The following is a 43,855-nucleotide window of genomic DNA, read 5'->3' on the forward strand; positions in this document are numbered from 1 at the left end:
AATGGCTTCAGGTTGCTCATAAATTTCTTTGAGCATGAAGTGCTTATATTCACCTTTAGACGCATTGCTCACCGTTGCATCCAATTCTTTCACTGGGCGTTCAACCGCTTCACCATTGACAAAAACCTCAATGCTGGTACGAGTTAAACGTGCAATATCGCCTTCTTCCAAGTACACAAAGCGATTGGTCACTGGCAATAAAGCCAATTGGTCTGAACTGATAAAGTTTTCACCAATCCCCACGCCAATGACGAGTGGTGAACCTTCACGCACAGTAATCAGCTCATCAGGATGGGCGGTATGAATAATACCAAGCGCATAAGCCCCTCTAAGACGAGGGGTGATGTTTTGAACCGCTTCCAGTAGGCTATCGGTTTGCTGCAATGCATGATGAACAAGATGCGCAACCACTTCGGTATCGGTTTGCGATGTAAATACATAGCCCAATGCTTGTAATTCATCTTTCAGTTCTTGGTAATTTTCAATAATCCCGTTATGAACCACGGCCACATTACCCGAAACATGCGGGTGCGCATTGTTTTCGGTTGGTTTACCATGTGTTGCCCAACGGGTATGTGCAATACCGACATTTCCCGTTAAATTTTGTTCTGATACCGCTTCAGCCAAGTTGGCGACTTTGCCAACACGACGTTCACGTAAGATATTTTGATTATTCAGTAAGGCCAAACCAGCAGAGTCATAGCCACGATATTCGAGGCGTTTTAAACCTTCAATCAGAATATCGGTTACACAACGTTCAGCAACGCCACCAACAATACCACACATAATTTTATCCTCTTATTTTTTCAGTTTTTGGGGACGTTGATAATTTGCTTTTTCAAACTGTTTTGATCGTTCGACAGCTAAACTATGGTCAGCCACATCTCGGGTTAAGGTTGATCCCGCACCTGTGGTCGCACCTTGACCAATCTTGATGGGTGCAACCAGTGAGTTATTGGTTCCGATAAACACGTTGTCTTCAATAATCGTACGGTGTTTATTGGCACCATCGTAGTTACAGGTAATGGTACCTGCACCAATATTACAGCCTGCACCAATCTCGGCATCACCTAAATAAGTGAAGTGATTGGCTTTAGAACCAAGACCAATCGTTGAGTTTTTTACTTCAACAAAGTTGCCAATGTGAACATCATTGGCAAGGTTGGCACCTGGGCGTAGGCGAGCGAAAGGGCCGATCTGGGTGTTTTCACCCACTATTGCATTTTCAAAAATGCTATAAGCCTGAACTTTGGTACCCGCAGCAATACGGGTATTCTTTAAAATACAGCCTGCACCAAGATGTACGTTATCGCCAAGCTCACAGTCACCTTCAATAATGACATTGACATCGATTTGGACATCTTGACCACATTGAAGGCTGCCACGTAAATCAAAACGATTTGGGTCAATCAGGTGAACACCTTGTTGCATTAATTCTTTGGCTTGCTGCTGCTGGAATTGACGTTCTAAGGTTGCAAGTTGTAAACGATCATTGACGCCTTCAACTTCGAATTCAAGCTCTGGTTGAATAGAGGCAATTTCTAAGCCATCTGCAACCGCCATTGCCACAATATCAGTCAGGTAATATTCACCTTGAACGTTATTGTTCGAGAGCTTTGGCAGCCATTGATGCAACTTGGCATTGCTAACACAATAGATTCCCGTATTAATTTCTTGAATCTGACGTTGTTCTTCATTGGCATCTTTATGTTCAACAATGGCTTGGATTTTGCCTGCTTGACGAACGATACGACCATAACCTGTTGGATTTTCGACATTCAGGGTAATCATACCAATCCCCGATTGGCTTGATGCCTCGAGGAGCTGTTCCAGTGTACTTTGACGAACCAAGGGTACATCACCGTATAAAATCAATGAGATACCATCCTGCGGCAACACAGGCAAGGTCATTTGTACAGCATGGCCTGTGCCGAGCTGTTCAGCCTGTTCAACCCATTCAATTTGTTCCGCTGCAAAACTTTGCTTGACCAAATTGCCGCCATGTCCATAAATGGTAATGATGTTTTGGGCATGTAGTTTTTTTGCTGTTTGAATGACATGTCCAAGCAAAGGACGGCCTGCGAGGGGTTGTAATACTTTTGGTAGTTGTGAACGCATTCGCGTTCCTTTCCCTGCTGCAAGAATAATAACAGTTGTTGACATAACTAACTCTAAATGGCTTAAGTCAAAGGTAAGAGTGGAGAATAAAAATACACAGCGCCGCCCAGAGGCCAGCGATGATGTCATCAAGCATGATCCCTAAGCCGCCAGACACTTTTTGGTCTGCCCAACTGATTGGAAATGGCTTCCAGACATCAAATATACGGAATAAAACGAAGCCCGCAATGACCCATGGCCAGTTCATCTGCCCTAAGTAAAGCAAAGGAAGGAGGGTAATTGATTGTCCCGCAAATTCATCCCACACAATACGTCCGTCATCATGCACATTGATGACTTTTGCGGTGTGGCCACAAATATAAATGCCAATTACTGACATTAAAATGACCACCACCAGACTGGCGGACAAGCCAAGATATAACCAGAGGGGAATAAACAGCAGTGCAAAGGCTGAACCAAAGGTTCCCGGTGCTTTTGGGGCTAAGCCAGAACCAAAACCGACACCGCAGAAAACGATGAAACGGTCTAGCCAGCTCATTTGGCTAAAGTGAATGGGAGGCTTATGCAAAGTGTTGGTATCCATGAACATGTAATGGGGTAATTTTGCCCATATACTCAAATAACAATCCAGTTTGTTGGGTAATTTCGCCGATTATTGTAAGCGGAACATCTAATTGTTGTCGCGACAGTTGGTTAAAATTTTGCGGTGATATTGTAAAGCATAATTCGTAATCATCGCCCCCTGCGAGTGCATAATGCCAAGCCTGTTGCAGATCCAGTTGTTTGAGCGATGGATCTAGGGGAAGTTGATCAAGCTGTAGTTTTGCACCGACATGAGAGGCTTTTAAAATATGTCCGAGATCTTGGGCAAGTCCATCTGATACATCAATCATACTTGATGCCAATCCCTTTAGCTGTTGGCCGAGTTGGCAACGTGGTGTTGGGTAATCTAAGCGTCGTTGTAAGGCATGACTCAAATGCTGTAATCCAAAGGCGGCATCACCAATTTGTCCACTGACACAGATATAGTCACCCACCTGAGCGCCTGAACGGGTAATAGCCTGACCTTGTTCAATCCACCCTAAAGCGGTCACACTAATAGTGAGTTGAGTGCTTTGCGTGGTATCTCCACCAATCAGACTCACAGCAAATTGATCGCAGCAATCAAATAAACCCTGACTAAAGCTAGTCAACCAGTCATGATCAATCTTGGGCAGACTAAGCGCCAGTAAAATACTGTGGGGTTTTGCTCCCATTGCCGCCAAATCTGATAAATTGACAGCCACACTTTTCCAGCCAATCGCATGGGCAGCAGTATCTAGGGGGAAATGTCGTCCAGCAACCAGTGTATCTGCGCAGATCACCAATTGTTGTAAAGGAGGGGGGGTAACGATGGCTGAGTCATCGCCGATACCCAAACTCACATCGGAATTGGATGCTCGCTGAAAGTAACGCTCAATAATTGAAAACTCAGCCATGTAACACAAGCCTATTATTTTGCTTGTTGTTTTTCAGCTTCACGAAGCTTCGATGAAAGACGGTCTAATACACCATTGATGTATTTATGACTATCTGCACCACCAAAGTGTTTAGCTAGCTCAATCGCTTCATCAAGTACAACACGGTACGGAACTTCGAGGTGATCTCGGAGTTCATAGGCACCTAATCGTAAAGTGGCAAGTTCTACGCCATCCAGGGCATTTAACTCACGGTCAAGTACAGGGATGAGTAACTCATCTAAAGCTTCATGTTGAGCAACCACTTGAGTGAGTAATTCATGGTAATAGTTAAGGTCAACTTTGTGCATGGCATTTTCAACACGGGTACGTGCTTCAATTTCATGGACTGGGTTATGACTCATTTGCCATTCATAAATCCCTTGTACAGCAAAACGACGTGCTTTGCGTTTCGCTGCATAAGCGGCCTGAAGTGTTTGCGACATGCTTTAAATTGCCTTTAATAAGTTAACCATTTCGATCGCAGTCAATGCAGCTTCGCTACCTTTGTTACCTGCTTTCGTACCAGAACGTTCAATTGCTTGTTCAATGCTGTCTGTGGTTAAGACACCATTGATCACCGGCATTGTGCTTTCAAGTGCAACCACACCTAAACCTTTTGCACATTCGCCTGCAACAAAATCAAAATGTGGTGTGCTACCACGAATCACTGCGCCTAATGCAATGATGGCATCAAATTTATTTGATGCAGCAAGTTTTTTTGCAACGATTGGCAGTTCCCATGCACCAGGTGCATGAATCACGGTAATCGCATCTTCTGCAACACCATGACGTTTTAAGGTGTCGATCGCGCCTTCAAGTAAATGTTCAACCACGAAGCTGTTGAAACGACCGACTAAGATCGCATAACGACCTTCGCTTGCGAGATGTAATAAACCTTCAATTCGGCGAATTGCCATAGCAACCTCGATTATTTTGCTGTGATTTGATCGGCAGTGATGTATTCCACTACCTCTAAATTAAATCCGGATAAGGCATTGAAGCGAAGCGGCGAGCTGAGCAGCTTCATCTTCTCAACACCTAAATCACGTAGAATCTGTGCACCGACACCAATCGTTTGGTATTGATGGGACAATGCTGCATTGGATTTCAGCGGTTTTGGCTGATTTAAGCTATTCAGTGCAGGACCTAAATCTTCCAGATGATCCTGACCAATCCACACCAATACACCACGATCACTTGCTGCAATGGTTTTCATTGCATGATCTAAATTCCAAGCAGACGAACCATCGGCTTTGTTGAGTTTTAATAAGTCACGAATTGGACTGAAACCATGAACACGCACCGTGGTCACCCCTTGCTTTGGATCACCTTTCACTAATGCCACATGAATGTCTGGATTACCGATTTCACGGTATTTATAGAGTTCAAATGCGCCGTATTCGGTTTCAATGCTTTCTTGAGACAAACGTTCAACGGTTTGTTCATTGGTCATGCGGTAATGAATCAGATCCGCAATGGTGCCAATTTTTAAGCCATGTTTCTCTGCAAATACTTCTAAATCAGGACGACGCGCCATGGTGCCGTCATCGTTAATAATTTCACAGATCACAGAGGCAGGTTCTAAACCAGCTAGGCGGGTTAAGTCACATCCTGCTTCGGTATGACCTGCACGGTGCAATACACCGCCGGGTTGTGCCATCAAAGGAAAGATATGGCCGGGTTGTACGATATCACTTGGTTTGGCATGTGCAGCAACCGCAGTGCGAATGGTATGCGCACGTTCAGCGGCTGAGATCCCTGTGCTGATTCCTTCCGCAGCTTCAATGGAGAGCGTAAAGTTGGTCGCGTGTTGTGCGCCATTTTGATCAACCATCAATGGCAAGTTGAGCTGTTTGCAACGATCGCGACTCAGTGTTAGGCAGACCAGTCCGCGTGCATGGGTAATCATGAAGTTAATATCTTCTGGGCGAACATGCGTTGCAGCGATGACTAAGTCACCTTCATTTTCACGATCTTCATCATCCATGAGGATGACCATTTTGCCTGCACGAATATCTGCGACAAGCTCTTCAACACGACTCAGCGGCATTCGCTTTCACCTTTGATGTTGCCTTTTCAGGCACTAGTATTCGATAAATCTGGCATAGTTTACCGCATTTTAAAAAATTTCGCCTGTGCTTCTTTAGCAATAAAAAGACAGGGGCGACAAATTTCAAAGCAACACTTTAGCCTGCAAAGGCATTTTGTGTTGCGCAAATGAGGATTACCCCAGTAGAGCATTAATATTTGGGTGCCGAGAAAAAATACAAGGCTTTGTATTTAGACAAAGCCTTGTATTTTTAATCACTCAACTGTGGAGCTAAAAGAAGTCAAGCCGAGGCTTATTCAAACTCTGTGGAAGCTCTGGTTTTTTTACCCATTAAAATTTCAGTGCGTAAAGTTTGCGCCAGCGTCGCACATTCTTCATTCATGCCGTTAATCATGAAAGCATGGCGGGTCATAATATTGCTCGGGTTAGGCATTGCCACCAATTCATAGTTGTTCTGAATCGTTTTTAGTTGCTCATGGTTTAAATGCAAAGCGGCCTCTTTCGCATGTAAATGCTGTGCCAAACGTTTTGCGGCTTCAAGTGCATCTAATTGCATGGCATCGACAGCACTGGCAACAGCCCCACGGGTTTGCAAGGCAAAACGTTTATCTTCACGATAACGTTTATACAGCACATCGGACAAGAGTTGGAAAACGGCACCGACCATCATCAGACATTCGAGAGCATGGTTTTTTTCCGAGGTGGTGGCCAAGCTTGCACCGTCGGCACTAAATTCTTGTACCACCTGAATTTGGGCAGCATCAATTTGATAATGTTTGGCACATAGATCAATACTTTTATCCAAGAACAGTTGGCACAGTTTGAAATAAGGCACTGAAACAGATTGGTTGACACTGTTGAGCAACTGCTTAGGGTCATAAAACTGGATATTAAGTGCCAAAGCATGATCGTCCAGCGTGACAGACTCAACTGGATTTTTTTCAATGCGGGGTTTGGCTTGGGCTTTTGCCTGTTGTTGCGCTTGGGCAACCAAAGTCACTGCATTCTGTTTTTCAAGTGCGAGTGCTTGGGTTAGGCGTTGAATTTCATGTTTGAGATGATTTTCCTGATTGATTTTTGCAAGGTATTCACTGCGGGTTTGGCGCGCAATAGCACGATAAGCCAACCAAATCAGGCCATGAATAAATAAAGAAACTAAAATAGCCAGCCATTGAGTCCGTAAGATCTCACCAATGCTCGGTTGGATTAAGGTAATTTCAACCGTACCCACTTTCTTTTCATTTTGCAGCGCATCGCGAACAAACACTTCACCCTGACGGGTTTTGGCCATACCGCTGGTCGCAAGGACTTGTTTATTGGCGTCCAAGATGCGAATGGATGCAACACTTGGGTTGGTTGCATAACGATTGGCCACCAATGCCAATGAAACGGTATTGGCCGGTTCCAATTCGGAAAGCGTATCTGCCACTAACTGACTGGTCATCAGCTGGCCTTGGCTGGCGCGATTTTCATTGAGTTGATGTGTCGTTGCAATCACCAATAAAAAGGTATGCAATGCAAAACTTACGATCAGTAGGCTAGCAAATAGCCCTTGGCGAGGCGCATTCAAGTTAAACTTCCAAGGCAAATAGATTCATGGGTTATGTTATGATTCTTACAATAGTTGTCGCTCAACCACGAGTCAATTCATGCGAGAAATCATTCTTATATCCTTTCTAGGACCAGATCAACCGAATCAGTTTACTCGATTAATGCAAGTACTATCCGTACATTCTTTGCAAATACTCGATGTAGGTCAGGCCGTTATCCATAATCAACTTACCCTTGGGATTGTTGTTGCTTCGGATAATGAGACTGCAACTGCATTAGCAATGAAAGAGATTCTGATTTTAGCACATGATATTGGCTTAACTGTGCGATTTAAACCAATCTCCAACGCAGAATATGATCAATGGGTGAGTGAAGGTGGACGAACACGCTATATCGTTACCGCACTGGCGCCTGAACTGACGGCTGCACATTTGCAAGCCGTCACTAAAATTGTTTCAAGTCAAGGTTTTAATATTGAAACGGTCACGCGGTTATCGGGTCGTTTAGAGCTTGATGTTGAAAATCCATTCCCGCGTCGTGCCTGCGTACAATTTGGTCTGAGTGGGCAGATGCTCGATGCACAGGCCATGCGAGCTGCTTGCCTCAGTTTATCGGGTGAACTCAATATTGATGTGGCGGTACAGGAAGATAATGCTTATCGCCGTAATCGTCGTTTAGTTTGCTTTGATATGGACTCTACGCTGATTGAGCAAGAGGTGATTGATGAGCTGGCATTAGAAGCAGGTGTGGGGGCTCAGGTCGCTGAAATCACTGAACGTGCGATGTTGGGTGAGCTTGATTTTCAGCAAAGTTTCCGTGCCCGTGTTGCGTTGCTCAAGGGGCTGGATGCATCGGTTTTGCCTAAAATTGCAGAACGTCTAACGGTGACTGAAGGGGCGGAGCGTCTGATTTCAACGCTGAAAGCATTGGGTTATAAAACCGCAATCCTGTCCGGTGGTTTCCAGTATTTTGCGGAATACTTACAAGCCAAATTGGGAATTGATGAAGTCCATGCCAACATTCTGGATGTCGAAAATGGTGTGGTGACAGGTGAGGTTAAAGGTGCAATTGTAGATGGTGCACGTAAGGCTGAACTCCTGCGTCAATTGGCCGAGAAGATGGGCATTTCACTTGAGCAGGCCATGGCCGTCGGTGATGGTGCCAATGATTTGCCAATGCTCTCAATTGCTGGTTTAGGCGTTGCGTTCCGTGCCAAGCCGCTCGTTCGTCAAAATGCTAATCAAGCCATATCAAGTGTGGGTTTAGATGGTGTTTTGTACTTGTTGGGTATGCATGATAAAGATTTAAATCGCGCTTAAAACCATGATTTACGTTTGAAATCAGGCCGCTTTTTAAAGCGGCCTGATTAATTTTCAGGACGTCACTATTCCGTCATATTTATGTCTAAATGTATAGAAAAACAACGATAAAAAAAATCTGAAAAAAGTTTTTTTAGGGCATAAAACAACGATATTTTTTTGTAATGACACGCCGCAATTGATGCTATATGGAGATTGAGGACTTTTATAATTTTAAAAAATGTAATGACAAAAGCATATTGCGACAGCTTATGTCGTAAGGTTAATTTCAGGCTCTTCTTTTCTAAAAAAAACCCTCCATAATGCATAAAGACGTGAATGCAACACCAAGTACTGTTTGAGATTACAGAACAAAATAGAGGTCTGAACACAATTGCAGACCACCCTTTTTTAGACGGAGGTTTCTATGGAAGCAGCGAATTTCACCATGTTGGTTGGATTTGGCTTAATCGCTGTCGCAATTATTGCTGTTTTCTTTTCTCCTTATCGTCGTTGGTTAGGTTTTATGTTGGCGGGTATGCTGTGCTGGGGACTGTTAGAAGTGGTACGCTTTGGTGCGCAAACCATATTCGATATGTCCGTCGCCTATAGTTATCTGACTGCCTTGAGCCTCGCGATGATGACGGTTACATTTATTCTTTTACGTGAAGATAAACAAGCACAAAAGCAATTGGCAAATCGCCAGTATATTGAACATACACCTGTATATAAGGATGATCAGCAACAATGTTCTAGCCGATAAATCATAATAATTTGAACAGCAAAAAAGGCATGCTCAGCATGCCTTTTTTGTATTAATTTTCTGCAACAAAGCTTTTACAGACAACTCTACAATTGTGCTAGGATACTGTTGTCTTAATTTTCATCATTATACTGTAGGCATAATTGTCATGAAGCTTTCTTCTTTACCTGTGGTTAAGTTACCTATCGTTGATGTCAGCACTGATCCACTTGATTTGTTGGTGGCAGGTTTGGCACTACGGATGAAGCAATTGGCACGTACGAGTCCGAAGTTTATTGAATTGGTTCATGATCGTGAATTTCGTATTCAAATTGGTACAGATTTAGGCTTTGCACGTCAGATTATTGTGAATCACGGCAAAATTGATACCGTTGCAGGCAGTCCACAACAAGCAGATTTCATTTTGCAATTTGCTTCAAGTGAGCAAGGTGTCAAGACTCTAATTAAGGGTGACCCAACTGCATTTATGACGGGGATGCAAGATGGCAGTATCAAAATGGAAGGCGACTTTAGCTTATTGGTTTGGTTTAACCAAGCGGCAAAATTGATTCCACCAAAAGTGCCAAAACCGGTAAAAGAGAAAATTCGTCAAGCACGTGCATTTATTAAAGAAAAAACTGGCAAATAATAAAAGAGCTGTAATAAAAAAACTCCTTCTCGGGAGTTTTTTTATGTTTTGTGATTATTTAACTTCCAGATTAAACGTCACCGGGCCATCATTGATTAAATGAACTTTCATATCGGCCGCAAAAATACCCGTTTGTACCTGATTGAACTGTTGACGGGCATAGTCAACCAGTTGCTCATATAAGGCTTGCGCCTCGGCAGGTAGCATTGCGGGGCCAAAGTCTGGTCGCAAGCCTTTCTGAGTCTGAGCCATCAGCGTAAATTGTGAGACCAGTAGCAGGCCACCATTGGCTTGGCTGAGGTTCCAGCCCATTTTGCCTTGCTCATCATCAAAAATCCGATATTTCAGAATCTTATCAATCAGTTTTTGGCCTTTTTCAAGGTTGTCTTCTTTACCTAAGCCTAAAAACACCAATAGGCCGTGTTGGATCTCACCTGTAGTTTGGCCCTCAACGACAACTTTGGCTTCGAGAACACGTTGAATTAATGCACGCATAGAAAAGTGAAAATCTGTCTTGTAGAGATGCCGCAGTCTAGCAGATTCAGCGGCTTTACATCGAGCTTGAAAAATGAGGGGATTTGCCATGATCTTATTTTTCGATCTATTTTATTAAAATTATCTTTTTTATCTATTGTTAAAATCTTTGTATAGTTGCCGTGCAGGAAAGGTATTTAGATTTTTGGATTTAACAGTATGTTTAAGCGAACATTTTTATTCACAATAATGGCGGCAATGCTCGGCACAGCGTATGCAGCTCCTTTAACAAAAGACAATGGTGCACCTGTTGGTGACAATCAAAACTCAATGACAGCGGGTGCCAATGGTGCAACCTTGTTGCAAGATGTTCAGCTGATTCAGAAGTTGCAACGTTTCGGCCGTGAACGTATCCCTGAGCGTGTGGTGCATGCCCGTGGTACAGGGGTTTATGGTGATTTTGTGGCAACCAAAGATCTTTCTGATCTGACTGTCGCTTCTATGTTTAAAGCGGGAACAACGACCCCCGTATTTGTTCGATTCTCGACCGTGATTCATCCTAAAGGTTCGCCAGAAACCGCGCGTGACCCGCATGGTTTTGCCGTGAAATTCTATACTCAACAGGGGAATTGGGATTTGGTCGGTAATAACCTACCCGTGTTCTTTATCCGTGATGCGATCAAGTTCCCAGACTTTGTCCATGCGATGAAGCCTGATCCGGTCACCAATGTTCAAGATCCAAACCGCATTTTTGATTTCTTAAAGAGTCAGCCGTGGTCGATTAATATGTTGACCTATGTCTATTCCAATTTGGGGACACCAGAAAGTTACCGTACCCTAGATGGTTTTGGCGTACATGCATTTAAGCTTTATAACGATAAAGGTGAATATAAATACGTCAAATTTAACTGGCGTTCGAAGCAAGGCGTGAAAGGTCTGAACTTAGATCAGGTCAAAGAAGTACAAGGTCGTGACTGGAGTCATTTGACCAATGATATGTACAAAACCATTTACGCGGGTAACTATCCAAAATGGGATCTATATATTCAGGTACTTGATCCCAAAGACCTCGATAAATTTGATTTCAACCCATTAGATGCAACCAAAATCTGGCCGAATGATCTAGTGCCTGAAGTTAGAGTCGGAACCTTGACCCTGAATCGTATGCCAAAGAACTTCTTCCAGGAAACTGAGCAATCCGCGTTTGCTCCAGGCAATTTGATCCCGGGTATTGAGCCATCGGAAGATCGTTTACTGCAAGGTCGTATCTTCTCTTACTCAGATACACAGTTATATCGTCTAGGCGCGAATCATCAGCAAATTCCTGTAAATCGCCCTCGTGTAGCGGTGAATAACAATAATCAGGAAGGGGCGATGAACATGGGACAGACTGAGTCGCATGTCAACTATGAGCCAAGTACGATTGAACCAAAGCCTTCAACTGAGATTGCACGTGCGGTTGCTACACCTTTACAAGGAACAGTGATGCAGCATGCGATTCAAAAACAGCAGCCATTTAAACAGGCGGGCGAGTTATATCGGAGTTATTCGGTAACGGAAAAGAATGACTTGATTCGTAACCTGACTGCGGATTTAGGGCAAGTCAAAGATATGGAAACCAAGACCATCATGCTGTCTTACTTCTATAAGGCAGACGCGGACTATGGAACGCGTTTAGCCAAGTCACTCAATGTTAACCTTAAAAATGTGCAGGCCAAAGCAGCACAATTGCAAGACCAATAATACGTTGAGTATGTGGTAACAGGTGCCGTTATTGTTACCCCCAGCAAGTCCTGTAACCTCAATCGCCTTTCCTGCACCTAGGGTGAGTGTTACAGGCACTCCTTTTTAAATTCAGAGGATGTTGTGATGATTGGTTTAAGAGCGACAGTCTGTGCAATTTGTATCGTGTGCAGTAGTTTATCCATCTCGAGTTATGCGAACCCAGCATCGACTGCAGTAAACGGTTCAGATGAGGTGGTTGAGCTGTTCTTTTCAGCAGCAAAAGTTGGCAATACTGAAGTTTTACAAGAATTTTTAAAGCATGGCTTTCCAGTTGATATCCAAGATCACTCAGGTTACACCGCATTGATGATGGCGAGTTATTACGGACAGAAAGAGGCGGTTCAGCTGTTACTGGATCAAAATGCCAATCGCTGTATTCGAGATAAGCGGGGGCATACTGCGTTGATGGGAGCCATTGTCAAAGCTGAATGGAGCATTGCCAAGCAATTGCGTCGGGTGGATTGTGATCCCCATGCTGCGAAAACAGGTCAACTGACCGCTGAGCAGTTTGCGATTGAGTTTGGGCAACTGCCACGGTTGCGGGAGATTCAGCCTGCTGGTTCGGAGTGAGCTAGGATCTTATTTAACTATTTGAATTTAAAAAGACTCTAGGCAAGATTATGACAAGAAGAATAACCATCGTCGTAGACAGCCTCATTTCTGGCTAAAAGTATGCTTTAATGCTTGAAATAGAATAGATCCTAAGTCAGTCATGTCTACACCCATTATTCAATCTTTGCTGGATACCGACTTATATAAATTCACCATGTTACAGGTGGTGTTGCATCAGTTTCCGCAAACACATAGTGTTTATTTATTTCGTTGCCGCAATTTAGAAGATACGGTTTATCCCTTAGTTGATATTTTAGATGACTTGAATCAGCAGCTGGATTTGCTCTGTGAACTGCGTTTTGCAGAAGATGAATTACAATACCTACGCTCATTGCGTTTTATTAAAAGTGATTTTGTTGATTATCTGGAATTATTCCAACTAAAACGTCGTTTTATCAAAGCCAGTATTGATGAGGCTGGGCGCTTGGATATCCGAATTGAAGGGCCTATGGTTCAGGCGATGATGTTTGAGATTTTTGTCTTGGCTATCGTCAATGAATTGTATTTCCGTCGCATCCGTAGTGATGAGGTATTGGTTGAGGGTGAACGCCGCCTGCAACAGAAGTTGCTGCAATTACATCATTATGCACAAGAACAACAAGATAAAGAGCCTCCCTTTTTAGTATCTGACTTTGGCACACGCCGCCGTTATAGCTTTGAATGGCAAAAGCATGTGGTACAGGCCTTTCAGGCTGTTGCACCGAAAGTCTTTCGCGGAACCAGTAATGTATTGTTGGCCAAGCAATTGGGGATTAGTCCGATTGGTACCATGGCGCATGAATTCTTGCAGGCTTTTCAGGCACTTGATGTGCGTTTGCGTAATTTCCAAAAAGCTGCTTTGGAAGCATGGGTACAAGAGTATCGTGGGGATTTAGGCATTGCCCTAACCGATGTGGTCGGTATGGATGCCTTCTTGCGTGATTTTGATTTGTATTTTGCCAAGTTATTTGATGGCTTACGTCATGACAGTGGCGACCCGTATGAGTGGGGTGATAAGGCGTATGCACATTATCGCAAACTCAAGATTGATACCAAGACCAAGATGTTGACCTTTAGTGATGGTCTGAATTTGGAAAAAGCATGGTTATTGCATCAATATTTTAAAGATCGTTTCCAAGTGAGTTTTGGGATTGGCACCAATTTAACCAACGATATGGGGCAGAAGCCTTTGAATATTGTGTTGAAATTGGTGGAGTGTAATCGTCAGTCAGTGGCGAAGATTTCGGATAGTCCGGGTAAGACCATGACCGATAATGATACTTTCTTGGCGTATTTGCGTCAGGTGTTTGAGATTGAAGAGAACGAAGTCAGTGTCTAGGCAAACAAGTTTAGAGGATGGTGATGGCGGTATCTTACTGGGCATTTTTTAAATATTAGGTTCAACCTTCGGTTTTGCCTACTTTTCTTTCGGGAAAAGTAGGCAAAACCATTGTCATCCACAAAACCTGTTCATTTCCTTCTTCTATTTTATATTTCGCAGAAGCAATACCTTGTAGATATTTCGCAGGTTGTGGATGACGTTTTCGAGTATCCAATTTCATGTGATAGATTATATTAAATCTGAAAAGCATTATGGATATTCATCAGACGGTATATCTACTTTTCTGCTAAATGAATGCAAAAAATCAGACAAAGATAAAAAATCCGCTATGCTAAAATCACCCCCAATGCGGATGATAAAACAGCATAACAATGACTGACGTAGATTTTAAACTGGGTTTACTGATTGAGCCTGAACAATTGGTGCCTTATTTAGGCAGCGAGTTGATTCGAATTGTCGATTTAAGCCGAGCATCGGTGTATGAACAACTGCATATCCCTCATGCAATTCATTTACAACCTAAATTTCTGGTTGCACAACAAGAACAAGCCAGTGGGGTATTGCCTGATTTAGCAGGTTTACAGGCTTTAATCGAGAAACTGAATATTTCGCCGCAACATCATGTCGTGGTCTATGACGATGAAGGTGGCGCATGGGCAGGGCGTTTAATCTGGAACTTACATTGCCTTGGTTTTAATCGAACCAGTTTGATTAATGGTGGGATTCATGGCTGGTTGGGGGCAGGTTTGCCGACCACGGCTGAAGTCGATCCCGTCAGACCCGTTGCCGATCTGTTCCAGATCGATTTAGACACGGTACAGCAGCATCGCATTGAATATCACGAATTGTTACAACAGGTCGAACAGGACAATATTCAGCTCTGGGATTGCCGTACCAACGAGGAATATACAGGCTTGCGCTTGGCTGCACGACGCGGCGGTCACATCCCAAATGCACTGCATTTTGAATGGAGTACTGCCCTAAACCGTGAAAATCATCTAAAATTACACCCGCTTGAACGCACACAACAACGTTTAGAACAATTAGGCTTTAATTTACAACAACCTGTGGTGGTGTACTGTCAGTCTCATCATCGTTCAGGTTTGGCGTATATTTTGGCAAGATTGCTCAACTGGCAAGTTAGAGCCTATGACGGTGCGTGGAGTGAATGGGGCAATCGCCTCGATAGTCCTATTATTTCAGGGGAGTCACCGTCTTGAGTTTTGCAGCAGATCTAAAAAAACAACTCTTTATCAAAGCACAGAATCTTGTGCCGCAACACCAACTGAGCCGTGTGGTCGGTAAAGTTGCCGCAAGTGAAAATGTCTTGGTAAAAACTGCTGTGATTCAGGCATTCAAAGCAAAATATGGCATTGATATGAGCATTGCAGCGCAAAGCAATGCACTGCAATATAAGTCATTTAATGAATTTTTTACCCGTGCGTTAAAAGAGGGTGTCCGTGGTATTGATGAACAAGCCGATAGCATTGTTTGCCCGGCCGATGGTGCGATTTCGCAGCTCGGTAAAATCGAAGCGGGTGATATTTTCCAAGCCAAAGGCCAAAGCTTTTCTGCTGAAAAATTGATTGGTGATCCGCAGTTGGCGAAACCATTTATTGATGGTCAATTTGCAACCGTGTATTTATCGCCAAAAGATTACCATCGTGTGCATATGCCATTGGCAGGTACATTGACTGAGACCTTATATATTCCAGGTGAGTTGTTCTCAGTCAACCAAACCACGGCTGAAAATGTACCAGGTTTGTTTGCACGTAATGAACGTATGGTGTGTTTGTTTGATACCGAACTGGGTCGTATGGCGGTGGTTTTGGTTGGCGCAATGATTGTGGCTGGGATTGAAACGGTTGCAACGGGCAAGGTAAAACCCTCTGGCAAAGTTGAATTGCAGCATCACCAAATGAAATTGGAGAAAGGTGCCGAGTTAGGGCGTTTCTACCTAGGTTCAACCGCTGTGATTTTATTTGAAAAAGATAAAATGGTTTGGGAAGAACAGTTTAAAGCCAATTCGACAGTGGTGATGGGTGAGCGTTTAGGTCATTCGATTTAAGCTTACAAAATCATTTTAAAAGCCCTTTAAAACTTTTAAAGGGCTTTTATCTTTTGTATAAACTGTATTAAATGAATTAGAAAATTTTCATATGATATTTATGAATTAGTATTATTTTATTAAATTTGCTTCTTTAACCATAGATAGTAAGTCTTCCTCTAAATGATCATTCCTCCATCGCCACTCACATTCTTTTAAATGTAAATCAAAATATTTGGAAACCCCATTAAATTTAGATAGTCGGCATTCACAAAAAATCCAAAATAATTTAAGTTCCCGATTGTTAGATGAAAATGAAATGAACTTTGAATATTCTAAAGAAATTAAAAAAGTGTAATTCATATTTTGGTTGGTATTTTTATCGGTGTTTTTTCTAAAAAAAAAATTAACCTATGGTATTCATCGACAGGGGTGAAATCTATAAAAACATTCTTCTCTTTTTCATAAATAGATAGTACTAATTTATGGAGATTTAAATGTTTATTGTCTTTTGTATATCCCAAATTAGATCTCATTTTTGTTCTGTTTAAATAAATCAGATTTCTAAATTTTTTATACCAATAATTTACAGTATTTCTATTTATTTTTGTTAGTTCTGCTGTTTCAGATGCTGTGCTATCTTGGCAAAACATACTTATCAATATTTTTAATTTTTGCGGACTTAGTCTCATTTTAAAAAACTCTTTTTATAAAGGAAAGTGCTAACTTAATAACCTATTTTTCAATTAGATACATGCCGATATTACGGTGAACTAGTCTAGGTCTATTTTTTTTTAATTCTATTTGTTAGAGAACTATTATAAGTTTTGATTTCCAGAAAAATATATTTAAGAACTGGGGATATTTTTATATGGTGTGGGGAATTTTTATGAGTTGCTATTTGATATTTATAATGGTTGAATATTATTGTTTTATTAAAAAGCTACTTGTGAAGAAAATCTAGAAACACTAAAAATAAATATTAAATAAGCTTAAATATAATAATTTTATTAGAAAAGATCATTAGGATCTTTATATGAGGTAATACCATGAACTCTGATACTCAAACAAATGTACAAAAACTTAATGCTGCATGGAAAGAGGTCGTAACGAAAGCCCTCGGTCTGGATAGTTCGTTTAAACTAGCTCAGGGCAGTTTAGGTCTTCAAACCAGCGACAGCAGTGGCCTATTTAGTATGGCTGATGCTATTCCACCCAACACAGATCTTTACGATGCAGGCAGCGTGGCAACGTTTTCTGGTGGTTACAAGATGCTCTTGCAAGCACTTTTAGCTGAGCAAGGTACAGATCTCGCAACTTATCTCGGCGATAATTATATCAATTGGATCAATTACAGGAATGCCTACTTTAACGCGAACCCGATGAGCGAAGATTCTCAAGAGGCGGTCTTCAAGAAGTTTGCTAACCAACGCTTGGATCCTCAGAGTGTCCCAGGAGCTCTTTCTGCATTCCAGAAGCAGGCTCAGGCACCATTGAATTTAGCCTTGGATGCGGTCCGAAAAACCTCAAACTACCAGCAATTCACTAGCACATCAGGTCAAATTACAACGTTACCAATCTACGCTCCAACCCTAGACAATGCCAAGAGTCAGCTCAATGCGGGGGCTGGTCCGTTCACAATCGACTTCGACTCGACTGAAACAGAGAAAACGCTGACTCAAACCCAAATTGAGGGCGCCGCAAGTGGATTCTGGAATATATTTGATGGTGGTGCGACAGCAAACTTTGATAAGCTCAATGCAAAAGCTGCTAGTTCTGGTTTTACCATCCAAGGTCAAATTAACAAGATAGCAACACTTAGCGTTACGCGTGGTAATTGGTACTTAGATAATGAGTACAAACGCGCCATTAATGCCAAAAATGATATGAGCGTCTGGGATCCACAAAGCAATGCCGGGAATTGGGGTTTATTTTTTAATCAGCCTGATGGGAGTCTTGCCCGTCGGGTCAGTCAAATCGTCCTAGTCAGCGATTACGAATTCACTGTTACCAGCAATGCGACATATAGTGATCAGGAATATCAACAGATTAAGTCCTCAGCGACATTTGGTATTTGGCCATTTTTCTCTGCGAGTGCTTCAGCAACACACACCACTGACGTACAACTTTCTAGCTCTGGTAAATTAGTAACCACATTCAAACTGGATAAAGGATTATTCCAAATTTGGGGCGTAACGGTTCAGGATGCTTCCTAAGCGCTTCAGCTTTGTACATTGGTTAGTTATGCCATTGCCGTTGTTGGGATGATAAGTCACCCAGATTGAGTCCAGTCATTCATAAAAGGGATCTCTTATTTACCCAAACAATCCAAATGGTCAAAAATGAAAGGTTGGAATGCTTTAACCAGTAAAGTTTATGAAAAGACAGCAGTGTTAGGCTTCCATTCAACAAACTAGTCTAGTGTCATTTTAAGGCACTAGACTACCAAAATAGATATATCGGTCTAGGGGCACGCAGATTTATCTCTGTTGCGCTTTGTCTTAGGAGCTAAGCTTTTAAAGGCTGCCGATTTATCTGTATTAATTTTATAAGGAATGAATTATGAAAATGAATATAAGATCTTATCCCATATTAATAATTTCAGTATTTTTTACATCCTCTGTTTTTGCTGCAATTCCAGATTGTGGCAAGCTACCAGACTACGTTAGAGAGTTTGATCGTAGTATGAGAGTCTGTGTCAAAAATGCAAATATGTGTGGTACAGGTAAGGACAAAATCGTAACACAGGTATTCTCAAATAATGAAGGTAAACTTCCAAAATTAAAAAGTCCTTTTAGTTACGTAGAAGGAAAATATTTTGAACAAGGTCAATTTGATAAATATAATAAATTTAGGCTCGTTGTGAAGGTAGACGGGGGAAATAATTTTTCAGAAAGATACTATACATCTGATCATTATATAACTTTCTGTAAGTTGCCATAAAAAGCTTATATCAATAGGCTCATGCGAATCTTAATTTTTTAAGCTATTGAAAAAAAAGGACATAACCCAATTTGATTTTCGGTCAAGAAAAGAAAAGTAAGTTATGTCCCTCTTTAAATTTAGGCTCTGTCCTATTAACGGTTTAAAGATAACAAGCGTGCGGGATGGCGCATAAAACGTCTAAGTCTTCATTCATTTTACAATCTAAAAAATCTCTTATCCGGAATACAAGAAAATAAGGATTTTCCATTCAACAACTTTCGACTTAACATAATAAATTTTTTTAATTTATTTCTTAAATAATCTTCATATTGGTCAAAAAGGTCGATTTGAAATAAATCATATTTTGTATAAGTTATTTGGGCATGTTTTGCGCAACATTATCCAAACCATGTACGTTTTTGCTTACAGCAATTCAGGGCAATGTCCCATTTTCAACCTAAGCTGAATTGCCTAAGATCAACTCATCAGGAACAGGAAGTTCCAAAACATAAAACAAGAATGATAAGTTTGCGCATCAGGATGTGAGATATGACAGGAGTTGTATCTAGTGAAAGGAATACGAAAAAGCCCGACAGGATGTCGGGCTTTTTTCATTTGAGCTGAAATCAAGATCGTTGTTTAGTTCATTTGCTTGGAACTGTAATAGGCATGAATCGCGTCTGCACAGCTATTAATGATCGGGTCTTCATCTTTTTTCCAGATGAGTTTTACTTCGCTAAGTGTGTTTTTATCTTGAAGGGGAATCAGTCTGACATCGCTCGGCAAAATTACTTTAAATTCTTCAGGCACAATACACACGCCAAAACCATTGGCGACCAGTTCCAGTTGGGACCTTTTTCTTGAATAAATTCGGGTTCTTTTCGGACTAAAACCGTTAACTAAACATAAATTGGCGGCCAAATAACTTAAACCACCTCGGGCTTTATGTGGGACAGAGACAAAATTTAAGGACGCCAACTCACGGATCGATATACTTTCTTTTTCACTTAAAAATGGGTCTGAAATATGGGCGGCGACATATAAAGGTGCGGTATATAAACTGATGGTATTTACATCATTTAAATTGTGATAAATCGGTGGTCGAATAAAGCCCAGATCAATACTGCCATTCAATAAATATTCGAGCTGTAATTCAGAGGATAGGGTATTCATTTCGATATCAATGTTATGGCAATCACAAAGCTGCTCAAAGATTTCCAGCTTGCTTTGATCCAAGACAATACTGCTGGAATGGGCAATTTTAATGATTCGACCTTCACCCCGACTGATACTTTGGGCGCTGACAATGGAACTTTTTAAATGATCAATATTGCTTTTTAAACTTTTATACAGTGCTTCACCTGCAGGTGTGAGTCTAATTTTCTTTTCAGATCGATCAAAAATTTCAAAACCGATTTCTTCTTCTAAATTTTTAATTTGTCTGCTCAGGGCAGATTGAGCAATAAACAACTTCTCCGAGGCAGCAATAAAGCCCCCAGTTTCTACAATCGTGATTAGATAATTAAATTGTTTGAAGGTCCACATATCTCAAAATTAGATCAGTGCTTGTTTTTTCTATATTAGATTAGATGAGAGAAATCTTATACCTTTTTTATAGATCCTTGATTCAGGTCGCTGACGATGACAATGAGAAATAAGATTTTGACCTTGATTGCTGCTGTAGTGATTTGTCTACTGGCACAAAGCTATGATCACTATATGGGCGTAATGAAGACAGAACAGACTATTGATTTATGGGGAGATTAGTAGAGGTTTCTATATTTAATCCGATGGGATCACTTGCTTTCAACATGAGCGTAAAGTGAGGCAATGTACGCTTTTTCTTACAGTGATTAGGGGCAATGTCCCATTTTCAGCCTCAGTTGAATTGCCTAATATGAACTCATCAGGAACAGGAAGTTCCAAAACATAAAACAAGAATGATAAGTTTGTGCATCAGGACGTGAGATATGACAGGAGTTGTATCTAGTGAAAGGAATACGAAAAAGCCCGACTTGGATGTCGGGCTTTTTTTATGCAAGATTGATTTGTTTTTCCCACAGTTCAATCAAGCATTGCATGGATTTGCTCAAAGGTTTATATGCTGGCCAAATCGCATGAATCGGCATACCCAGTCCATTGGTGGTATCGAGAAAGGCCAAGCGTACCAGACTCTGTTTGGCAAAATGTGCTTGTACTACGGATAGGGGGAAATTGCCCCAACCGAGACCTTGTTCCACCATATCAATGGCCATGGATAAATTATCGCTGTACCAATAAGAATCGGAGACCAAAACCCGACTATCAGGTAATGGATAATGCTTACTGTCTACAATAATCTGTCTGAGTTCAGACAGCATGGTGAGCTCATTTTTATTCTGCGCTTTGAGTTGTTGTGCATCTTTAGGTGAAACCGCTGCGACGAATTGTTCCATCCCCAATAAACGAAAGCGTTCATTATTATCGAGTTGCGATGAACTATAGGCAATATACAGATCAATCTCGTTATTGTGCAGTCGTGTCTTGAGCTCCTGTTGCGGGGCACTGACCATTTCAATATTGAGTAAGGGATAGCGTTGAATTAACGGTTCAATCCCTGCCAATAGAAACTTTTGATTGACATCCGCGGCAATCCCAATGCAGAGGTTGGTTTCCAGACCCGTTGAAAGCTCGGTCAGATGCAGGTCAAGTTGACGCAACTTGGTCAGAATTAACTGGGCATGCGGTTCGATCGAGAGTGCAACTTCGGTGGGGGCAAGATGATTTTTACTGCGTTCAAATAATTTTAAATTCAACTCTGCTTCGAGATTGGCAATCGACATACTGACGGCTGAAGGCACACGATTCAAGGCACGTGCCGCTGCGGAAAAATTACCTCGGTCAATAATCTCAAGAATCAGTTCGAGTTGTTCACGACTGAGCTTCATGGTTACTTCCTTGTCAGTAGATCTGATAACGATTAACTTTTTTTATCAAATTTAAAGCGTAAAATCCACTCATTATTGATTTCAAGGTGTGGTTATGCAAGGAACCAAGAGAAGAGTCACCTACGTGTTTTTCTATGAAGTGTTCAGCTTTTTTATCTGTGCGATGGTGTTAGCCGTGCTTTCAGGCACAACCATCAGCCATACAGGGCCGTTATCAATCTTGATCGCGGTGATCGCGGTGACGGTCAATTTTTTCTATAACTATGTGTTCGAGATGTGGGAAAAAAAGCAGAGCTCCAAAAAACGCACCTTGTGGAGACGCGTGGCGCATGCGATCGGCTTTCAAATTGCTTTGGTGATGATTTTGATTCCCCTCATTGCATGGTGGATGCAGATCAGTTTAATCAAAGCCTTCTTGCTGGATTTTAGCTTGATGGTGCTAATTCCATGTTATACCTTTGTTTATAATTACTTTTTTGACCATATTTTTGGTTTGCCCAGCCATTTGCTTGAGCCGACAGCGCTGAATGCTAAAACCAGTTCTTGATGTGCTAGCTGATGGTTAAAATGATAAAAAAGAGTAGATAAAATATACTCTTTTTTATGTGATTTTTATCTATTTTATAGCAAGCAAGGCAGACGCTTATAGACGAATCCAAGTCATGTTGCGAAAGTTATTATTGCTTGGGTTTTTGGCATTGATGCTGAGCATTTTGCCGGTTTTGCTTAAACGCGCATTCAGCTGGTATTTCTGTCCGTCATAGGGGTTGAGCCAAACACCCTGTCCAAACTCTTCATTTTGATTGAGCATTTTCAAGCCGGTTAATACTTCCATCCCGATGATCTGCTGATTCTTTAACGTACCCGTACATGCGCTACATAAAGTCGGCGCAGCTTCCTTGGCAGAAGGATACATTTTGACAATCACGGCACTGTATTGTTCAGTGGCAGAATGTCTGCGAATCACGATATCAGACAGATAAGAACCAGTACGTTCGTCGACGACTTTCCACGTCCCAATCAGTGGATCTGTTGGAGCAGCATGAATCGCCAAAGGCATACCGAGCCCAAGCAAGAGGGCACAAGCACGAAGAAAAGGTGTGTTTAGCATGAGAAATACATCGATAAAAATAGAAATGATGAAGTGAAACAACAATTTATTATATTGTTTTAGTGGAATGATCACATCATATTTCAGGGAACTTGGCAGTTCCCTGTCTGGTTTAAATCATGCGGTATAGACGTTCTTTCGGGAATACCGCAGTAAAGGTTGAACCTTCATTTTCCTTCGAGGTAATTTCCAAATGTGCGCCGTGTTGCATTAACACGTGTTTTACAATTGCCAGACCTAGGCCTGTACCACCTGTCTGACGACTACGCGCGCTATCAACACGATAGAAGCGCTCAGTTAAGCGCGGTAAATGTTTGGGATTAATTCCGATCCCATTATCCTGTACGGTAAAGTAGGCATGGTCACCATCTTCGTGCCAGCCAATGGTAATGATCCCACCCGCAGGGGTGTATTTAATGGCATTGGTAATCAGATTACTAAAGGCACTGGCAATTTCGATATCAGAACCAATCAGGTCACAATGGCTATCAATATCCAGATTTAAGGTATGACCATAATCGAGATTGTAGGCACGCGCATCATCAAAGATCTGGTTCATCAGATTGGCCATATCAATAATCTGATTTTTCGCGACTTTTTTATTATTTTCTAAATTGGATAGCAGCAGCAAGTCATTCACCAGAGCATTCATACGCTTGGTTTGAGATTGCATTTGGGTAAAAGCCCGTTTCCAGCGCGGGGTAATGTCATCTTGATCAATAAAGGTTTCGATATAACCACTCAGTACGGTCAGCGGTGTTCGTAATTCATGTGAAATATTATCGACAAAGTCTTTGCGCATTTGCTCGAGGTTATGTACCCGTGTGGTGTCATAGGCAACCAGTAGACGGCTTTCCCCGCCGAAACGGGTCAGTTTGACTTGTACATAACGCTCTTCATCCATCTGGGCTTGCAGACGAATCCCATCTGGTGACTGGTCGCTATGGTTAAAATATTCAATAAAACTCGGTTGGCGTAAAATCGACAATAAGTTGCGACCACGATCCAAAGGACTAATGCCCAAGAGTTTTTCAGCAGCAGGGTTCCACCATTCGATTTGATGTTGATCATCAATCAAGACCACCGCTTCGGCCAATGCCACCAAAGAGGATTGTGCACGGTCAATCAAGCCGACCATTTCTGCTTGAACAATACGTTCTTGACGCTGTGCGCGATAGACATTGAACAGCAATGCCCCCCAAATCCCATTCAGATTGGGTGGGACATCATAAGGACGGTTGGAAATCCATTCATTGACCAGATAAAGCGAGCGCAGCTGTAGAAAAAAGAACAGCACGAAGGCAATAAAAACACAGCTCCAGAAGTATCCCACCCCGAATCCGACTAAGCTTGCAATCAATAAGAAAAAAAGTAACAGTCTTAAATCTTGTTTTGCAAAGGTCCATAAACTGCTGTAACGAAAACGTTGGTGTTCACGTGCCAGTTCCGGGACGGGGTAAGGCTCATACATAAAGGATTTTTTAACCTACTGCTAAATCTGCTCGTGTGGAGAAGCGGTAACCAGTGCCACGAACGGTTTGTACAAAGCGATCGACACCAAAGGGTTCTAACACTTTGCGTAAACGACGGATATGCACATCAATGGTACGGTCTTCGATATAGACATTGCCACCCCAGACCTGATCCAACAATTGAGCACGGGTATAGGCCCGCTCTGGATGAGTCATAAAGAAAGCCAATAAACGATATTCGGTTGGACCCATGTCTAAAATGCTATTGCCAAAGCTGACACGCTGGCTGACAGGATCAAGCAATAGGCCATTGGCGTCAATGACTTTTTCACCGCTCAGCGCATTGGCACGACGCAGTACCGCCTTGATACGGGACACCAGTTCACGCGTCGAGAACGGTTTGGTCATGTAATCATCAGCACCAGCATCCAGCCCCTGAACTTTGTGGTCTTCTTCACCACGTGCAGTCAGCATGATCACTGGAATCTCGGCCAAGTTCTCATCTCGTTTGAGGCGGCGGCATAAATCCACACCACTCACACCACCTGGTAGCATCCAATCCAGCAAAATAAGTGCAGGACGCTGATCAACGATAATTTGATGCGCTTGTTTGGCATCCTCAGCTTGTAAACATTGGAAGCCTGCCATATCCAAAGAGGTATGGATCATTTCGCGGATCGGTAGCTCATCATCGACAATTAAAATATAGTCATCTTTCACAGCGCAATACCCTTAAAATCTGTAACGGTGAACCGTTTTGTTGTTATGACAGGCTTATTACAAAGATTAATTATGACAATATCATTGCAAAAGAATTAATAAAGTCGAATTTAGCAATAAATTGTGACAATCATGGGGCGTAGAGGTGACGAATTGATGACAATTTGCCTACCAATAAAGCAAATGAATTCATTTGCTTAACTGAACTGTTGTTTTACCGCCGTGCTTGTCACAAAACTGTAAAACGATTTTAATTTTTTTGTGATGTGGTTTCGATAAATGACAAAAAGACAGCACAGCAGGCAGACAAGACATCTTGTAAAGGCTGTTCGAAGCCTTCTGAAACCCAGCGAATAATAATATGGGTCACATAACCATTTAAGCCCGTAGCCATCAGTGAAACTTCTTCAGTACTTTGTGGTGCATTGGGCATGGTGATCATCACAAAGCCTTGAATAATGCGATCAAACTGGGTCAAGGTCTCCTGAATAGTGGCCTGATTATGCAGGTCTTGCACCAGCATGGCATCAATATAAATAATGCGTGCCATACGTGGATCATCTTTAATCGCACTCAACAAAGCCGATAAACCTGCAGTCACCATATTTTTGGGTTCAGGCGCGGCCATCAGGACAGCCTGAGTTAAACAGGTTTGCATTTTCTCAATCATTTTTAAGAACACGGTTTGAAACAGCTCTTCGCTTTTCTTAAATGATTCATAGAAGTAGCGCTCAGTCAGTTTGGCTTCATTACAAACATCTTTCACGGTTACCGAGAAAAAGCCCTGTGTACCATAGGTGGCAATACCAGCTTCAATGAGTTTTTCACGACGTGCTTCTTTACGCTCGGTTAAAGAGAGCCCCTTAAATTGTCGCTCTTTGACTGCGGTATTGTTTTTCTTGCCTGTCACTTGATCTTGAGTTGCCATTGAGAAAACCGTTCCCTAAAAAATCTTTCAATCGTCTGTCTAATGTTTATTTGCATTTCAACGCTGTTGTGCCGACTTAGCATAACCAAAATTTGAAAATATGCCTTGTCTCTTTTAAACATGTTCGGTCATAAAATGTAAATAGGCCTATTATGACATGTGCAGTGTCGCTTATTGCCATTTGTCTTAAAGCTGGAGTGTACTATATTGACAACACGTATTGTCAAAATTATATTGGTTATAGCTTAAACTGCACATGATCTAAGCGAATATGTGCATATCACTCGCAATACAAAGGATAGGCAATGAAAAATTTTAAAAATAAAGTCGCAGCGATCACCGGTGCAGGTTCTGGGATTGGACAGCAATTGGCAGTTTTATTGGCGAAGCAAGGCTGTCATTTGTCATTGAGTGATATCAATGAAAAAGGTTTAGCGCAAACTGTAGAATTAGTGAAACAGTATCCTGTCTCAGTCACCACCAAAGTGCTTGATGTTTCAGATCGCGATGCGGTGAAACAGTGGGCACAAGAAACCGTGCAAGATCATGGTTCAGTCAATATGATCTTCAATAACGCAGGTGTTGCTTTAGGCTCAACCGTTGAAGGGGCAAGCTACGAAGATTTAGAGTGGATTGTGGGTATTAACTTCTGGGGCGTGGTGTACGGAACCAAAGAATTCCTGCCATTTATCAAACAAAGCAAAGATGGTCATATCATCAATATCTCTAGTATTTTTGGTTTGACCTCACAACCAACCCAATCGGCGTATAACGCAACTAAATTTGCGGTACGCGGTTTTACTGAATCATTACGTCAGGAATTGGACATTGAGAAGGGCGGTGTCAGCTCACTCTGCGTACATCCGGGCGGGATTCGTACCAATATCGCCAAAGCAGCGAAAATGAATGACAGCTTGAAGAGTTTGGGGATGGACCCGAATAAATCGATCAAGCAATTCGACAAGTTCCTGCGCACTCCACCCGAAGAAGCAGCACGTCAAATTCTTAATGCAGTTTTGAAAGATAAACGCCGTTTATTGATTGGTACCGATGCCCGTATTGTGGATTCGTTCCAGCGTTTATTCCCAACGGGTTATCAACGGATTGCAGCGTTTGCAACCAAGATGATGTAAGTTGTTAGCATGAAAAAAGCCATTCTCTGAGAATGGCTTTTTTATATCAGTAAAAAGATGCTTTAGATCAGTACTTTAATCTTGGTCTTTTTCCAAAAGAATTGATAATAAAATGCTTGGAAGACACATAGACTCACAAAGGAAAGTGCGTAAGCAATCCAGATGCCTGTTAAGCCCCAAAGTGAGCTAAACCAATAGGCACACGGCACTTCGATCAGCAGAATGGTGAAAATATTGATCAGCATCGGGATGTTAACCGCACCGCTGGCCCGCATGATTGAGGCAAAAATGGCACTGGCTCCAAAGAACAGAATCGACCAGAGCACGATAAATAACAGCTGTTGGCCCAGTTCAATTACGCTGTGATCGGTAATAAACAGCGCCATTAAATATTTTGAAAACAAATAGGCTAAGACAATCAACGTGCCTGTAAATAACAGATTCATGCCCAAAGCGGTACGGGTGACTTTGGCCAATAAATCGGGTTTACCTGCGCCAATCGCTTGTGCAGCAAAGATCGAGGCAGCAATTGAAATCGACAGCGCTGGAAATTGAATATAGTTCAGCACCTGATTGACTGCACCATAGGCTGCTGTGGCATGTGCACCGTAATGGTTAATCAGGCCAATAATCACCAGACCTGCTAAGGAGGTGGTGACCATCTGAATACCCGTTGGAATTCCAAGTTTTAGAATTAATTTACTGAGCTCGGCATCATGACGAATATGTTGCAGCAATAGACGGTCGATCTTTAACGGATGATTTTTATAGTTCAGATAAATTGCTAAGAAAGTCAGCACCGCGGCATAACCGATAATGGTTGCAATCGCAGGGGCAACAATACCTAAAGCCGGAAAACCAAAGTAACCTTTTAGCAAAACAGGCGTCACGCCTAAACCAATCAAGCTGGTCAGGCTCAGGGCAATCAAAGGGGTTACGCTATCGCCAACACCTCGTAAAATCGAGGTGTAAATAATATAGACGAACAGTAAGGGGCTACCCACCAACATCCATTGTACATAAGGCAAGGACAGATGCATGACTTTAGGATCTGTGCCAAGGAGCTCTAAAATATGTTTGGCAAAGATTAAACCCAGTACCGCAATGATACTGCCCCCGATCAGGGTCATAAATACGGTAGAGCCAATCACGGAGCGGACTTTTTCCAGATTCTGTGCCCCCCATGCCTGTCCAATCAGTACCGTGCTGCCTGCGGAAACTCCAATCACAAAGGCCAGTAAAAAGAACAGGATGGGGAAGAAGACCGAGACTGCGGCAATGGCATTGACCCCCATCATTTGACCGACAAAGATGGTATTAATCGTGCCTGACAGGTTTTGTAAAATATTGGTGGCAATCAGCGGCACCAGAAACACAAAAAAGGTTTTCCAGAGATTCGGTTGCATCACCAGAGGTTGGCGTGGTGTCATTCAATTTCCTTCACGCTTCATCCTGAAACGATTGTATTTTTGTCAACATAACATTCTCAGTTGTGTTGAAGATGAGGGTTCAGTTTCTTTTTGTTGATCAACATTGTACGAGAATTTCACCGGCACGTTGTAATGTTTGATCGGTCTTGGCGAAGCAGAAGCGAATCAGTCGCAGTGATTCAGGTGCCTGCTGATAAAACACTGAAATTGGAATGGCCACAATTTTGTGTTGCTCGGCAAGAAATTGGCACATCTCGACATCATTGAGATCAGGGCGAATGTTGCTGTAATCCAGATTCTGGAAATAAGTCCCTGGGGAGGGAATAAAGTTAAAACGCGAGTTTTGAATCTGGGTATTGAACATGTCACGCTTGGCCTGATAAAAGCTTGGCAATTGCTGAATATGCTCAGGATGCTGCTGCATATAGTTGGCCAATGCAATCTGGCACGGGGTAGTGCCACAGAAATTGGCAAACTGATAAATCTGGCGAAATAGACGCATGAGTTGTGGTGCAGCAACACAATAGCCTGTTTTCCAGCCTGTGACATGATAGGTTTTGCCGAAAGAACCAATCACGAAACTGCGTTCACGTAATTCAGGGAATTGCAGTGCACTATGGTGTTTTTGCCCATCAAAAATCAGATGTTCATAGACTTCATCGGACAATACCACGATATTTTTATCTTGGATCAGCTCAATCAGTTGGCGCCAATCCTGTTCTGACCAGATCGCACCTGTTGGATTGTGTGGCGTGTTGACAATAATCATGCGGGTGTTGCTATTGATACTGTCTTTGACCTTCTGCCAGTTCACCTGAAAGCTGGGTGCTTCTAAATGAATATGCACTGATTTTCCACCTGCCAACTGAACCGCAGGGGCATAGCTGTCATAGCTTGGGTCGAAAATAATCACTTCATCGCCTGCATGGATACAGGCTTGAATGGCACAGAAAATCGCAATGGTCGCGCCTGGGGTGATGGTGATTTCAGTGACTGGGTCGAGTTGCAGTTGATCACGTGCTAAGAATTGTGTCGCCAGTTGCTGTCTTAAAGCCAGTACGCCGTCACCTGCAGGGTATTGGTTATAGCCTGAAAGCGTGGCTTGGCTTAGTGCTTCGAGTAGGGCTGGCGGGGCTGGAAAATCGGGGAAGCCTTGGGAGAGATTCAGGGCATTGAGTCGTTGTGCGAGTTCAGTCATGACGCTAAAGATGGTCACGCCTTGGCTAGGGAGTTTTGACTGAAGTTGCAACATGATTGAAATGACCTATAGAATTTTAATGGATTATGTATTTTGATGGTGTCTTACCGAGAGCTTATCTAATTTCAGGATAAGCCTTCAGCTGGAGTTACTTTGGTTTCGCCCAAAGTAACCAAAAGCATTGTCATTCGCAAAACCTGTTCACTTCTTGCATTGGTTTTATTACATCGCAGAAACAGCACTTAATTGAAATCACGCAGGTTGCGAATGACTTTTTTCGCGTATCTTATTGATGACAGGTTTTTGTAGTCAATATTGATGCTATATTACAAAACATTTTCAACAATGGCACGTATCACACCGAGTGCTAAACCAATAAAGGCACCGACAATCACACCATTGACGCGGATCATATGCAAATCACCGCCCACCTCGCTTTCGATTTTGGCAATCATTTCTCGTGAATCCCACTCATGAATCCGTTCACTGATATAACGAATGATCTTGTCGCTATATTGCTCACTGAAATTAATGGCTAAGCCGACCATTTTTTCATTCAGTACCTGACGTACTTTTTCATTTTGAATCAGACTTTCACCGAGTTGCTGGATCGCCGCCTGTAGGTTAGTGGCAATGCCTGAATCTTGCTGCATTAAATCGGTTTTGATGGCATCACATAATATCCCCACCGCACCACTGATAAAATTCAGGACCTGTGGGCTATCAAGCAGTGCATCTTTACCACGATTTAAACGCTGGCTGGCTTCACTGTCGGGTTCTGCCAGTTCCAGCATCAGGTTATGGGTGGTGGCTTCAATATCCTGACGCCATGGATGATCTGGGTTGGCCAGCATCGACTCAACTTTTTCAATCAGAGAGTCAATGGTGCGTTGCTGTACATCAATGCCGATCCAGCTTGCGCCTTTGGCCAGCTTCCAGACCCCTAATTCTTGGAATAATTTACGTGATAAATCACGTGCTTCTTCCGGATGTGACACCATCCATTCATGTGCCAGATCGAGTCCACGTTGTAGCACATCTTGATGGAAATCATTTTCCAGTACAGCGCGCAGCATTTCACTGGCCAGTTTATTGACCTTGGTACTTCTGACCCACTGCACACTGTTGTTCTGGACGAAGTGTGCAATTTGCTCTTGGCTGACAAATTCAAAGATTCTCGGCACGGTGTGCTGAATCATCTGCACCACTTGCTGATTGTTTTTGGGACTGGCTAACCATTGACCTACAGCCAAACTGATATCAGCATTTTGTAGACTGCGTTGCACGATCTGTGGGGAAAGAAAATTTTCCTGTACAAAGCGACCCATTGACTCGGCAATACGGGCCTTATTGCGTGGGATAATTTCGGTGTGGTCACGCAACAGTTTGGGTAGCGGCATTCTGCCAAAAGGATTACGGAATAACACAGTGACCGCATACCAGTCCGCCAAGCCACCGACCACACCTGCTTCCGCGCCGAGCATGAAAATATGGATGAGCCATTTATATTCAGGCAGAAAGTGCGCCGCGACCATTAAAGCGATCCATGACACCACTGCAATGATCAGTGCCATGGTGGCGAAGTATTTACTTCGTTGTAAGCTCGGGACGTGGATTTCTTCGACTGAACTCATGGAGTCATCCTTTTAATTTATTTTTTATTTTGAGGCGGTGCAGGGGGCTGCAACACTTCTCCTGTCGGGCTCAAGCCATATTTTGGCCCTAAAGACTGCAAAATCATTTGAGCATCAAAGGCATCAGGAGATTGCTGCTGTGTCTTAAAGCACTCGATAGTATACGACACTTGAATTGGATCAAGATTGACCACTTGTGGGGTATCGTAGAATGGATCCGGCCAAAAGGCAGGATGACGACGATAATAGCCATAAGGGTAATACGATGGCGTCGGATAAATCACGGCTTGGCGCGGTGTCTTATGGCGGGCATTACTTGGATCATCCACCACACTAAAATAACGGAAACCATTTTTAACCGTAGTTTGTGCGGCTTTAAGCAAGGTAATTTCCTCAGCCGTACCATAACTCAAGTTATTGTCTGCTTGGAAACCGACACGGTAAGTTTTGTTATTTAACGGATAAGTGGTGAATTGGCCCAGTTGGTCAAAGGTTCTGGGTTTGGAGGGAACCGTTGCACATCCTGCAAATGTCAGTGCGACAAGCAGCGGGGTGCATATTAATACGCTTTTCATATGCCATTCCTATGTACAGTGTCGAGGGGAATCGACTTAAAAACTGCTATTCGGTTGAGTTAAAAACTCCAATTCTTCAGCGGTTGAGTGACGTCCTAATAGTGCATTGCGATGCGGATAACGCCCAAAACGATCAATGATCACTTTGTGCTTTTTCTCAAAGCTTAGATTTATTTCATTGCCTAAGCGTTGAAATAATTTCAGGGCAAATTCATGCATGCGTTTGGATTCACTATGCATAAACGGCATATAAAGGAAGGAGCGTTGCTCTGGGCTGAGTTGTGCGTCCAGCTGTAAGCTAATGGCCTCTTGTGCCAATGCGAGTGCAAGGCTGTCATAAGCAAAAGCGTGGGCTTGATCCCGATATAAATTTCGGGAGAATTGGTCGAGTATAATAATTTCCGCCAAGCGCCCTTCAGCTGTTTCACGCCATGACCACAGCTCGGCCTGAGCGGCCTGATGATGAATCTCTGCAAAGGACGCGCGAATTTTTGCATCAAAATCATCACTTTTAGCAAACCAAAGTGAACGATGGTCAGGGTCAAACCAAAAATTAAGAATGTCTTGCGCTTGCATGGGGGAGTATCCACTGGAAGATTTATTTTTTAATAAAATCACAATTTCAGCGTGTCTTATGTAACAAGATTGTGATAAAAATTGCCAAACTAAATCAGATGACTAGATTGTAATTGTCGTTATAATTGGCTGAGTCGAAGGGATTGGCATGCAGATCATGCCTGTAGAATCGACGACGTCGTTACCATGCATGTGGTCGGCTGATCCTGAATAAGCGAGCAATAGAATATGAATCAACCCAGCCTTACTTCCTCTGTGATACCAACTTGGGTAGATGCCTCGCTATTAAAGGGGATGTTACGTGGCATTGAGCGTGAAAGCCTGCGGATGCAAAGTAATGGATTTTTATCACAAAAAAATCATCCAGAAGCGCTCGGTTCAGCTCTGACACATCCATATATTACGACGGATTATTCAGAAGCATTGATGGAGTTTATCACCACGCCACAAACAACGATTGCGGCGGCACTCAATGAACTGAGTGATATTCATAGTATCGTCCATGAGCAACTGGAAGATGGCGAACGCTTATGGCCTCTGTCGATGCCCTGTATGCTGGATGATAACGAAGAAAATATTAAACTGGCACAATATGGCAGTTCCAATATTGGTCGCTTTAAAACCTTATATCGTCGTGGTTTAGGTGTGCGTTATGGTCGCCGTATGCAGACCATTTCCGGGGTGCATTATAATTTATCTTTTCCAGAACAATTATTTGCGCTTTTGCAGCAGCATGAAAGCAACCCACAATTAAAACAGCTCAGCCTGCAAGATTATCGTAGTCACCGCTATTTCGGTTTGATCCGCAACTTTATTCGTTTGATTCCTTTGGTGATGTATATGCTGGGTGCGAGCCCATCGGTATGCCGCTGTTTTCTGACTGGCCGTCAGCACCATTTACAACCCTTAGTAAAGGGTACGCTCTATTTACCTGAAGCAACCGCTTTACGGATGGGGCGTTTGGGCTATCAAAACTCAGCGCAAAAAGAGCTTGGCATTCATTATAACGACCTGCATGATTATCTGGATGGCTTACAAAAAGCCGTGCATACGCCATATCCAGAGTTTACGGCACTGGGCCTCAACGATGAGCAGGGTGAGCCGATTCAGATCAATGATCATGTGCTACAGATTGAAAATGAATACTACAGTCTGGTACGCCCTAAACAGGTACCACAAGCGGGTGAAACACCATCACAAGCCTTAAAAAATCGTGGTGTGGGTTATGTCGAATTACGTGCAGTGGATGTGAATCCGTATAGTGCGATTGGGATTGATGAAATTTCGGCAGGCTTCCTTGAAAGTCTGGCGTTGTACTGTTTGCTCAAAGACAGTCCAGATTTATTTGCTGAAGAACAAGAGCAGATTGACCGCAATCAAACAGAAGTGGTCAATCGTGGTCGTGCAGCAGATGCCAAGATCGAAGAGGGAGACCACTCGATTGCACTAAAAGACTGGGCACAAACCCATTTAAATGCGATTCAAGACTGTGCCAAGCTATTAGACCAAATGGATGGCACACAGCTGTATCAAGATGCGATCCAAGTGATGCAGCAGCGCCTAGACCATGTCGAAAATACCCCTTCGGCTCATGTGATTGCAGATACCTTGCAGCATGGCGGCACATGGAATTTTGGCAGTGTCATGGCGCAGCAACATGTTGATCATTATGACCAACATCCACTCAGTGAAGAACGCAAACATTATTTTGAACAATTGGCGCAAACATCGTTGCAAAAACAGGCGCAACTTGAACAAGATAACGACATGAGTTTTGAACAATATCTTGCACAATACCGTTAAAATTTTAGAGGACTTCCCATGCGATGGAATTACCGCCTAGTCAGCGCTGTTTTGGTACTGACCAGCATCATTGGTATCTCATTTGCGTTGTATCTAGAGCATGTGCAAGGTTTAAACCCTTGTCCATTGTGTATTTTCCAACGTATCGGCTTGATTATAATGGGTTTGATTGCCCTCGTTGCCTTTATTCATAATCCGGTTTCGAGTGCATTCAAACGTTTTTATGCTTTCTTGGCGACCGTATCAATTGGCTGGTCAGTTGCCGTCGCAGCACGCCATATCTGGTTGCAGCATTTACCTGCTGACCAAGTGCCAAGCTGTGGGCCGGGTTTAGATTATCTGGTTGATGTGTTGCCGATGAAGGCGGTATTACAGGAAGTGCTTTCAGGTTCTGGTGAGTGTGCAGTGATTGACTGGACGTTCTTGGGACAATCTTTGCCAGTTTGGTCTTTGTTGTATTTCAGCCTGATTTTATTGATCTGCTTATGGCAGCTGTTTAGAAACTACGGGGTTGCTGCAAAATAACAGCATGCATCTGTACTCGCTGGATAAAGCCCGAAATGTGAATGCATATTTCGGGCTTTATATTCTCTATAACTAAACAAGTTGTGCCATTTTGTTGCTTGAACGCTTTTTTTATGGACAGATAAGTCTGTTTTTTGTAAAGTTCAGCCAAATCCCAGCACAATCCGATTATAAAAAATGCTTTTTAATATATTTAATGTATTAGAAAAAATAGGGCTAAATGCACAGAAACGTGCTATCCACGTACAGTTTTCTAATCATCTACTGAATAATCAAGTTTTTTTACAGCGCATACAAGGCCAGCATCAACTCAATGTGGGTTTGGAAGCTGAGCTGATTTGCCTGTCGACCAATGCCCAGATTCCCCTCAAACAGTTTATTGGGGTTCAGGTTGCGGTTGATCAGGTTACCGATTCAGGGCAGTTGTTTCGCACCACGGGGATTGTGACTGAGGCCAGCTATGGGCAAAGTGATGGTGCATTAACGCTGTATAAGCTAACTATAAACGATGCGACTCATTTATGGCATAAGCGCCGTAACAGCCGTGTGTTTATGAATAAAACGGTTGTGGAAATTACCGAAGTTTTATTCAAGGAGTGGCAGCAAAGAAGCCCACTTTTTGCGGCAAGTTTGAATCTGGATCTGAATGGCTTAAGCCAGAATTATGATATACGCCCCTTTGTGATGGGCTCGAATGAATCTGATTATGACTTTCTAACGCGCTTATGGCGCAGTGAAGGCATTAGCTGGCTGATTGATGAAGCTGAACTTTTTGTGCCGCATTCGAGTACCCCTGTTAAAGCGCAGAAGCTAAGATTAATTGATGACAATAGCCAGTATCAGGCTCTGGCTCGACGGAGCATTCGTTATCATCGCAGCAGTGCCACAGAATTTCAGGATAGCATTACTGGCTTTGTGGCGGTGCGAAGCCTGCAACCCACAGCCGTGCATCTGCAACGCTGGCAGCCCGATGCCTTGGCACAAGAAGAAGGCGCAGGTTCAGTCGTCACCAGCCATAACCATTCGGACAGTTTCGACTCTGCCAGTTTAAGTCTTGAGCAGGCATGGCATATCAGCCCAGCCTGGATGCAGGATTTAAAGGGTGAAGACCAAGCGACAGCTTCTGGGAACAGTCAGTTAGAAAAACTGAATCAGCAATTCAATGACATGTATGCCAGTCAAGCCAAATACTTTAAGGCTTACAGCACGGTACGGGATAGTCAGGTTGGCTATTGGTTTAATCTGAGGGAACATCCTGAAATTGATCAGCATGAAGGGGCTGATCAAGAGTTCCTGATTATCTCCAAGCATTTCTACAATCAAAATAATTTACCGAAAGATTTACAGCAACAGGTGAGTCAGCTGCTCAGCCAAAGCCGCTGGGATCAACACGGCTATGACGAGGCAGAGCGTCAGGGTAATGAACTGACCTTGATTCGCCGTCAGATTAAAATCACCCCTGAATATGATCCAGAGTTGCATCGTCCGATTGCCTATCCGCAACGCGCCAAAGTGGTTGGGCCGGAAGGAGAAACCATTTATGTGGATGAATGGGGACGGATTAAGGTGCGCTTTCTGTTTACCCGTAGCGATGACCATGGACATGATGGTGGTGCGGGCAGCAATGACAATGACACCGACTCTGCATGGGTGGATGTCCTCACGCCTTGGGCGGGGGAAGGCTATGGTGCACGCTTCTTGCCACGGATTGGTGAAGTGGTGGTCATCGATTTCTTTGATGGCAATATCGACCGTCCTTTTGTGACAGGGCGAATCCATGAAGCGCAACGTTCTCCGACCAAGTTTGATGTCAAAGGACAACTCCCAGATACTAAAAAACTCAGTGGTATCCGCAGTCAGGAAGTCAATGGCAGTGGTTTTAACCAGTTACGTTTTGATGATACAACGGGGCAAATCAGTACCCAGTTACAAAGTAGCCATGCTGCAACACAACTGAATTTAGGTAATTTAAGCCACCCTAAAGTGCAGGAAAGCAGCAACGGTCGTGGTGAGGGCTTCGAGCTCAGAACCGATGCTTGGGGCGCTGTGCGGGCAGGCAAAGGCATGCTGATCAGTACCTATGCCCAAGAACAGGCCATTGCTGATCATCTGGAAGCTGCTCAAGCACAATCTTTGCTGTCACAGGGCTATGACAGCATGAAAATGCTCAGTGAAGTGGCTGCTAAACAACAGACCGATGCGCTGAATGTGATTAACCGCTTACCGAAGTTTATTCAGTCATTGGAACTTAAAACCACAGGTCAAGCACTGGATAGTACTTTAAATTTATTTAAAGAAGGGATGAGTAATGACCCAATTCATGCTTTAAAGGATTGCGGTGGTTTTATTGAGGATATTGGTGCACTTGGCGGTAATGCCAAAGGCGCAGTAGAAGAATTTAATGCGTTCTTTAGTGATGCCAAAGATGCGGTTGAAAATCTGAAAGAGTTCATTGAAAACGTAGAAGAGCATGGCGCTGATATTGTCAAAGGTAAGCTTGCCAGTATTAAAGATCGGATTCAGCAAAACCCGTTTGAGAGTATTAAAGAAGTCGGGAAGGTTTTGGCCAATGTCGATATTAAAGATTTTGAGCTGATGAGTACCTGTGGAACCTTTAGTAAAGGCAGCAAGTTAGACATCACTCCGTCCAAAGCCTTGAGCTCATTACAGGGCTTTATGGAAGGTTATACCCAAGGCTTGGAAAGTAGTTCCAATGCCAAGCAACAAGAGCAAGGCAAGATTTTCAGACAGGCCTTGATGTTGTTGGCATCACCGAATGGAATTGCGTTAACCACGCCTGAAAATATTATTTTGCAGGCCTCTCAGGATATTGCCGAGAGTGCCAGTGGTTCAATTAACCTGAGTGCACAGAAGAATATTATTGGGCATGCACAGGACAAGATCAGTTTGTTTGCCGCGCAAAAGGGCTTTAGAGCTTATGCAGCAAAAGGGAAATTGGAGTTGCAGGCGCAGGATGATCTAATTGAAGTGATTGCTAGGAAGGTCATTAGATTAATTTCGACTGAGGAAAAAATTGAGCTTACTAGTGCAAAAGAAATTGATATTAAGGCTGGAGGTAGTCAACTAATTGTGAATGGAGGTGGAGTGTTTATAAAAACAGGTGGCAAGTTTGAGGTGAAGAGTGGGCAGCATATTTTTTTAAGTGGTGAAAATATTTCTATACCAAAATATGATTTACCTAAGATAGAAAAGAATAAATTTAGCTTGAGATTTGCTCCATTTGGTAATGATATTAACTTTGATCTAATGGGCTTTGTTAACCAACCTTATAAAATTATTAATAAAGAAAGTGGAGAAATACTTTCAAGTGGTGTGATCACTGAAACAAAATTGCCACGAGTTTTCAGTGACACTGAAGATGAGGTGGAGTTGTCGATTGGTAAGGAGTTATGGAAAATTGATGTTCAAGAATTATCTTCTAGCGAAGAAAATGAATCAGAAAATGAAGTCGAAATTCCAGAAAATTTATATTGTGAATTTGAAGATGAAAACATTGAGCATGATTTTCTTGATTCAGACCTAATAAATTCGATAATAAATAAATAGGAATATAATTATGGCGAAATTTATTAAAGCATCTCATGACAGACCGACATTGACTGTTCAATATCTTTCAGATGATGGGAAAATCTTATTAAGAACAGGAGGAACAATTGCTTGGAGATTTAACAACCCTGGAAATATGAGACCTAAAGATAAAGGAATGTATCCAGGACAAATTGGTACTGGAAATACGAAAAGTGGAAATTTTGCTATTTTTGAAAGCTATGAAATAGGAAGACGAGAAAAAAAGGCTTTGCTTAGACGTAAATATAATAATTACTCATTAAAAGATGCTCTATATATTTATGCACCGCCTAATGAGAATGATACTGAAGCATATATTGCTTATTTAATAAAACACACAGGTTTTACTCGCTCGACCGTATTGTCATCGTTAGATGATAAAGGAATTGAGAAATTAATGGATGCTATGGAGCGTAAGGAGGGATATTATAATACAAATACACAACCTCCACGTTCTGATAAATGGATTAGTACTACAACTGTAAATGTTAGTAATGGTTCTAATCCATTAGCCGATCAAAAAATCATAATTAATCATAATGATAGGAAAAAAGAATATGTCACTAATAAAAATGGAAATTTACCTCCGATTCCTCATGTAAAACAAGGAGATAAAATTTCTTTTAGTGCTATGGTGGATGGTTGTGAAACATTAATTGGAGAGGTGGTAACTTCTGTTGAGTCTCAAGTGGTTAGTTTGGTTAATAATGCAGCCCGTTTTACCAGTAGGTTAATGCCTCAGAATGGATCTTTTAGCGCAAAAAAAGATGATATACCAAGAATTGATTATGTTGTTGTCAATGGTGATGTGCTCTCAAAAATTGCAAAGCGCTTTCGTGTCACTGCCCAACAAATTCAACAGTGGAATAATATAAAAAATGCAAATGAAATTTATGCAGGTCAAATGCTTGCGATAGGGTATTTTGCAAAAAAAATTAATGAGCAACAAAAAGGTAAAAGTAGAAATAGTTCTGCAAATATTTATAGAGTTAAATCTGGCGATACAATTTATAAAATTTGTAAATTAAAAGGTATCTCAATTGATAGTCTTATGAAAGCAAATCCACAGATTAAAGAAAGAGATACGATTTTAGTTGGTCAAATAGTTACAATACCATCTTCTGTTTCTAGTACTCATACTAAACCAAAAAGTGAAACAAAAAAGCAAGAATCTAATGACGTTGGGACAGCAGCTTTGACCTCAATAACTACGGTTATCTCTGGTTTGGGGAATAATATACAAGAGGTTACAAGAAGTAAATCAGGAACAGGTGAGGGATTAGCGATTTTACCTGTGAATAATCGAGAAGCGCCATGGATGCCAATTGTAATTCGGGAGCTAAAACAATGGTATGGCAAAAGAGAGGGTGTCATTACAAAACAAGATAACTATCATATGTTAACAGGTAGTAAAATCAATACTTTGGTTGGTTCAACTCAGGCATGGTGCGCATCATTTGCAAATTATTGTTTACAAGAAGCTAAATATGCAAAATCAGCTGAGCCAGCAAGTGCATTAAGCTTTCGTCGTGATACAAAAAATTTTGTTAAAATAACAAAGCCTATTTTTGGTGCATTGGCAACTATCCCTACTTCCTCAGGAGCTAGTCCAGAAGCTAAATCAGGTTTTGGTCATGTTGGTTTTGTTTATTGTTTAGATAAGACGAGTGGTCGATTTCTTATAATAGGTGGGAATCAGGATGATCAAATCACGATTGCTAGTAAATCAATATCAGCTTATAGATTCTATGTACCAAAAGCTTATCATGAGTTTTCGAAATCTCAACTTTTGGAAAAGAAAATGTCTGTTGATGATCTATATGGAGCTTTAGGGCTAAAAACAGTTCGTACAAGCAATGCAACACGGTAGAATCAGGATATATTTATGAAATTTAGTACCATCTGCTTTTATTCTTCTTTATTTCTTTTAAGTGCTTGTTCACAATCAGAAACTCAAAATCAGCACTTAAATGAGAAAACTGAGCAAAAACTTGAAGCCCATGATAAAAGTACTGATTCGGTTATCTTGTATATGAAGAATGCAGAATCATCTGGTCAAGAAATGACAACAAAAGAACAGGCAGAATTTTATCGGGTTTTATTAAAGAAGTTAGATGGGCAAAGATTTTTAGTTCAGGATTTCTATATTACGGGTAAAAAACAAACTGATCCGTATATTTTAACAGATGGTAAATTGGATTATGTTTATAATGAACAAGCTGATACATCATATTATCCGAGAGAAGGTTCTAGAATTGTATGGTATGAGTCTGGTAGTAAAGCAGCGGAGACCGAATATAATGATCATAAAGAAAATGGTCTATGGCGTGTTTGGTATGAAAATGGAAATTTAAAGGAAGAAACAAATTATAAAGCTGGTAAAATAAATGGTAATAGTAAAAATTGGAATGAAGATGGCAAGTTAACAGGTGAGTGCAATTACAAAGATGGTTTGGAAGATGGTAGATGCTATGAAAAATATACTATGAACCCTCAAATTTTTATCTATGATGGTACATATAAAGAGGGAATTAAAGTGGGTAAATGGAAAGAGTGGGATGAGGAAGGTAAATTAGTAAAAGTAGAGAGCCATAATGATTAACTTAAAAATAAACGCTTTGTTTTTTTTCATAGTAGCGAACACCATATTTTTATCGCAAACATATGCGAGTGATAATTTTACAATCCTAACAGGTCATATATTAAATAAAAAGAGTATAGATGAACAAAATAAAATACATCCGTATGATGTTGTTTTATTGCCAACAGCTAGAGATTTTTATTTAAAAGAAGAGGGTGAAGAGTATAAAAAAATAAAAGAAATCCAGTTGAACTATTTAGATGTGAAATATAAGATTGAATATAATAAGCCCGCACAAATAACATGCAAAGGTTTGTATTCAGCTGATTCTATGTTTCATTATACCAATTTAATTTGTGTGGTTGGAAAAATAAATTATATAAAGCGATGATTTTAGTCTTGTGTAATTATAAGTTTCTAGGTGGCACTATTTGATTTTTTTAAAAAATTAATAGTTTTAATAATTAAGCCCTGAATTGATGAGCCGAAATAAATCATAGTGGAAATAGTAATAATGAAAAATACATCTGTTAGCTTAACTCTACTTGTAGTTTTATCAGTTTTAGGGTGTTCAGGTAATACAATTGCAGCAAAGGATATTAATAAAACAGAAGAAAATGTCAGAGTAATTAAATACCCTATATCATCAAATTTTTATTCAGAATGTAGAGAAAATAAATCTGAAAAAGAATGCAGGAAAATAAGTGATATAAAAGATTATTCTTATCAATCAACGAAAATTTTAAAAGAACTCCCAGTTGAAGTGAGTTTTTTGTCAGATAGTAAGGTAAAAGATCTTAATGTCGATAATTTTAGATTTATATCTAAGGGTAATGATATAGTTTACTCTATAGCTGAAAAGTATGTAGATACAGATGAAGAGGCTAAATCAGAATTTTATTTGATTAAAATTAAGCCAAAACTGGAAATAGAAAAAATAGGTGATTATTACTCAATTGATAGCTTAGGGATAATAACTTATAAAGATAACAATGGGAAATTACTAAAGAGAAGTTTAAAATAAAAATTACTTAATATTGAGCTGAAATACCCTAACTGAGTTGGGGTGTTTTTAAAATAAATTAAAAATTAAGAGTGGCTGATTTAGACTAATAGGAAATTTGAAATGAATTTTTTGAAAAAAGTAATGATATTTTCTGTTGGTTTAGTAGTATCAAGTTTTTGTTTTTCTAAAGAGAATGGTCAAAATATTAAAGTTGAGCCTTGTGGTTTTGATTATGATGTTAATAACTATTACTGTAAAACGGATAAAATTAAAGTTTTTGAAGGAAATATTGGAAGAAAGTCAGATTTTAATAAAGATTATTCTGTAATAAAAATTGATGATGGAAAATATTATAGATTGGCCGCATTAAATCAAAGAAGTTATAAAGTTTACCCTTTGAATTACCAAATAAATAAGAAAAAAGCTAACTTTAATTACGCTGTTGAAAAAGATGAGTTGTGTGTATCAGGGGATTTATATTCTTATAGAGATACATATTTAAATTCAAAAGCGTGCTTTAAAATTATTGATAACGCTTTTGTAAAAGTGAGTATTGTAGAGGATATAAGTCAAAAAAATAATAGTAATAGCCTTGTGTTTATTAAAACACCTATCTCATCTGATTTCTTCTCTAAATGTAATGAGAAAAATCCAGTGAAAAAATGTGAGCAGCTTGAAAGTTCTAATAATAGGGCATATTCTTTATCTGAGTTAAAGAAAATATCTCCTGATTTTTTGAATATATTTGATAATCCTAAAGTGGATTCATTGAATGCAAATACGTTTAGGTTTCTTCCTAAAATGAAAGATGGTTTTTATTCTATTGCTGAAAAGTATATGGAAACAGATGAAGGAACTAGTTCTGAGTTTTATCTGATAAAATTAAAACCTACACTAAATGTAGAGAAAATTGGTGATTATTACTCAATTGATAATTATGGAGTAATAACTTATAAAGATAAAAATGGAAAATTATTGAAGAGGAATTTAAATTAATTTGAACACTATATTTAGTATTTTTTAGTACACCTCAATAGTTTTGGGGTGTATTTTTTATAAATTAATCTAATTTTTTATAGGGAGGTTGAAATAAAGATTATGAATAAATTTATTTTTTTAAAGATGATAGTTGCTTATGGTTTTTTCTTTAACTTTTGTTATGCAAAAGAAAATTCTTCATGGAATGATTATCTTCAAGATTCTACCCAAGTGAAATCACCTGTGGAATATCTAGATGTATATAATAAGTATTCAGTTATCAATCCTAATTTAAAAATAAAGTTAACGGATTTTGGTAATATTGATAAAACAAAGAAAAATATTAACTACACATTAAAAAAATATGGTGTCCAAATATTAAATGGTAAGGTTGTATATGATGTTTTAAGGACAGCAGTGCCTGTGGAGTCTAATGTTGACTTAGCTTTACTATATCACGATAAAGCTATTTTAGCTTTTAGAATAAGAGAGTTAAGTACTGTTAACTGCATATTCCTGCATAAACATACCAGTCATTCCTGTTCGTACCATACCAGTCATTCCTGTTCGCACCATACTACTTTAATTAAAATAATAAA

General features: G+C 41.2%; 42 protein-coding genes and 1 pseudogene (1 of these 43 running past the window's edge). 22 read left to right on the plus strand and 21 right to left on the minus strand.

Features of this window, described 5'->3' with window-relative positions; genetic code table 11:
* The 8 genes from glmS to F907_RS15490 all read right to left on the minus strand — a co-directional run.
* Nucleotides 1-786 carry the 5' end (the start) of a glutamine--fructose-6-phosphate transaminase (isomerizing) gene (glmS, locus tag F907_RS15525; protein WP_016651276.1) on the minus strand. It extends 1,053 nt beyond the left edge of the window, so only the first 786 of its 1,839 coding nucleotides appear in the window; it begins with the start codon at nt 784-786; the stop codon falls past the left edge of the window.
* A gap of 12 nt (nt 787-798) precedes the next feature.
* Nucleotides 799-2,163, minus strand: coding sequence for a bifunctional UDP-N-acetylglucosamine diphosphorylase/glucosamine-1-phosphate N-acetyltransferase GlmU (glmU, locus tag F907_RS15520; protein ID WP_016651277.1), 1,365 nt, complete (start codon nt 2,161-2,163; stop codon nt 799-801).
* 22 nt (nt 2,164-2,185) lie between these two features.
* Nucleotides 2,186-2,701 (minus strand): phosphatidylglycerophosphatase A family protein, encoded by a 516-nt coding sequence (locus tag F907_RS15515; protein WP_016651278.1) that lies wholly within the window; start codon nt 2,699-2,701, stop codon nt 2,186-2,188.
* Complete coding sequence (thiL, locus tag F907_RS15510) at nt 2,679-3,596, minus strand: thiamine-phosphate kinase (RefSeq protein WP_016651279.1); 918 nt, start codon at nt 3,594-3,596, stop codon at nt 2,679-2,681. The genes F907_RS15515 and thiL overlap by 23 nt, the downstream gene beginning before the upstream one ends.
* A 14-nt stretch (nt 3,597-3,610) precedes the next feature.
* The gene (gene nusB, locus F907_RS15505; RefSeq protein WP_004657014.1) at nt 3,611-4,060 is read right to left on the minus strand and encodes a transcription antitermination factor NusB; all 450 of its coding nucleotides are present in this window, start codon (nt 4,058-4,060) and stop codon (nt 3,611-3,613) included.
* 3 nt (nt 4,061-4,063) lie between these two features.
* Nucleotides 4,064-4,534, minus strand: coding sequence for a 6,7-dimethyl-8-ribityllumazine synthase (ribH, locus tag F907_RS15500; RefSeq protein WP_004637206.1), 471 nt, complete (start codon nt 4,532-4,534; stop codon nt 4,064-4,066).
* 11 nt (nt 4,535-4,545) lie between these two features.
* Nucleotides 4,546-5,667, minus strand: a complete 1,122-nt coding sequence (gene ribBA / locus F907_RS15495; protein WP_005238032.1) for a bifunctional 3,4-dihydroxy-2-butanone-4-phosphate synthase/GTP cyclohydrolase II — start codon at nt 5,665-5,667, stop codon at nt 4,546-4,548.
* 292 nt (nt 5,668-5,959) lie between these two features.
* Nucleotides 5,960-7,255: a hypothetical protein gene (locus tag F907_RS15490; protein WP_164743254.1), complete on the minus strand. Its 1,296-nt coding sequence runs from the start codon at nt 7,253-7,255 to the stop codon at nt 5,960-5,962.
* 61 nt (nt 7,256-7,316) lie between these two features.
* Here F907_RS15490 and serB point away from each other — a divergent pair, with 61 nt between their 5' ends.
* The 3 genes from serB to F907_RS15475 all read left to right on the plus strand — a co-directional run bounded on the left by serB (nt 7,317) and on the right by F907_RS15475 (nt 9,907).
* Nucleotides 7,317-8,537, plus strand: a complete 1,221-nt coding sequence (gene serB / locus F907_RS15485) for a phosphoserine phosphatase SerB (protein WP_005270174.1) — start codon at nt 7,317-7,319, stop codon at nt 8,535-8,537.
* Between the two features lie 406 nt (nt 8,538-8,943).
* Nucleotides 8,944-9,279: a ciprofloxacin tolerance protein AciT gene (aciT, locus tag F907_RS15480; protein WP_005238035.1), complete on the plus strand. Its 336-nt coding sequence runs from the start codon at nt 8,944-8,946 to the stop codon at nt 9,277-9,279.
* A gap of 148 nt (nt 9,280-9,427) precedes the next feature.
* Entirely contained in the window at nt 9,428-9,907 is a 480-nt protein-coding gene (locus tag F907_RS15475) for a hypothetical protein (RefSeq protein ID WP_005238037.1), read from the plus strand.
* Between the two features lie 54 nt (nt 9,908-9,961).
* On the opposite strand, the gene dtd is transcribed toward F907_RS15475, so the two are convergent.
* Nucleotides 9,962-10,402 carry a D-aminoacyl-tRNA deacylase gene (dtd, locus tag F907_RS15470; RefSeq protein ID WP_032861732.1) on the minus strand — a complete coding sequence of 147 codons (441 nt, stop codon included), beginning with the start codon at nt 10,400-10,402 and terminating at the stop codon, nt 9,962-9,964.
* A 198-nt stretch (nt 10,403-10,600) separates the two neighbouring features.
* On the opposite strand from dtd, the gene F907_RS15465 reads away from it, so the two are divergent.
* From F907_RS15465 to asd, 5 genes are all read left to right on the plus strand, one after another.
* Nucleotides 10,601-12,124 carry a catalase gene (locus F907_RS15465; RefSeq protein ID WP_016651282.1) on the plus strand — a complete coding sequence of 508 codons (1,524 nt, stop codon included), beginning with the start codon at nt 10,601-10,603 and terminating at the stop codon, nt 12,122-12,124.
* A 126-nt stretch (nt 12,125-12,250) separates the two neighbouring features.
* The gene (locus F907_RS15460; RefSeq protein ID WP_016651283.1) at nt 12,251-12,736 is read left to right on the plus strand and encodes an ankyrin repeat domain-containing protein; all 486 of its coding nucleotides are present in this window, start codon (nt 12,251-12,253) and stop codon (nt 12,734-12,736) included.
* A gap of 142 nt (nt 12,737-12,878) precedes the next feature.
* The gene (gene pncB / locus F907_RS15455; protein WP_016651284.1) at nt 12,879-14,096 is read left to right on the plus strand and encodes a nicotinate phosphoribosyltransferase; all 1,218 of its coding nucleotides are present in this window, start codon (nt 12,879-12,881) and stop codon (nt 14,094-14,096) included.
* A gap of 374 nt (nt 14,097-14,470) precedes the next feature.
* Nucleotides 14,471-15,319 carry a sulfurtransferase gene (locus tag F907_RS15445; RefSeq protein ID WP_016651286.1) on the plus strand — a complete coding sequence of 283 codons (849 nt, stop codon included), beginning with the start codon at nt 14,471-14,473 and terminating at the stop codon, nt 15,317-15,319.
* On the plus strand, nt 15,316-16,167 hold the full coding sequence (asd, locus tag F907_RS15440) for an archaetidylserine decarboxylase (protein ID WP_016651287.1): 852 nt from the start codon (nt 15,316-15,318) through the stop codon (nt 16,165-16,167). Before F907_RS15445 ends, asd begins: the two co-directional genes overlap by 4 nt.
* A 338-nt stretch (nt 16,168-16,505) precedes the next feature.
* On the opposite strand, the gene F907_RS15435 is transcribed toward asd, so the two are convergent.
* The gene (locus tag F907_RS15435; protein WP_016651288.1) at nt 16,506-16,838 is read right to left on the minus strand and encodes a helix-turn-helix domain containing protein; all 333 of its coding nucleotides are present in this window, start codon (nt 16,836-16,838) and stop codon (nt 16,506-16,508) included.
* Between the two features lie 357 nt (nt 16,839-17,195).
* Between F907_RS15435 and F907_RS15430 the strand changes: the two genes are divergently transcribed.
* Nucleotides 17,196-18,362 carry a hypothetical protein gene (locus tag F907_RS15430; RefSeq protein WP_016651289.1) on the plus strand — a complete coding sequence of 389 codons (1,167 nt, stop codon included), beginning with the start codon at nt 17,196-17,198 and terminating at the stop codon, nt 18,360-18,362.
* 346 nt (nt 18,363-18,708) lie between these two features.
* A complete protein-coding gene (locus F907_RS15425) occupies nt 18,709-19,089 on the plus strand; it encodes a ribonuclease domain-containing protein (protein ID WP_005238049.1) in 381 nt (126 codons plus the stop codon).
* Nucleotides 19,090-19,710: 621 nt separating this feature from the next.
* On the opposite strand, the gene F907_RS15420 is transcribed toward F907_RS15425, so the two are convergent.
* A complete protein-coding gene (locus F907_RS15420; RefSeq protein ID WP_016651290.1) occupies nt 19,711-20,616 on the minus strand; it encodes a LysR family transcriptional regulator in 906 nt (301 codons plus the stop codon).
* 96 nt (nt 20,617-20,712) lie between these two features.
* On the opposite strand from F907_RS15420, the gene F907_RS19350 reads away from it, so the two are divergent.
* Nucleotides 20,713-20,838, plus strand: coding sequence for a hypothetical protein (locus F907_RS19350; RefSeq protein WP_016651291.1), 126 nt, complete (start codon nt 20,713-20,715; stop codon nt 20,836-20,838).
* Nucleotides 20,839-21,104: 266 nt separating this feature from the next.
* Here the strand turns inward: F907_RS19350 and F907_RS15415 are convergent, their stop codons facing one another.
* A complete protein-coding gene (locus F907_RS15415) occupies nt 21,105-21,998 on the minus strand; it encodes a LysR family transcriptional regulator (protein WP_016651292.1) in 894 nt (297 codons plus the stop codon).
* Nucleotides 21,999-22,092: 94 nt separating this feature from the next.
* Between F907_RS15415 and F907_RS15410 the strand changes: the two genes are divergently transcribed.
* Entirely contained in the window at nt 22,093-22,545 is a 453-nt protein-coding gene (locus tag F907_RS15410) for a PACE efflux transporter (protein WP_016651293.1), read from the plus strand.
* Nucleotides 22,546-22,641: 96 nt separating this feature from the next.
* Here the strand turns inward: F907_RS15410 and F907_RS15405 are convergent, their stop codons facing one another.
* From F907_RS15405 to F907_RS15390, 4 genes are all read right to left on the minus strand, one after another.
* Complete coding sequence (locus tag F907_RS15405; protein ID WP_005270213.1) at nt 22,642-23,109, minus strand: DUF2147 domain-containing protein; 468 nt, start codon at nt 23,107-23,109, stop codon at nt 22,642-22,644.
* A gap of 112 nt (nt 23,110-23,221) precedes the next feature.
* Nucleotides 23,222-24,580 carry a phosphate regulon sensor histidine kinase PhoR gene (gene phoR / locus F907_RS15400; protein ID WP_005270214.1) on the minus strand — a complete coding sequence of 453 codons (1,359 nt, stop codon included), beginning with the start codon at nt 24,578-24,580 and terminating at the stop codon, nt 23,222-23,224.
* A 10-nt stretch (nt 24,581-24,590) separates the two neighbouring features.
* The gene (phoB, locus tag F907_RS15395; RefSeq protein WP_004657056.1) at nt 24,591-25,301 is read right to left on the minus strand and encodes a phosphate regulon transcriptional regulator PhoB; all 711 of its coding nucleotides are present in this window, start codon (nt 25,299-25,301) and stop codon (nt 24,591-24,593) included.
* A 250-nt stretch (nt 25,302-25,551) separates the two neighbouring features.
* Complete coding sequence (locus F907_RS15390) at nt 25,552-26,229, minus strand: TetR/AcrR family transcriptional regulator (RefSeq protein ID WP_016651294.1); 678 nt, start codon at nt 26,227-26,229, stop codon at nt 25,552-25,554.
* A 305-nt stretch (nt 26,230-26,534) separates the two neighbouring features.
* Between F907_RS15390 and F907_RS15385 the strand changes: the two genes are divergently transcribed.
* Entirely contained in the window at nt 26,535-27,362 is an 828-nt protein-coding gene (locus tag F907_RS15385) for an SDR family NAD(P)-dependent oxidoreductase (protein ID WP_016651295.1), read from the plus strand.
* A gap of 62 nt (nt 27,363-27,424) precedes the next feature.
* On the opposite strand, the gene F907_RS15380 is transcribed toward F907_RS15385, so the two are convergent.
* The 5 genes from F907_RS15380 to F907_RS15360 all read right to left on the minus strand — a co-directional run bounded on the left by F907_RS15380 (nt 27,425) and on the right by F907_RS15360 (nt 32,775).
* Nucleotides 27,425-28,792 (minus strand): MATE family efflux transporter, encoded by a 1,368-nt coding sequence (locus tag F907_RS15380; protein ID WP_005270217.1) that lies wholly within the window; start codon nt 28,790-28,792, stop codon nt 27,425-27,427.
* A 97-nt stretch (nt 28,793-28,889) separates the two neighbouring features.
* Nucleotides 28,890-30,044: a pyridoxal phosphate-dependent aminotransferase gene (locus F907_RS15375; RefSeq protein ID WP_016651296.1), complete on the minus strand. Its 1,155-nt coding sequence runs from the start codon at nt 30,042-30,044 to the stop codon at nt 28,890-28,892.
* 272 nt (nt 30,045-30,316) lie between these two features.
* A complete protein-coding gene (locus tag F907_RS15370) occupies nt 30,317-31,624 on the minus strand; it encodes a DUF445 domain-containing protein (RefSeq protein ID WP_005270220.1) in 1,308 nt (435 codons plus the stop codon).
* A 17-nt stretch (nt 31,625-31,641) separates the two neighbouring features.
* The gene (locus F907_RS15365; RefSeq protein WP_005270221.1) at nt 31,642-32,199 is read right to left on the minus strand and encodes a CC0125/CC1285 family lipoprotein; all 558 of its coding nucleotides are present in this window, start codon (nt 32,197-32,199) and stop codon (nt 31,642-31,644) included.
* 36 nt (nt 32,200-32,235) lie between these two features.
* Nucleotides 32,236-32,775 (minus strand): DUF924 family protein, encoded by a 540-nt coding sequence (locus F907_RS15360; protein WP_016651297.1) that lies wholly within the window; start codon nt 32,773-32,775, stop codon nt 32,236-32,238.
* A 228-nt stretch (nt 32,776-33,003) separates the two neighbouring features.
* On the opposite strand from F907_RS15360, the gene gshA reads away from it, so the two are divergent.
* The 9 genes and pseudogenes from gshA to F907_RS15315 form a co-directional block, all read left to right on the plus strand.
* A complete protein-coding gene (gene gshA, locus F907_RS15355) occupies nt 33,004-34,578 on the plus strand; it encodes a glutamate--cysteine ligase (protein ID WP_005270225.1) in 1,575 nt (524 codons plus the stop codon).
* A gap of 18 nt (nt 34,579-34,596) precedes the next feature.
* A complete protein-coding gene (locus tag F907_RS15350) occupies nt 34,597-35,103 on the plus strand; it encodes a disulfide bond formation protein B (RefSeq protein WP_005270227.1) in 507 nt (168 codons plus the stop codon).
* A gap of 177 nt (nt 35,104-35,280) precedes the next feature.
* Entirely contained in the window at nt 35,281-38,670 is a 3,390-nt protein-coding gene (locus tag F907_RS15345) for a type VI secretion system Vgr family protein (RefSeq protein ID WP_016651298.1), read from the plus strand.
* Nucleotides 38,671-38,680: 10 nt separating this feature from the next.
* A complete protein-coding gene (locus F907_RS15340) occupies nt 38,681-40,561 on the plus strand; it encodes a LysM peptidoglycan-binding domain-containing protein (protein ID WP_016651299.1) in 1,881 nt (626 codons plus the stop codon).
* Between the two features lie 15 nt (nt 40,562-40,576).
* Entirely contained in the window at nt 40,577-41,293 is a 717-nt protein-coding gene (locus tag F907_RS15335) for a toxin-antitoxin system YwqK family antitoxin (RefSeq protein ID WP_016651300.1), read from the plus strand.
* A complete protein-coding gene (locus F907_RS15330; protein WP_016651301.1) occupies nt 41,286-41,663 on the plus strand; it encodes a hypothetical protein in 378 nt (125 codons plus the stop codon). The genes F907_RS15335 and F907_RS15330 overlap by 8 nt, the downstream gene beginning before the upstream one ends.
* Before the next feature lie 123 nt (nt 41,664-41,786).
* Nucleotides 41,787-42,296 (plus strand): hypothetical protein, encoded by a 510-nt coding sequence (locus tag F907_RS15325; protein ID WP_016651302.1) that lies wholly within the window; start codon nt 41,787-41,789, stop codon nt 42,294-42,296.
* Nucleotides 42,297-42,398: 102 nt separating this feature from the next.
* The gene (locus F907_RS15320) at nt 42,399-43,274 is read left to right on the plus strand and encodes a hypothetical protein (protein WP_016651303.1); all 876 of its coding nucleotides are present in this window, start codon (nt 42,399-42,401) and stop codon (nt 43,272-43,274) included.
* A 102-nt stretch (nt 43,275-43,376) separates the two neighbouring features.
* A pseudogene (locus F907_RS15315) lies at nt 43,377-43,855 on the plus strand (hypothetical protein); the annotation flags it as partial.

The sequence above is a fragment of the Acinetobacter colistiniresistens genome (assembly GCF_000413935.1).
Taxonomy (GTDB): Bacteria; Pseudomonadota; Gammaproteobacteria; order Pseudomonadales; family Moraxellaceae; genus Acinetobacter; species Acinetobacter colistiniresistens.

Bases quoted from the DNA above. Each gene is read 5' to 3' on its own strand.
- glmU (WP_016651277.1), bottom strand. From the start codon at position 2,163: ATGTCAACAACTGTTATTATTCTTGCAGCAGGGAAAGGAACGCGAATG.
- F907_RS15515 (WP_016651278.1), bottom strand. From the start codon at position 2,701: ATGGATACCAACACTTTGCATAAGCCTCCCATTCACTTTAGCCAAATG.
- thiL (WP_016651279.1), bottom strand. From the start codon at position 3,596: ATGGCTGAGTTTTCAATTATTGAGCGTTACTTTCAGCGAGCATCCAAT.
- nusB (WP_004657014.1), bottom strand. From the start codon at position 4,060: ATGTCGCAAACACTTCAGGCCGCTTATGCAGCGAAACGCAAAGCACGT.
- ribH (WP_004637206.1), bottom strand. From the start codon at position 4,534: ATGGCAATTCGCCGAATTGAAGGTTTATTACATCTCGCAAGCGAAGGT.
- ribBA (WP_005238032.1), bottom strand. From the start codon at position 5,667: ATGCCGCTGAGTCGTGTTGAAGAGCTTGTCGCAGATATTCGTGCAGGC.
- serB (WP_005270174.1), top strand. From the start codon at position 7,317: ATGCGAGAAATCATTCTTATATCCTTTCTAGGACCAGATCAACCGAAT.
- aciT (WP_005238035.1), top strand. From the start codon at position 8,944: ATGGAAGCAGCGAATTTCACCATGTTGGTTGGATTTGGCTTAATCGCT.
- F907_RS15475 (WP_005238037.1), top strand. From the start codon at position 9,428: ATGAAGCTTTCTTCTTTACCTGTGGTTAAGTTACCTATCGTTGATGTC.
- dtd (WP_032861732.1), bottom strand. From the start codon at position 10,402: ATGCGTGCATTAATTCAACGTGTTCTCGAAGCCAAAGTTGTCGTTGAG.
- F907_RS15465 (WP_016651282.1), top strand. From the start codon at position 10,601: ATGTTTAAGCGAACATTTTTATTCACAATAATGGCGGCAATGCTCGGC.
- F907_RS15460 (WP_016651283.1), top strand. From the start codon at position 12,251: ATGATTGGTTTAAGAGCGACAGTCTGTGCAATTTGTATCGTGTGCAGT.
- pncB (WP_016651284.1), top strand. From the start codon at position 12,879: ATGTCTACACCCATTATTCAATCTTTGCTGGATACCGACTTATATAAA.
- F907_RS15445 (WP_016651286.1), top strand. From the start codon at position 14,471: ATGACTGACGTAGATTTTAAACTGGGTTTACTGATTGAGCCTGAACAA.
- F907_RS15435 (WP_016651288.1), bottom strand. From the start codon at position 16,838: ATGAGACTAAGTCCGCAAAAATTAAAAATATTGATAAGTATGTTTTGC.
- F907_RS15430 (WP_016651289.1), top strand. From the start codon at position 17,196: ATGAACTCTGATACTCAAACAAATGTACAAAAACTTAATGCTGCATGG.
- F907_RS15425 (WP_005238049.1), top strand. From the start codon at position 18,709: ATGAAAATGAATATAAGATCTTATCCCATATTAATAATTTCAGTATTT.
- F907_RS15420 (WP_016651290.1), bottom strand. From the start codon at position 20,616: ATGTGGACCTTCAAACAATTTAATTATCTAATCACGATTGTAGAAACT.
- F907_RS19350 (WP_016651291.1), top strand. From the start codon at position 20,713: ATGACAATGAGAAATAAGATTTTGACCTTGATTGCTGCTGTAGTGATT.
- F907_RS15415 (WP_016651292.1), bottom strand. From the start codon at position 21,998: ATGAAGCTCAGTCGTGAACAACTCGAACTGATTCTTGAGATTATTGAC.
- F907_RS15410 (WP_016651293.1), top strand. From the start codon at position 22,093: ATGCAAGGAACCAAGAGAAGAGTCACCTACGTGTTTTTCTATGAAGTG.
- F907_RS15405 (WP_005270213.1), bottom strand. From the start codon at position 23,109: ATGCTAAACACACCTTTTCTTCGTGCTTGTGCCCTCTTGCTTGGGCTC.
- phoR (WP_005270214.1), bottom strand. From the start codon at position 24,580: ATGTATGAGCCTTACCCCGTCCCGGAACTGGCACGTGAACACCAACGT.
- F907_RS15390 (WP_016651294.1), bottom strand. From the start codon at position 26,229: ATGGCAACTCAAGATCAAGTGACAGGCAAGAAAAACAATACCGCAGTC.
- F907_RS15385 (WP_016651295.1), top strand. From the start codon at position 26,535: ATGAAAAATTTTAAAAATAAAGTCGCAGCGATCACCGGTGCAGGTTCT.
- F907_RS15380 (WP_005270217.1), bottom strand. From the start codon at position 28,792: ATGACACCACGCCAACCTCTGGTGATGCAACCGAATCTCTGGAAAACC.
- F907_RS15375 (WP_016651296.1), bottom strand. From the start codon at position 30,044: ATGTTGCAACTTCAGTCAAAACTCCCTAGCCAAGGCGTGACCATCTTT.
- F907_RS15370 (WP_005270220.1), bottom strand. From the start codon at position 31,624: ATGAGTTCAGTCGAAGAAATCCACGTCCCGAGCTTACAACGAAGTAAA.
- F907_RS15365 (WP_005270221.1), bottom strand. From the start codon at position 32,199: ATGAAAAGCGTATTAATATGCACCCCGCTGCTTGTCGCACTGACATTT.
- F907_RS15360 (WP_016651297.1), bottom strand. From the start codon at position 32,775: ATGCAAGCGCAAGACATTCTTAATTTTTGGTTTGACCCTGACCATCGT.
- gshA (WP_005270225.1), top strand. From the start codon at position 33,004: ATGAATCAACCCAGCCTTACTTCCTCTGTGATACCAACTTGGGTAGAT.
- F907_RS15350 (WP_005270227.1), top strand. From the start codon at position 34,597: ATGCGATGGAATTACCGCCTAGTCAGCGCTGTTTTGGTACTGACCAGC.
- F907_RS15345 (WP_016651298.1), top strand. From the start codon at position 35,281: ATGCTTTTTAATATATTTAATGTATTAGAAAAAATAGGGCTAAATGCA.
- F907_RS15340 (WP_016651299.1), top strand. From the start codon at position 38,681: ATGGCGAAATTTATTAAAGCATCTCATGACAGACCGACATTGACTGTT.
- F907_RS15335 (WP_016651300.1), top strand. From the start codon at position 40,577: ATGAAATTTAGTACCATCTGCTTTTATTCTTCTTTATTTCTTTTAAGT.
- F907_RS15330 (WP_016651301.1), top strand. From the start codon at position 41,286: ATGATTAACTTAAAAATAAACGCTTTGTTTTTTTTCATAGTAGCGAAC.
- F907_RS15325 (WP_016651302.1), top strand. From the start codon at position 41,787: ATGAAAAATACATCTGTTAGCTTAACTCTACTTGTAGTTTTATCAGTT.
- F907_RS15320 (WP_016651303.1), top strand. From the start codon at position 42,399: ATGAATTTTTTGAAAAAAGTAATGATATTTTCTGTTGGTTTAGTAGTA.